The organism is Mucilaginibacter gynuensis (assembly GCF_039541195.1).
Taxonomy (GTDB): Bacteria; Bacteroidota; Bacteroidia; order Sphingobacteriales; family Sphingobacteriaceae; genus Mucilaginibacter; species Mucilaginibacter gynuensis.
The window spans coordinates 1-57,671 of record NZ_BAABFT010000002.1; the positions used below are offsets into that span (position 1 = coordinate 1).

The 57,671-nt window shown below is 43.4% G+C and carries 48 protein-coding genes; 18 read left to right on the forward strand and 30 right to left on the reverse strand.

Going from position 1 to position 57,671, the window contains the following annotated elements:
• From ABD894_RS03455 to ABD894_RS03550, 20 genes are all read right to left on the reverse strand, one after another.
• Positions 1 to 184: hypothetical protein (locus ABD894_RS03455; protein WP_345209594.1), on the reverse strand; the 184-nt coding region annotated here is incomplete at its 3' end.
• Between the two features lie 137 nt (positions 185 to 321).
• Positions 322 to 1,080, reverse strand: coding sequence for a tetratricopeptide repeat protein (locus tag ABD894_RS03460; RefSeq protein ID WP_345209595.1), 759 nt, complete (start codon positions 1,078 to 1,080; stop codon positions 322 to 324).
• Positions 1,081 to 1,084: 4 nt separating this feature from the next.
• Positions 1,085 to 2,899 carry a BatD family protein gene (locus tag ABD894_RS03465; protein WP_345209596.1) on the reverse strand — a complete coding sequence of 605 codons (1,815 nt, stop codon included), beginning with the start codon at positions 2,897 to 2,899 and terminating at the stop codon, positions 1,085 to 1,087.
• Between the two features lie 25 nt (positions 2,900 to 2,924).
• Positions 2,925 to 3,704 carry a tetratricopeptide repeat protein gene (locus ABD894_RS03470; RefSeq protein ID WP_345209597.1) on the reverse strand — a complete coding sequence of 260 codons (780 nt, stop codon included), beginning with the start codon at positions 3,702 to 3,704 and terminating at the stop codon, positions 2,925 to 2,927.
• The gene (locus tag ABD894_RS03475) at positions 3,704 to 4,741 is read right to left on the reverse strand and encodes a vWA domain-containing protein (protein WP_345209598.1); all 1,038 of its coding nucleotides are present in this window, start codon (positions 4,739 to 4,741) and stop codon (positions 3,704 to 3,706) included. The genes ABD894_RS03470 and ABD894_RS03475 overlap by 1 nt, the downstream gene beginning before the upstream one ends.
• A gap of 4 nt (positions 4,742 to 4,745) precedes the next feature.
• Complete coding sequence (locus tag ABD894_RS03480) at positions 4,746 to 5,753, reverse strand: vWA domain-containing protein (protein ID WP_345209599.1); 1,008 nt, start codon at positions 5,751 to 5,753, stop codon at positions 4,746 to 4,748.
• The gene (locus ABD894_RS03485; RefSeq protein ID WP_345209600.1) at positions 5,737 to 6,720 is read right to left on the reverse strand and encodes a BatD family protein; all 984 of its coding nucleotides are present in this window, start codon (positions 6,718 to 6,720) and stop codon (positions 5,737 to 5,739) included. The genes ABD894_RS03480 and ABD894_RS03485 overlap by 17 nt, the downstream gene beginning before the upstream one ends.
• Positions 6,720 to 7,601, reverse strand: coding sequence for a DUF58 domain-containing protein (locus ABD894_RS03490; RefSeq protein ID WP_345209601.1), 882 nt, complete (start codon positions 7,599 to 7,601; stop codon positions 6,720 to 6,722). The genes ABD894_RS03485 and ABD894_RS03490 overlap by 1 nt, the downstream gene beginning before the upstream one ends.
• A 12-nt stretch (positions 7,602 to 7,613) precedes the next feature.
• Positions 7,614 to 8,669 (reverse strand): AAA family ATPase, encoded by a 1,056-nt coding sequence (locus ABD894_RS03495; RefSeq protein WP_425562919.1) that lies wholly within the window; start codon positions 8,667 to 8,669, stop codon positions 7,614 to 7,616.
• A 667-nt stretch (positions 8,670 to 9,336) separates the two neighbouring features.
• The gene (locus ABD894_RS03500; RefSeq protein ID WP_345209602.1) at positions 9,337 to 10,479 is read right to left on the reverse strand and encodes a redoxin domain-containing protein; all 1,143 of its coding nucleotides are present in this window, start codon (positions 10,477 to 10,479) and stop codon (positions 9,337 to 9,339) included.
• A 29-nt stretch (positions 10,480 to 10,508) separates the two neighbouring features.
• Entirely contained in the window at positions 10,509 to 12,215 is a 1,707-nt protein-coding gene (locus ABD894_RS03505) for a trypsin-like peptidase domain-containing protein (protein ID WP_345209603.1), read from the reverse strand.
• 139 nt (positions 12,216 to 12,354) lie between these two features.
• Positions 12,355 to 12,903: a TlpA family protein disulfide reductase gene (locus tag ABD894_RS03510; RefSeq protein WP_345209604.1), complete on the reverse strand. Its 549-nt coding sequence runs from the start codon at positions 12,901 to 12,903 to the stop codon at positions 12,355 to 12,357.
• A 13-nt stretch (positions 12,904 to 12,916) separates the two neighbouring features.
• A complete protein-coding gene (locus ABD894_RS03515) occupies positions 12,917 to 14,791 on the reverse strand; it encodes a protein-disulfide reductase DsbD domain-containing protein (RefSeq protein WP_345209605.1) in 1,875 nt (624 codons plus the stop codon).
• Positions 14,792 to 14,847: 56 nt separating this feature from the next.
• Complete coding sequence (locus tag ABD894_RS03520) at positions 14,848 to 15,765, reverse strand: hypothetical protein (RefSeq protein WP_345209606.1); 918 nt, start codon at positions 15,763 to 15,765, stop codon at positions 14,848 to 14,850.
• 22 nt (positions 15,766 to 15,787) lie between these two features.
• Entirely contained in the window at positions 15,788 to 17,209 is a 1,422-nt protein-coding gene (locus ABD894_RS03525; RefSeq protein ID WP_345209607.1) for a PKD-like family lipoprotein, read from the reverse strand.
• 17 nt (positions 17,210 to 17,226) lie between these two features.
• Positions 17,227 to 18,057: a DUF4843 domain-containing protein gene (locus tag ABD894_RS03530; protein WP_345209608.1), complete on the reverse strand. Its 831-nt coding sequence runs from the start codon at positions 18,055 to 18,057 to the stop codon at positions 17,227 to 17,229.
• Between the two features lie 11 nt (positions 18,058 to 18,068).
• Positions 18,069 to 19,544 (reverse strand): RagB/SusD family nutrient uptake outer membrane protein, encoded by a 1,476-nt coding sequence (locus ABD894_RS03535; protein WP_345209609.1) that lies wholly within the window; start codon positions 19,542 to 19,544, stop codon positions 18,069 to 18,071.
• Positions 19,545 to 19,554: 10 nt separating this feature from the next.
• Entirely contained in the window at positions 19,555 to 22,911 is a 3,357-nt protein-coding gene (locus ABD894_RS03540; protein WP_345209610.1) for a SusC/RagA family TonB-linked outer membrane protein, read from the reverse strand.
• Positions 22,912 to 23,166: 255 nt separating this feature from the next.
• Entirely contained in the window at positions 23,167 to 24,348 is a 1,182-nt protein-coding gene (locus tag ABD894_RS03545) for a FecR family protein (protein WP_345209611.1), read from the reverse strand.
• 187 nt (positions 24,349 to 24,535) lie between these two features.
• A complete protein-coding gene (locus ABD894_RS03550) occupies positions 24,536 to 25,117 on the reverse strand; it encodes an RNA polymerase sigma factor (RefSeq protein WP_345209612.1) in 582 nt (193 codons plus the stop codon).
• Positions 25,118 to 25,406: 289 nt separating this feature from the next.
• Between ABD894_RS03550 and ABD894_RS03555 the strand changes: the two genes are divergently transcribed.
• The 7 genes from ABD894_RS03555 to ABD894_RS03585 are packed head-to-tail and all read left to right on the forward strand — an operon-like array spanning position 25,407 to position 32,396.
• Positions 25,407 to 25,772, forward strand: coding sequence for a transmembrane 220 family protein (locus ABD894_RS03555; RefSeq protein WP_345209613.1), 366 nt, complete (start codon positions 25,407 to 25,409; stop codon positions 25,770 to 25,772).
• A 47-nt stretch (positions 25,773 to 25,819) separates the two neighbouring features.
• On the forward strand, positions 25,820 to 26,686 hold the full coding sequence (locus ABD894_RS03560) for an EboA domain-containing protein (RefSeq protein WP_345209614.1): 867 nt from the start codon (positions 25,820 to 25,822) through the stop codon (positions 26,684 to 26,686).
• A 27-nt stretch (positions 26,687 to 26,713) separates the two neighbouring features.
• Positions 26,714 to 27,700: a TatD family hydrolase gene (locus tag ABD894_RS03565; RefSeq protein WP_345209615.1), complete on the forward strand. Its 987-nt coding sequence runs from the start codon at positions 26,714 to 26,716 to the stop codon at positions 27,698 to 27,700.
• A 38-nt stretch (positions 27,701 to 27,738) separates the two neighbouring features.
• Positions 27,739 to 28,593 carry a UbiA-like protein EboC gene (gene eboC, locus ABD894_RS03570; RefSeq protein ID WP_345209616.1) on the forward strand — a complete coding sequence of 285 codons (855 nt, stop codon included), beginning with the start codon at positions 27,739 to 27,741 and terminating at the stop codon, positions 28,591 to 28,593.
• 35 nt (positions 28,594 to 28,628) lie between these two features.
• Complete coding sequence (locus ABD894_RS03575; protein WP_345209617.1) at positions 28,629 to 29,801, forward strand: 3-dehydroquinate synthase; 1,173 nt, start codon at positions 28,629 to 28,631, stop codon at positions 29,799 to 29,801.
• A 19-nt stretch (positions 29,802 to 29,820) separates the two neighbouring features.
• Positions 29,821 to 31,032, forward strand: coding sequence for a metabolite traffic protein EboE (gene eboE / locus ABD894_RS03580; RefSeq protein WP_345209618.1), 1,212 nt, complete (start codon positions 29,821 to 29,823; stop codon positions 31,030 to 31,032).
• 11 nt (positions 31,033 to 31,043) lie between these two features.
• Entirely contained in the window at positions 31,044 to 32,396 is a 1,353-nt protein-coding gene (locus tag ABD894_RS03585) for an alkaline phosphatase family protein (RefSeq protein WP_345209619.1), read from the forward strand.
• A 65-nt stretch (positions 32,397 to 32,461) separates the two neighbouring features.
• On the opposite strand, the gene ABD894_RS03590 is transcribed toward ABD894_RS03585, so the two are convergent.
• Positions 32,462 to 35,239: a carboxypeptidase-like regulatory domain-containing protein gene (locus tag ABD894_RS03590; RefSeq protein WP_345209620.1), complete on the reverse strand. Its 2,778-nt coding sequence runs from the start codon at positions 35,237 to 35,239 to the stop codon at positions 32,462 to 32,464.
• Positions 35,240 to 35,433: 194 nt separating this feature from the next.
• On the opposite strand from ABD894_RS03590, the gene xth reads away from it, so the two are divergent.
• Positions 35,434 to 36,210, forward strand: a complete 777-nt coding sequence (gene xth, locus ABD894_RS03595; RefSeq protein ID WP_345209621.1) for an exodeoxyribonuclease III — start codon at positions 35,434 to 35,436, stop codon at positions 36,208 to 36,210.
• Positions 36,211 to 36,332: 122 nt separating this feature from the next.
• On the opposite strand, the gene ABD894_RS03600 is transcribed toward xth, so the two are convergent.
• Together ABD894_RS03600 and ABD894_RS03605 are read right to left on the reverse strand one after the other, a co-directional pair.
• On the reverse strand, positions 36,333 to 37,580 hold the full coding sequence (locus tag ABD894_RS03600; protein ID WP_345209622.1) for a PQQ-dependent sugar dehydrogenase: 1,248 nt from the start codon (positions 37,578 to 37,580) through the stop codon (positions 36,333 to 36,335).
• 36 nt (positions 37,581 to 37,616) lie between these two features.
• A complete protein-coding gene (locus ABD894_RS03605; RefSeq protein ID WP_345209623.1) occupies positions 37,617 to 40,373 on the reverse strand; it encodes a glycoside hydrolase family 2 TIM barrel-domain containing protein in 2,757 nt (918 codons plus the stop codon).
• A gap of 269 nt (positions 40,374 to 40,642) precedes the next feature.
• On the opposite strand from ABD894_RS03605, the gene ABD894_RS03610 reads away from it, so the two are divergent.
• From ABD894_RS03610 to ABD894_RS03620, 3 genes are all read left to right on the forward strand, one after another.
• Positions 40,643 to 40,972, forward strand: a complete 330-nt coding sequence (locus ABD894_RS03610) for an ArsR/SmtB family transcription factor (protein WP_345209624.1) — start codon at positions 40,643 to 40,645, stop codon at positions 40,970 to 40,972.
• Positions 40,959 to 41,453 (forward strand): SRPBCC family protein, encoded by a 495-nt coding sequence (locus tag ABD894_RS03615; protein ID WP_345209625.1) that lies wholly within the window; start codon positions 40,959 to 40,961, stop codon positions 41,451 to 41,453. The genes ABD894_RS03610 and ABD894_RS03615 overlap by 14 nt, the downstream gene beginning before the upstream one ends.
• A 166-nt stretch (positions 41,454 to 41,619) precedes the next feature.
• The gene (locus ABD894_RS03620) at positions 41,620 to 43,122 is read left to right on the forward strand and encodes a glycoside hydrolase family 76 protein (protein ID WP_345209626.1); all 1,503 of its coding nucleotides are present in this window, start codon (positions 41,620 to 41,622) and stop codon (positions 43,120 to 43,122) included.
• A 174-nt stretch (positions 43,123 to 43,296) separates the two neighbouring features.
• Here ABD894_RS03620 and ABD894_RS03625 read toward each other — a convergent pair whose 3' ends face one another.
• Genes ABD894_RS03625 through ABD894_RS03635 form a run of 3 tightly spaced genes read right to left on the reverse strand, consistent with a single transcriptional unit; the run spans position 43,297 to position 47,298 of the window.
• Positions 43,297 to 44,892, reverse strand: a complete 1,596-nt coding sequence (locus tag ABD894_RS03625) for an MFS transporter (RefSeq protein ID WP_345209627.1) — start codon at positions 44,890 to 44,892, stop codon at positions 43,297 to 43,299.
• Positions 44,892 to 45,956 (reverse strand): HlyD family secretion protein, encoded by a 1,065-nt coding sequence (locus ABD894_RS03630; protein ID WP_345209628.1) that lies wholly within the window; start codon positions 45,954 to 45,956, stop codon positions 44,892 to 44,894. Before ABD894_RS03630 ends, ABD894_RS03625 begins: the two co-directional genes overlap by 1 nt.
• A 1-nt stretch (position 45,957) precedes the next feature.
• The gene (locus tag ABD894_RS03635) at positions 45,958 to 47,298 is read right to left on the reverse strand and encodes a TolC family protein (protein WP_345209629.1); all 1,341 of its coding nucleotides are present in this window, start codon (positions 47,296 to 47,298) and stop codon (positions 45,958 to 45,960) included.
• Between the two features lie 61 nt (positions 47,299 to 47,359).
• Between ABD894_RS03635 and ABD894_RS03640 the strand changes: the two genes are divergently transcribed.
• Complete coding sequence (locus ABD894_RS03640) at positions 47,360 to 48,181, forward strand: helix-turn-helix domain-containing protein (RefSeq protein ID WP_345209630.1); 822 nt, start codon at positions 47,360 to 47,362, stop codon at positions 48,179 to 48,181.
• Positions 48,182 to 48,202: 21 nt separating this feature from the next.
• On the opposite strand, the gene ABD894_RS03645 is transcribed toward ABD894_RS03640, so the two are convergent.
• The 3 genes from ABD894_RS03645 to ABD894_RS03655 form a co-directional block, all read right to left on the reverse strand.
• Positions 48,203 to 49,447, reverse strand: coding sequence for an RNA polymerase sigma factor (locus tag ABD894_RS03645; RefSeq protein ID WP_345209631.1), 1,245 nt, complete (start codon positions 49,445 to 49,447; stop codon positions 48,203 to 48,205).
• Positions 49,448 to 49,507: 60 nt separating this feature from the next.
• Positions 49,508 to 49,846 carry a YciI family protein gene (locus ABD894_RS03650; protein ID WP_345209632.1) on the reverse strand — a complete coding sequence of 113 codons (339 nt, stop codon included), beginning with the start codon at positions 49,844 to 49,846 and terminating at the stop codon, positions 49,508 to 49,510.
• A gap of 142 nt (positions 49,847 to 49,988) precedes the next feature.
• A complete protein-coding gene (locus tag ABD894_RS03655; RefSeq protein ID WP_345209633.1) occupies positions 49,989 to 50,441 on the reverse strand; it encodes a carboxymuconolactone decarboxylase family protein in 453 nt (150 codons plus the stop codon).
• 210 nt (positions 50,442 to 50,651) lie between these two features.
• On the opposite strand from ABD894_RS03655, the gene ABD894_RS03660 reads away from it, so the two are divergent.
• The 6 genes from ABD894_RS03660 to ABD894_RS03685 all read left to right on the forward strand — a co-directional run bounded on the left by ABD894_RS03660 (position 50,652) and on the right by ABD894_RS03685 (position 55,098).
• Complete coding sequence (locus ABD894_RS03660) at positions 50,652 to 51,095, forward strand: hypothetical protein (protein ID WP_345209634.1); 444 nt, start codon at positions 50,652 to 50,654, stop codon at positions 51,093 to 51,095.
• Between the two features lie 43 nt (positions 51,096 to 51,138).
• On the forward strand, positions 51,139 to 51,570 hold the full coding sequence (locus ABD894_RS03665) for a GNAT family N-acetyltransferase (protein ID WP_345209635.1): 432 nt from the start codon (positions 51,139 to 51,141) through the stop codon (positions 51,568 to 51,570).
• 5 nt (positions 51,571 to 51,575) lie between these two features.
• A complete protein-coding gene (locus ABD894_RS03670) occupies positions 51,576 to 52,196 on the forward strand; it encodes a sterol desaturase family protein (protein ID WP_345209636.1) in 621 nt (206 codons plus the stop codon).
• Between the two features lie 176 nt (positions 52,197 to 52,372).
• Positions 52,373 to 52,852, forward strand: coding sequence for a hypothetical protein (locus tag ABD894_RS03675; RefSeq protein ID WP_345209637.1), 480 nt, complete (start codon positions 52,373 to 52,375; stop codon positions 52,850 to 52,852).
• Positions 52,853 to 53,107: 255 nt separating this feature from the next.
• Entirely contained in the window at positions 53,108 to 54,655 is a 1,548-nt protein-coding gene (locus ABD894_RS03680; protein ID WP_345209638.1) for a S10 family peptidase, read from the forward strand.
• Between the two features lie 2 nt (positions 54,656 to 54,657).
• Positions 54,658 to 55,098 (forward strand): hypothetical protein, encoded by a 441-nt coding sequence (locus ABD894_RS03685; RefSeq protein ID WP_345209639.1) that lies wholly within the window; start codon positions 54,658 to 54,660, stop codon positions 55,096 to 55,098.
• Between the two features lie 43 nt (positions 55,099 to 55,141).
• Here ABD894_RS03685 and ABD894_RS03690 read toward each other — a convergent pair whose 3' ends face one another.
• Complete coding sequence (locus ABD894_RS03690; RefSeq protein WP_345209640.1) at positions 55,142 to 57,670, reverse strand: beta-L-arabinofuranosidase domain-containing protein; 2,529 nt, start codon at positions 57,668 to 57,670, stop codon at positions 55,142 to 55,144.
• Position 57,671 lies beyond the last annotated feature (1 nt).

Below are 57,671 nucleotides of genomic sequence, written 5' to 3' on the forward strand. Positions count from 1 at the left end.
GCTTATAACGGTTGTAATACTTCAGAAAGCTCCGCCTGTCAGTATGATGGGCGCTGTAGAAGTCTTTCGCTAATTTGAAAGTTGGATGCTCTCCTGCTTTTACCTGTTCGTATTCTTTGATCAGCAACCGGTAGGTCTGAAGATAGTTCCGCTTAAGGGTGAGGTCATTCGTGTTGATGCGCATGGTGACTAACTTTTTTTAAAGCTAATCTTGTTACCGAATTATATAACCTTTACAGCAATGACGATGGTTTTAGAATAAGCACAGAACGAGACGAGATTGCTTCACTATGTTCGCAACGACACGTTCTTTATAATAAATTATATCTCCTTAATATCATTCCCCTTCAACCAACCTTCATTACCATTAGCCAGTTGAACTTTTGTCCAGCCGTTGGTGGTATCTAATACGTTTACCTTGGTTCCGTCGTGGAGTATAAATAAGTTGCCCGCTTTTTCGGCAGGCGCGCTTTTAACTGTGACAGATGCGGTAAATACAATGGCTTGTTTGTGGCCTTCAAAATAAGCGGCCTGCCTGTTGGCTATAAAAACAAACAGCAAACAAATAACAAATAAACTTACAGCGGTGTAAAACGCACCCTTTTTAAGGGTTAAGGCCTCGCTAAAGAAGTAAACAATAAGGCTTACTGATGCCAGTAACACCAATACTATGCTCATCACGGACAATGTATTCAACGACAGCGCCAAAATAAATCCCTTCCACCATTTGGTAATGAAAAACTCGGGCGCTTCCACCACTTTATCAGTGGTGCGCTGATTGGCGTATTGTATATTAAAGCTGATATCTTTGTCGCCGGGCGATAGTTTGTGCGCCTTTTCGTAATACAGTATAGCCGATGGGATATCACCTGTTTTGTAACTGGCATTGCCCATATTAAAATATAAGGCTGTCGATTGATAACCTTCGCCGATCAATTTCTTGTATACCTCAAGTGCTTCTTTGTAGTTCGATTTGGCGTAAAGCGCGTTCCCTTTTTCAAAGGAAGCCGTGGTATTGTTATCAGCAAAAGATAACAGCGGCAGCGCCAACCATAATATGATATATAATATCCTTTTCATGCTGTTAAATTTTGCTTTCAATATCGTTAATAATGCCTCTGGCTTTGTCGAACACTTCCTGCTGCGATATGTGTGTTACCGGTGCATAGCGTGCCATTTCGCAAAGATCGAGCGTATCCAGCAACTGACGTGTCAATTGATCATCCAGGTTTCGTGTCTTCAGATTAGATGCAATGGTTTCCTTGTTCAGGTCGGCATAGCTGATGTTCAGCTTATCGCTCAGGTAACCATATAAACCTTTAAATACATCCTCATAAAAAGCTTTGGTATTGTTGGCCTGCAATTGCTTTTGCGCACTGGCTAAATGTTTGGCTGCCATTTTACCTGCCCTGCGGCTTTTAACCTTCACTACATCGCTGTTGAGCTTGCGGTTTTTGTTACGGTAAACAAAAGCGGCGGCGCATGCTATGGGCCCCACGGTCAGCAACAAGTAATATAAGCCGGAACCGAAAAGACCATCGCCTTCTTCGGCAAGTTCGGTATCGCCGGTTTTGATATACCTGATATCTTTATCAAGCACTTTAATATCCTGTTTATCTGCTGTAAAGGCAGTTACATTGGCTTCGTTATCGCCCTTGTTTACCTTTACCGGGAATGCTTTTGTTGTAAGCGTTACATATTTGCCGGTATTCGGATTAAAATACGTGAACTTAAGCGGCTCGATGGTAAAACTCCCCTGATGGCGCGGAATAAGCAGGTAATTATACACCCGGCTTCCGGATACTCCGTTGATACTTTCGGTAATGGTATCGGTTATTTTAGGATCGTACTTTTCAAAATCAGCCGGAAAGTTGGTGCTAAGATCTTTGAACAGTTTGATATTACCCGAGCCTGTAACCTTTACCCTATAGTTGATCGCTTCGTTGGCTTTCAGTTCAGATTTATCAACAGAGGCTTCAATACTAAATTTACCTACCGCGCCTGTAAAACTTTCGGGCTTACCGGCTTCGGGCAATGGCTTTACATGGATAGTTACCGGTGCGCTCTTAACCTTTTGCTTTACCTCGGTAGAACCGCCGCCAAAAAAGGCTTCGATCTCGTTACGCGGCGCAACGGGTACACGTGCTAAAAACGTCATCCCCAAAGGATCAATCGTTAGGTTACCGGCATGCTCCGGGAATAGTATAGTTTGTTTAATATCGGCCACATTATAACGCTGGCCTTTATAAGTTTCTATGTGCCATCGTACCTGCTGCTCTTTGCTGTTTTTTACATCCTGGCTCCAAAATCCATTCAGGTCGGGTATTTTATCAACCTGACTATCAAGTAAGTCTACCCGCGTGTATAAACGGTAACTTACCGTTATCTGGCTGCCCTGGTATACGTCGGTTTTATCGGCCACAGCACGCATAAACAGGTTCTTAGCCATATCGGCCTCTGCCGGGGCTGCCGCTTGCGCGTTACCACCAGCCTGCATATTTTGCTGGCGTTGCTGTTGTACCGGCCTGCCTTTCACCACTTTTATAGTTAAGCCGTTTGATGTTAACCTGCGGCCGTTAACAAATATGGTAGCCGGTGCAATGGTATAACTCCCCTCCTTTTCGGCCATAATGTAATAGCTGTAGGAGTTGCTCATGGTAGTAACCCCGTTAACAGAGCTCATACTGGTAGAGATATTAGGACCGGCCAATATCCGGAAACCATTAAAATCAGGCGGGGCAAAATGATCGCCGTTGGTATTGATGGAAAACATTACCTCAAACTGTTCGCCAGTGGCTACCTGTGTACTGGCAACCGTGGCTGTAAGCCTGGCATCCTGAGCGTGCAGCAGCGTTGCTGTAAATAGTAATATCGTTAATATATAAAACCTGATCTTCATTATAATTTGCAAACGCGTAATAATATTACCAGTCTTTAGAGATGTTCATTTTCACCCCTTTTAACTTTTTATTCTTCAGTTTATCCTGTGTTTGTTTTTCGTCGTTGTTCAGGGCATCCAGCATCCGTTGGGCATCTTCTTTCGATAACTTATCGGGCTGTGGTTTCTGTCCCTGCTCGTCTTTTTTGTCCTGGTCTTTCTTATCCTGATCCTTGTTATCCTTATCCTTGTTATCTTTATTCTGATCTTTCTTGTCTTTATCCTTGTCCTTCTTATCCTTATCCTGCTGATCTTTATTGTCTTTATTCTTATCCTTGTTCTTTTGGTCTTTGTTATCCTTGTTGTCCTTATTTTTCTGGTTCTTTTTATCCTGCTGTTGCTGCTGTTTCAGTTTCTCCTGCGCGTAAGCGAGGTTGTAACGGGTTTCATCGTCCTTCGGATTATTCATCAAGGCTTTTTTGTAGGCTTCAATACTTTCTTCCAGCTTTTTATTTTCCAGCAGGGAGTTGCCCAAATTGTGGTAAGCCTTAGCAGCCATAGCCTTATTGCCCGATTCACCTAATTTAGTAAACTGATCGCCTGCTTCGGCATATTTTTTTTGTTTGTAGAGGGCGTCGCCCAGGTTAAAGTTCCCTTCAACGTTTTTCTCTTTTTTAGCTACCGATTTACGGTAGTTCTCTTCGGCCTCGGTATACTTTTTTTGCTGATACAGCTCATTGCCTTTTTTAACGTAGCTTTTTTCCTGCTGCGCAAAAAGCACTGTGCCGTTCACTAAAAATAATATGATAAAAACTAACTGTTTCATTACTTTTTCACCTCAAATAAATTCACACGGCTCAATCGCACACTTTTGCGGTTTGATATAAAGAACTCCACCATTAACAAGATAAAGGCAAACCCCAGGAAAAACTGGAAACGGTCTTCAAAATCTTTAAAGCTTTTGCTGTCGTAAGTTTTTCGCTGGATCTTACCTATCTGATCCATCACTATATTGAAGCCGCTGTTGGCGTTTGATGCCCGAACGTACGAACCACTGCCCGCTGCCGCTATCTCCTTACACATGTTTTCATCCAGCTTACTCATTACCGTTTTACCGGCACTATCGGTATGAAAACCAACCTGCCTGCCATTTTGAACAATTGGAATAGGCGCGCCCTTTTCAGACCCCACCCCGATAACATGTACCGATACATCTTTATCAATAGCCTTTTTGGCTGCTATTACCGCGTCGTCCTCGTGGTTTTCGCCATCGGTAATTACTATCATGGCCTTGCCTGTTCCGTTCTTAAAATCGAAAGAACGCATGCCCAGGTCAATTGCCGCACCTATTGCCGTACCTTGCGTAGGCACCATATTGGTATTGATAGTACTAAGGAATAGCTTGGCCGCCGAATAATCGGTAGTGATAGGCAACTGCACATAAGCCTGACCGGCAAATACGATGATACCTATGCGGTCGTCGTGCAGGTTATCTATCAATTGGGCAATAGCACGCTTGGCGTTCTCCAACCTGTTAGGCGACAAATCTTCGGACAACATACTGTTCGATACATCCAGCAAGATCATCAAATCGGCACCTTTGCGTTTTACTTCTTCCATTTTTGAGCCTATCTGCGGATCGGCAGCGCCGATCACCAAAAAAGTAAAGCCCAACAGGAACAGGATAAATTTCAGCCACGGCCGCGAAAAAGAAACCTGTGGTATCATTTTCTTCACCACATCTTTATCGCCCAAGGCAATTATCGCCCGTTTTTTCCAGGTAGTTACGGCGATGAATAATATGATTAAAACAGGAACTGCTGCCAATCCCCACAAAAATTCGGTATGTGCAAATCGTAGCATGGTATTAAGTTAAAGCCCCTTTTAAAAAGGTGTTCTTTGATAAAAATTCTAACAACAGGAAAACCAGCGCAGCTATGGCAAACGGTAAAAAGCACTCTGTTTTTTTATGATATTGCGTTACATCAATTTTGGCTTTCTCCATCTTATCAATGCGCTCGTAAATGTTTTTAAGCGACTGGTTATTAGTAGCCCTAAAGTATTTACCTCCTGTAATACTGGCAATCTTGTTCAGCGTAGCCTCGTCAATTTGTACCGGCACATTCTGATACTTTATGCCCATTGGCGTTTGAAACGGAAATGGCGCGTATCCGTTGGTACCCACACCGACCGTATACACACGTACGCCAAATTTTTTGGCAATTTCGGCAGCGGTAACCGGCGGTATCGAGCCCATATTGTTTGAGCCATCGGTAAGCAAAATAACTACCTTGCTTTTGGCAGTGCTTTCTTTAAGCCTGTTTACGGCGGTGGCCAAACCCATGCCCACGGCAGTACCATCCTCAATCATACCGTTTTTGATATCCTGATATAGGTTGATCAATACATCATGATCAATAGTAAGCGGGCACTGCGTAAAGCTTTCACCGCTGAACACCACCAAACCAATGCGGTCGTCGGGGCGGTTCTTGATAAAATCTATCGCTATCTCTTTGCCAGCCTCTAACCGGTTAGGTTTAAAATCTTCGGCCAGCATACTGCCCGAAATATCTGAAGCGATAACAATATCGATACCCTCGGTAGTCGTATTTTGCCAGCTTAATGATGATTGCGGCCTTGCCAACGCTATGATCAATGCCGATATACACAATACACGTAATACAATACCTAAATGACGCATGCGCGCTATCACGCTCTTTTTCGGTAGTGCGAAACCTTTTACGGCTGATACGCTGAGGGTTCCCTGTAAATGTTGTTCGCGCCATATATAGTATGCTATCATTACGGGAATAAGTACGAACAACCAAAAGAAACCCGGATGCGCGAACTCAAGGCTTTTAAACAGGTTGAGCATCAGCCCCTCCTTCCTCGTTGCGCAAAGGCGCGTTTGCCTGCTGTGTTTGTGTTACAAAGCTGATTGCGTTATCTATACTCTGCTCATTTTCGTGAGGCAGCGGGCGTTCTTTGGCAAACTTTACCAAATCGGCCAGTAACAATATCTGTCTCAGTTTATTGCGGTTCTCCTCGGTAATATCCATGTACTTAAGCGCCGCGAAGATCTCTTCAGATGTTTTTTCGTGCGTTTTGATCACGTAACGCTTTTCGAGGTACTCACGCACTACATCGCTCAACTCAATATGATATTGTTTATAAGCATCCTGCTGCCACAGCTTTTTATCGCGCAGCTCATGCAATTTACTTAACGCCAATGTATGCGGCGGAATAACCTCTTTTACTTCCTTCACTTCCACAATCGGTTTTGGTCGTTTTTTAAGGTACCATATAGTGCCGATGACAGCCAATACTACAGCCAAACCAATCAATACCCAAACCCAGTTATCGCGCAGCCAATCGAAAAAAGTATACTTAACTTCTAAAGGCTGTTTAATATCAAAAATGGCTTTTGTGGTATCCACCTGTACCGATTGTACCTGCAAGGTAACCTCATTACTCTTCAACACCGCCGCGCCCGAACCAAACGAAAACGATGGTATGGTATACGTGCCTGCATCAAACGAGGTAATAATGTAACTATACGTAACAGTTGCGAGGTTACGGTTGTCCTTATCAAAAACTGTATCAACCTTTGGGGTTTCCACTATTTGTACCTTACCGGTTACGGTATCGGTAAGCGCAGGGAAATTGATGCGTTCTTTAACCGGTTGGTGCACCACCAGGCGCAGGCGTGTTTGATCGCCAATGCGGATGGTCGGCTGATCTACCCGGGCTTCAACCTGTACGTTTTGGGCTGTTGCCTTAAAGTAAAAGCAGGTTGATATTAGGGTTAAAACAAGAAAATTATAGAAATACTGTCTCTTCATCACCTTCTTCTTTCCCGCTGTTTAAACAATGTCATTAAGGGTTTTACATAAGACTCATGCGTGCCGATATCGGCCGCGTCAACACCCGATCTTTTAAAAGTTTCGCTTAACAATGCTTTACGTTTTATGGCTTCAGTTTTAAAGAAGCTGCGCACTTTGGCATCGGCCGTATTTACCCATACCAGTTCGCCGGTTTCCTCATCTTTCATGGGGATCAAACCCAGGTTAGGAAACTCTTCTTCGTGCTTATCATACAAGCGCAGGGCTATAATATCGTGCTTCTTATTGGCGATCTTCAGCTCGGCCTCGAAAGCCGGACTCATAAAATCGGAAATAACAAAAGCAGTACACTTCTTTTTGATAGCCCCGGTAAAGTAACGCAAGGCTTCGGCCAGGTTTGTCCCTTTATTTTCGGGTTTAAAGTCGATCAGTTCACGAATGATCATCAGGATATGGCTTCGCCCTTTCTTGGGCGGGATGAACTTTTCGATCTTATCGCTAAAAAAGATCACACCTACCTTATCGTTATTCTGGATGGCCGAAAAGGCAAGTACCGCGCATAGTTCAATAGCTTGTTCCTGCTTCAACTGGTTAACGGTACCGAAGTTTTCCGATCCGCTTACATCCATGAGTAACATTACAGTAAGCTCGCGTTCCTCATCAAATACTTTAACATAAGGATGATTGAAACGGGCGGTAACATTCCAGTCAATAGTGCGGATCTCATCGCCTACCTGGTACTCACGCACCTCGCTAAAGGCCATACCACGGCCTTTAAAGGCAGAGTGGTATTCGCCCGAAAACAGGTGATTACTCAGTCCCCGGGTTTTGATCTCTATCTTACGAACCTTTTTTAATAACTCTTTGGTATCCTTCGCCATAGATAATAGCTGTTAAGGTACTTCTACCGCGTTCAATATCCCGGTAATGATATCTTCAGATGTCATGTTTTCGGCTTCGGCCTCGTAGCTTAAACCAATACGGTGCCTTAACACATCATGGCAAACAGCACGTACATCCTCCGGTATTACATAACCACGGCGTTTAATAAAGGCATAGGCTTTTGATGCCAGGGCCAAATTGATACTCGCCCTTGGCGACGCGCCAAAGCTGATGAGGTTTTTATAGTTAGCCAGTTTATACTGATCAGGGTAACGGGTAGCGAAAACAATATCGATAATGTATTGCTCTATCTTCTCGTCCATATATACTTCCCTAACCACCTTGCGAGCTCGTATAATTTCATCGGGCTTAATAATGGGATTAGGTTTAAGCATACCGCCCGGCGAAATATTGGCGCGAACGATCTTCTTTTCATCCTCCTTATTAGGGTAACCGATCACTACTTTCAGCATAAAACGGTCAACCTGTGCTTCGGGTAGTGGGTAAGTACCCTCCTGCTCAATAGGGTTTTGGGTAGCCAGTACCAAAAATGGCGTAGGCAGCGGAAAGGTATTATCACCAATGGTTACCTGGCGCTCCTGCATGGCTTCCAGCAACGCGCTCTGCACTTTTGCAGGGGCACGGTTTATCTCATCGGCCAGTACGAAGTTTGAAAATACAGGGCCTTTACGAATGATGAATTCTTCTTTCTTTTGATTATAGATCATGGTACCCACCAAATCGGCAGGTAACAGATCGGGCGTGAATTGGATACGGCTAAAATCGGCCTGTATGGCTTTTGAAAGGGTATTGATGGCCAACGTTTTCGCCAGGCCGGGTACACCTTCCAGCAAAATGTGCCCATCGGCCAGTAAACCGATCAGCAAACGTTCTACCATGTATCGTTGTCCTACGATCACTTTATCCATCTCCATCTTCAACAAGTCGATAAAGGCGCTTTCACGCTCAATCATCTCGTTAATAGCCCTGATATCTGTTGAGTACGATGAATTACCAGCAACAGCACTCTGCGCTAAGTGCCCGGTATTACTATTTAATTCTTCCATTAAATGCTTTTTATTATTTGGTAGGCAAACTTAAACAGTGCAGCATCTTTTTGCTAAAGAAATGTAAGATTTAATTGTTAAAATATGTTAAATGGGCCTGCACACCCAAACATTATTGTACGTATTACAGCTAAGTAACGCTATAATATTGGATTGCGTGCCTGTAAAATGCAAAAAGAACGGTTGTGCCGCTCTTTTTGATAAAATGTTTAAATCTGCAAAAAATATAAAGTAGTCAGGTTTATGCTGTAATTAACGTTAGTCTGCTCTTGGGCGCAGGGCCCCATTACTTTTAAGGGCAAAAGTAACAAAACCCTTGTCCAGCAAAAGGCTTCTTTGCCGCACAAGGCCTTGCCCTGCAAAACGTGCAGAACTTAGGGCTGGAACTTTTGCCCCGACGCTCTTTTCCTGCCCGCATGCAACAAGTTCGCTATGCCCGCCTTTGCGCTCGAAGCCTCCACAGTTCTGCCCGTTTTCGTCCGAAGCTGTTTACTGACGGGAAGGGAAATTTATTAAAGCCCTCTCCCATGGAGAGGGTTGGGTGAGGCAAAACACGTCTTTTGCGATGAGAAACGACGAAGCAATCACCGACTTACAGAGCGACTCTGTATAGTGTAGAGATTGCTTCGTGCCTCGCAATGACGCAGTTTGCACTTCTTATCACTTCCTAATTAGGAAATATCTCCTCCAGTTTTTTATTAAGCGATTCGCCACGCAGGTCTTTGCCTATTATTTTACCATCGGTGCCTACTAAAAAGCTGGCCGGTACTGCCCTTACACCGTATAGGCGACCAACGGCATTGTTCCAGCCTTTCAGGTCGGATACTTGTGTCCATGGCAGGGCGTCTTTTTGCACGGCTTCCAACCAGCGGCCCTTCTCGCTGTCTAATGATACCGACAAGATGTTAAAGCCTTTATCCTTATATAGTTGGTATTGTTTAGTTAAATTAGGATTTTCGGCACGACAAGGACCGCACCAGCTTGCCCAAAATTCTACCAGTACAACTTTGCCTTTATAGTCGGCCAGTGAAACGGGCTTGTTATCGGCCGTATTTTGGGTGAACATAGGCGCCACATCGCCGATTTTGGTGATGCCTGCGGCATTAATGCGTTGCTCCAGTTCTTTACCTACATCAGTAGCTTTAAGGCTTTTATTGAAGGCATTGAATATCGGCTGAATTTTAGGTACATCAACCTTACCGCCTGCTGCTTCTGATAAGGCTACCAGGCCAAAGAATGAGTTAGGGTGTTCTTTAGCAAATTGGAGTTGTTTTTGGTTACGCTTTTCCATATTGGCACGGTAACGTGTATCTACCGCTTTTATATAAGCTGTATCCTTTTGCTGCTCGGGCGTACCTTTTGAAAAATCGGCATTGGCTGCTTTGTTAAGCGCCATAATAGTGCCGCCAATATATTTATTGTACGCTTCAGATTCATTGTAGATTTTTGAGCCTTTGAATACGGCATTGCCTAATGAATCCTTTGAAGTCACCGTAAAATTCTCTTTACCAAAATAAAAATAGATGACATCGCCGGTATAAACCGCGCGCATTTTGCCACCGCCAGTATGGTCGAGCGCCATACGGGCGTAAGCATTGCCCGATACATGGCCTGCGAAACGAAACGCGCCATTCACCAAAACAGCCGAATCTTCGTGACTTACGCCATTGTCCATATAATCGATGTAAGCTTTGGCGGGTTTGTTTAGCTGACCTATTTTAGCGTTAAGGCTAAAATTAGGAACCGGTTTCTTTTGCGCCTGCGCCATAAACGACACTATAGATGCGAGTAATAATAATTTAATTTTCATGCTTTTATGAGTTCAGTTTATTGTGTGATTTAGTTTTGTGTATTGCTATTTTTAAGCGCGTTAATTACAAGTTGACTGATAACCGCAGCCGGGATTGCCAGCGTGCTGGTGCGGCTAAATCTTGCTATATTGATACCATAAAAATTGCCGTCGGTATCAAATACAGGGCCGCCGCAATGGTTGGCCTTTATAATAGCATCGTGTGTAAATACCTTTTCAAAGCCATCCCTCCTTATGCTTTTACCACCCGCAAACATTTCGGCAGGATGATTAGAGCCCATTGGCGGTCTGCTGATCAGCGTGATCTCTTTGGTGAGTGTATTACCGGCATGCGATACTTTGAATGTTACCTTATCGCCGGGCCAGTACTTTTGCAGTTCAGCGCCATAGTCTTCGGGCTTTTGCATGGGTTTATCGTTGATGTTTAGCACCTGGTCGCCAATTTCGAGGCCGGCTTCACTCGCGGGTGAATTAGGCTGAATACGGGTTAATACCAGCGGCCCTTCCTTATACGCTATTGCCGCACCCAAAAAGCCCATGCTAAATACTTTCGGCTGATTGATTTGCATACTCCCCAAAACACTAACCACACCAATAGTATCGGGCAGCGGCGATAACAACAGTTTACCTAACCCGTTAAAGACTAATGTATCATTTTTTACAGCGTTTAACTTTATACCGTTTTTAATAGCGGCAGGTGCTTGCAGAATTACTATATCGTTAGCTTTATCACGAGCTAAGATATTTAATTTAAAAGACTTACCCCCACCAGTAGAAACAACAGGTTCATCACCAATCATAGAGCTTTTACTGATGATAATTGTTTTGTACGGAAGCCCCATACCATCCAGCGAAAGCGTAATACCATTAATGCTTTGTTGATGCGCGGCTATCGTGCTGGTGATTTTTATAGTATTAGTGGCCAGTTTTGAAAGGTCTGTTTTAAACTGTTCGCTAACGTTTGTAAGTGCGGGTATAGTGAGGATCTTATTTGCGAAAGGATCAGCAGCTACAGAATCTTTTTGAACAGGTAGTGCTTTATAATCTTCAACCTTATTTAAGGCCGACCAGTAGGTACGGTAGTAATCGACAGGAATTTCATAGTTGGTAGCTTCATCAACATTGATGGCGCTGTGCAGGGCTATGACCCGCCCCATATAGTCAAAAAGCGGTCCGCCGGAATCACCGGGTTCCATAATGCAGGTTGATTGTACAAAGCCTAAATCATTCTTTACATTAGTAATCCGCCCGAACCTTACTGACGGTAAACGTTGATTAAGCGTTTCAGGATAGGCTATGCTGATGCAAGGTTCGTTCACTTTTAAGGCTGATGAACTGGCCATTTCGGCGTATGGCCAACTGCCTTGCGTAATTATCTTCATCATGGCTACATCGGGCGCTATGGGGTTAGCCTCGTAAGTGATACGGCCTAATGCCAACGCGATGGCTTCCTTACCATTGGGGAACATCACCTTGTAGGTTTTTCCTACTACGGTTGTATGCGCGGCGGTAAGTATATAACCATCTTTAGCAACTACCACGCCGCTGAACTGCGCGCTCATCTGCATTTTTGATACAGTATCGAAACCCCACATCCGCACACTGGCCGGGTAAGCTTTTTCTATTGCTTTGTGCAATGTAACCTCCAATGTTTTACGATCAAATTTTTGACCATAAATAATTGATGGTAATAATATTACGAATAATACAACTACAAATAGTTGAAGTTTTTTCATGTTATAAATATAAGGCGATAGCAGGGTATATTACGGCTATCAACCCGGTGTTATTATTAAACGATGTGTAAAAAACCCGGCATCAAACCACACATGATGCCGGGAAACTAATTAACTATAAAGAACGAATCGGTTTAGGCTATTTATTGGCATTTACCTGCTGATTGATACTCGCTTCGGCTGCTGCCAAATCGGGATCGGTAAGCAGGATATTGTTATCGGCATCTAACAGGAACATGGCGGGTACACCGCTTAAATTATACTTTGTGCTGATGCCCGCGGCCTTACCCGGATCGGCAAGGTTAACCCAGGGCATCTTTTCCTGGCTAACCGCTTTTTTCCAGGCCGATACTTTTTCATCAACCGAAATACTTACTATAGACAGGCCTTTATCTTTGTATTTGCTGTAAAGCTCCTTTAAAGCCGGGATCTCCTTTCGGCAAGGGAAACACCAGCTTGCCCAAAAAACTACCAACGTGGCCTTTTTACCCTTAATGGAATTAAGCGTTTGTTTACGCCCCGCTGTATCCGCGTATTCAAAGGCCGAAAAAATTGTAGTCTTTGTACTATCACACAGTAATCTATTTGTATTGTATTTGTGCGCATGCACACTTTCGACTGCATGCACTCTAAAGGTCGCTATGTTAAAGACAAGTAAAACAACTGCTGCCAGCTTGAAAAATTTCATATATACAAATGATTTACAACACCTTAACATCAATCAGCTTCTTTGTTGGTTGCAGGCATTTGTTTTTATCACATACCTGGTAGTACAAACCGCACTTTATCACCGAACCAACCTTAGCATTATTCACCGTTATGGTAAATGAGGCATTATCTTCAAATACGAATATGCCCTCACCCCCCTCAAAGGCAACCGGGGCCGAGGTTTGCCAGTCGCCTTGCTGCTTCGCTCCTGCCGGGAGTTCGAGCAGGGTTTCAGTTTGGATGAAAGGACTTTCTTTAGGCATATAAGCGTAGATATGCCAGCCTTTTAATATGTTGGCATTCACTGTTATTTGGCTGCTGCCTTTTTCTTTACCGGGTGCAATGCGGGCAGTTACAATCACCGGATCTTTCAGGCTTGGTGCAACAGCGGTGGTTTCGGCTGCTAATTCAATTTTTGCAGGCTTGCGTATCATTGATAAATCGCCGTAAGTGTTCACCATAAACTTAAATCCGCCCGCTTCAGTGAAGAACAGGTTATTTTTGTTTTTATCGAACCAATTTCTCCATTCGGTGGCAATAGTGAATTTTTCGGTAGTATAACGTTCTAAAATGTGTTGTGCCATAGCGGCATCTTCATTGCTTTCCAGCATTTTGATGCTCTTATCTAATATAGCGGTACTGCGGTTTGATATGCCTAACTTTTGCGCATCGGTATCCAGTTGCAGCGAGTATGCATCGGAAGGGTAAAAGTATTCGTAGTTATCACGATAGTATTTGTGATACAAAGCCGTGTTAGTTCCAAACTGGGCGAATAATTCGGGTGAGGCGTAGCCTTTAAGGTAATCCTCAAATGATTGCGTATCGTTAGTCACCGGCATTTTCAAAAACATCTCATTGGCACGACCAATATCCTCTCCCTTAGCTTGCTTATCACGCAGGTCCTGCTGTAATTTAAGCATGCGCTTGTTACCCTCAATACGCGATGCGATGGCTACTTTATACTGCTTTTCATCCAACCGGTATATCTTTTCGTCGATACCGCCGCGGCTTTCTATCTGTACCTTTTTAACGATAGCAGGTTTATGATCATATTTTTTAATGTAGCAAACGGTGTTTATGAAAACCAGTTTGGCTTCGTCCGTCATAAAATTGGGCGAGCCCGCAAAACCCCACATAAAGTAATTACCCTGACGGCCTAAAGCTACAGCTTCGGCATTTTTCAAGCAAACACCACCCGAAATAGCCTCTGCATCAGGCGAATCGTCAAAGCCTTCGCCATGCGAAACCATACCGATGAGGTATTTGGTATTGGTAGAAAAACCTTCGGTAACCACCTTCCAGCGCGGCATTTGCTTAGGTGTTGTAAGTGCCTGGTAGCCGTTAAAAAACGACTCGGGCGTGGGTTTGGTAACCATGGTTAGGTTTACCTTGTTAGGCGTATTAAAAATGGGGTGCTGGGTACGTACGTTTAAGGCTTCGTCATCCAGGCACTGGCAGTACCAATCAAACTTTAAACCGATAGGCAAACCCACATTAGGCGCCATAGCCGCTATCAGTATGGTTGGCCTATCGAAATTGGCAGGCAACTGAATTGGCCCGGCATCCACAATAGTTACATCGTAGAGGTTTGACATTTCGGCTTTGTAATCGGCCACATCAACCACACCAACATTAGTAAAGTTGTTTTGCAAAAAAGCCTTAAAATCAGGCATCCTGTTTTTGTAGATCTCGGCATACCTGTCATCGGTGGTCATGTAATAGACCAATTTTTCAGGCATGGGTTTCCGTGGATCATAGCCCACATACAGCACCCGCAGCGAGATCTTTTTCGCAGGTGCTTTACCCCCATCGGCCTTGGCCTGCATCAGGGTAAAAACCGACAATAGTACTAACAGTAACTTTTTCATAAACAATTATTAAAGCTTATTATTTGATCTGGCACAACAAGTTAAATTTAACCTGTTTAATAATTATATTTTACGTTCGGAAAGTCTTTTTGAGCCTGCCTGAACTGCGTTTCCCATTCATCCGGCCAGCCGAAAGCGATGGTTGCCTGTTCTTTGAGATTGGCTCCTGCCGCGCCGCTCCAAAAGTGGATGAACTCGCCCCAGTTCAAATCCCTGTTCTCCACATTTTTCGAGAGTATTTCAAAGTAGCGGCTTAGTAATTTACCGCCACCGTATTTTTTGTAGATGGGATAAAACCAGTTTTTAAACCATTGTGTATTTGGCCGCGGAAAGGTATCGTAAGTGTTTTGCATCTGGTAATATTCCCGTGAAGCTTCATCTTCCCTGCCAATGTGCAGCAATACGTCGTAAACAAATATTTCGGCGAATTTGCTATCCCCCCAAATGTTCTGGTCCTCATGCTGCCTGCCGAATGACGCGTTTGCCACGATATGGCCGATCTCGTGGATAGGTAAACCGATCTGTTCACCGGTTGGGTATGTCCAGCTGCCCAAGCCGTTATCAATTACGTTACGGTTGTCGTGCGATGCATCCATGTATGATGCCGGGTGACCGCCGCCTAAATTATTGGTAGTATCTACCGTTTTATGGCATATTACAAACAAGCGTTTATCAGTACCGAAAGCGCCATAGTTTTCAATAACATAAGCCCATGAATCAGACATGGCCTTGTTTAACCAGGTAATTGACCTGTCCATGTTATTATCGTAGTACAAAGCAAGATGATCATCATAATACACCCTGTTTAGCACCTGGTGATGGTATCCCCAGTGTTCCTTCCATACTTTGGGCGGAGCACCTTCCGGGTCAATTTCTACTTCATCAGTTTTGCTTTTCGATTTACTGCATGATGCTATTACCAACACAGCCATCAGCAGGCTCACCGGCAATATTAAACTCTTTATAAATTTCATGATCTGTTTAAAATGATAAGGTTTAGTTTTTTGATACAACATCAACAGGTGTGCCCGGTATGCCGTTAATGGTTTTTATAGTTTTAAAATTTGAGCCAACGCTAACGTCTATTAGTATCAATGCTCCCTCAATACCGGCTGTAAGTTCGGTACCATCGCCATTGAGCTTAAGCATACTTACTTTTTTACCACCAAAATCAACCGGCAATACTCGTAAATCCTCATTTATAGGGTTAAAGCGGTATATCTTGTCGTTTGAGGTGAAGTAGAACAGGTCAACATCTGAGCGTTGCCATTTGGTATCGGCATTTATTAATGAAGCCCCTTTAAACACACGTTTATAAGACGGACTGATGACCCTTTTAGTAAAATATTCATTCATATCAATACTAAACGACAACTCATTTACAGTACCATCTTCTGTTTTATAAAAGGCATAAGTAGTACCGGGTACAGCGTTCATAAACAGCAGTTCGCCGGCGCCAAGGTTTTTAGGGTCGAACTTGTTTCCGTTAACCGTGTATTCCGATCCTAAATAGTTACCGGTATTGCTGAATGATACAAAGGCATGCGTTTTTTTATCAAAACCGAAGTAAAAGTTATTGGTGTTTGAGTAATATGGCGATAAAACATAATCGCCGGACTGCGGATTAGAGAATTTTCCCCAATCCTCTGCAAATGGTGCGGTTTGGGTAATACTGATATATAGCTTACCATTAATTATGCCTGTTGCAGTACCTTTCGCAGCCTCAAAATATTCAGGCGCAATAGTGGCGGGCGGTGCAAAAAAATGATCTTTAAAATACCTTTTGCGCAGCATAGTGCTACCATTAATGATTACGCTTTGCTGATCCTTATCGCCGCTTATTACCCAATAGTCTTCGGCAGTACCCGGCTGATAAGGGTAAGGCCTTGCAAATAACTGGAGGGGTTTGCTTGGTAAATTTTCGCCGTGCAGGGCAAAGTACAGGTTACTGATCACCGTTACACTATCCGGTTTTATAAACGATAGTTTGGTAATGCCGCCATCAACACTTAACACGGTAAAGCCTTTTGAAAACCGGGTATTACCCGATATTTTAAAAGGATAAAAGTATTTAATATTGTTACGCTTATCGGTAATGGTTAATTTTGCTGTACGTACCCTTGGTGCCAGGTTATAAACCAATATAAGGGGATAACCTGTATAATGATCGGCACGTGCCTCTTCTTCAACAATAATCTCCCAATCATAAGTAAGGTCTTTAATTGGGTCGGCACCTTTTAATTCAACATATGGCTGCAGCACCAGGGTATCACCAACTAATGCATCAAAGGTGTTGTCCTTAAAATTCACTACTACCGGTTCGGTTGGCGGCGAGTAGTTATAGTTGCCCAGGTCTTTTTTGCAGGAAGAAAAAGAAATGATAAAAAGTATATATATAAGTATTGATTTACACTTCATGATAATAATTTGATTGATTAAAACTTAATCTGGCCACCGTTCTCGTCAATAAAAAAGTATTGGTTGTTTGAAAAATACTTAAACAAAAACTTCTTGTCGGGCGAAGCAACATTGTAAAAATTGTAATCTTCAGATCCTGTAATTTTGGTTAGCATATATCCTTTATCAGGATGATTGGTAACCCAGGTGAAGGGATCTTTTAAAAATGTCCTTGTGTTTTCTATGTAATACAAGTTACGCGGTATCTGAAAATTAGGGTCGCCGTAAAATAGGTTGATCAAATCGCGAGTGCCTGATGTAATTAAAAATAACTGGTGCTTAACGCGGCTGTAATCGCCTATCTGATCTGCCCATTTTATATTCCACCAGTCCGGTTTTTCTAAACGGTTAGAGAACAGCAGTGTTTTTGTACGCAAACTATCGGCAAGCTGTATTTGAAAATCGCTGCCGCCTGTAACACGCAGTGTTAAGTAAACAGATTTGCTCTCCAGCGCAGCGTCTGTATTTTTCAGGATGACAGGCACATGCACCACACCGGAATCAGCCGGCATTTTATAAGATGATTTCAGGGCCTCGTAGTGTAAGCCTTGCGTAGCAGTAGTTGCATTTGCAATTATGTTCATCTCAAAGTTCCTGTCCTGCGATATCCTTTTACCCGATATTTTAACAGGTATCCAAACGGTATCCTGCGCTAAACCAACAGAGTAGGCAAACGAGTAGGTTATAGTATCCGTGGTTGGATAATCCAGATAAATATTATCGGGCGAGTTGTATAACAGCTTGGTATCTTTTTTACAGGCATACAATAACGTGCATGCAAGCAGCATAAAAAATATATTTCTTTTCATCGTTGTGTATGTTAATTGTTATTGTACGCGCCTTCATCAACCGGTATCGGCAACACAAAAATCTTGTCGGACGCGGGGTAGTTTTGTGTTGGAGATATCTTAACCGGATGATTTAACCGTTTATACATATAAAATATCTGGCTTTCTCCATAAAACTCCTTACGGGCTTCTTTTATAAGCAATTCAATAAATTCATTTTTGCTTCCGGCGTTGGTAAGATTATCTTCTATACCACGGCTTATACGCATGGTATTATAATACTCAACTGCCTGCATTGGGTTGGTATCAAAACTGGCTTCGGCTGCTATATAATACATTTCGCTAAGGCGCATAGCAGGCGCTACCAACGGATGACGATTTTTTACGGGGATAGTATTGCTGATGTATTTTTGCAATAAAGCACGTTCAGTGCCATTTGAGCCTATGGTAGTTTTAAAGAACCACTGTTTATAGCGCCAGTCAAGCCCTCCGGCAAAATCCTTTTCATAAATATCATCAATCTGATCAGATGTTGGCATTAGCTTTGGATTATCATTAATGTACAGCTTAACCAAATCCTGCTTTATGTCAACATTATCATTGATATACCAGGCCGTGATCAGCTCTTTATAAAATATCCGGTCTTTTTTGGCGATATCAGTTTCGTTAAAGTCAGTTTTAGCGGTATGCGGAAATTTTTGAGAATCAATTACTTCTTTAGCATTTAATAAACTATTGGGTATATCGTTCTTATACAAATAGATACGCGCAAGTTCGCCACATACGGTAAAGTAATTCATACGATGGCGCCTGTTTTGCAAAAACAGATCAGCATTGTTCACCTCCGGATTGCCGGCATCATCCGGATAACCAACGGTGTAGCCATTATTTATCGGATCGGCAGTTTTGAGCAATATTTTGGCTGCATTAAGGTCATCAATTGCCTTATTTAAAACCTCGGTAACGGTTGAAAATTTAGTGCTTTTTGTGCTTACAGTTGTTACATAAGGTATGGCTTTAGCCGTTGGATTACTTTTATAGGATGGCGCGTAAAGGCGCAGCAAATCAAAATGCAGGTAAGCACGTAAGGTTAAGGCCTCGCCTTTTATAAGTTCGTAATTATCACCATTAAAAAGTGATTTTTTAGCATCGATATTTTCGAGTATGTTATTGCAATTAGCGATGGCACGATATTGTGTTACCCAGGTATTATAGCTCCAGCTTACCATGTCGGGGTAGCTGTAATCAAAGCTGGCAATTTTACGATAGCCTATATCAGTAAAATCATAGTTTTGCGCCATGATATCGAGGTTACCGAATGTGAGGCTTTCACCATAGAGTGTTGCCGAAGCGCACAGTGTATATACACCGTTCAACGCCTCCTTAAAACCAGCTTCTGTAGTAAACAGTTCTGTCTTATCTATTTCCGATTCCGGCTTTACATCCAAAAACTTATTACATGATGTAAATACCAGCAGGGTTGTTATTATATATATAAACTTCTTCATTTATGTAATATTAAAATGATGCCAATAATGAGAATGTTACGTTGCGTGCAAATGGGTAGTTGATACCTCGCTCAATTTCAATACTTGAAGTACGAAACACATCATTAAGCGTAATAGAAGGCCTCAAGCTTTGTAACCCTATCTTTTTTGCAACGTCCTTTTTCAGGTCGTATGAAAAATTAACTGATTGTAATTCAACCAAATTCTCCTTTTGTACAAAACGCGATGAAGCGAAGGTGACACCCTGATCGGCAATGTTTTTATAAAAGGTAACATCCCCGGGTTTCTTCCATTTTTCATCAAGCGCGCGGCGATCAACATTAAAGCGCGGATTCGCGTTCTCTACCCTATCAACCAATGTTTGGTTATACATTTGGCCACCCAGCCTGTAATACAGGCTAAAGCTTAGTTGAAATTGCTTATAAGTAATATTACCACCAAAATTACCTGCTACCTTAGGTGTAGCATCTCCTACCGGCTGGGTATCTTTTATATCATACACGTAGGTTAATGAGCCATCTTTTTTTACAAAGATTTCTTTTCCATTTTCCGGATCAATACCTAATGATTTTACCGCGTAGATAGTATTATATGATTGCCCTTCCTGGTAACGCAATAGTGGTGTACTCGCCAGTCCGTTATCTTCGTTTTGCTGAAGGTCGTCTATCAGTTGATTATAAGCTTTAAGCGAGTTAGCAATTTTTACTATTTTATTGGTATTGTGGGCAAGGTTACCCACCAAATTAATATTCCAGTCTTTTGAGCGGTAAGCATTAACGGTTAGGTATAATTCATAGCCCTCGTTAAGCATATCGCCAAGGTTTTCTTTATAAGTAGTAAAACCGGTAGATGGTGCCAGGTTAATATCGGTTACCAAACCTTTGGTGAGTTTATGATAATATCTGGGGTTAATCAATAAACGATCTTTAAAGAAACCGATATCCAGGCCAAGGTCAAAGTCGATTGTTTTTTGCCACTCCAGGTTTTCGTTACCATAACCATTTACCAACGCGCCTATACCTGTTGAATACCAATTAGCAGTTTGATAGGAATATATTGATTTTGACAGATAGGCCGGAAAGTTTACCGACCCTGTTAAACCGGCAGTGGCTGTTAACTTAAGCCTTGATATGGATGTATTGGCCATAAATGGCTCACGATGGATATTCCAGCCCAGGCCACCGCTGTAAAAGGGTGCAAAGCGGCGTTCGCTGCCAAAAGCCGAAGAACCGTCGAGCCGGTAGCTCACATCAAGGAGGTATTTGTTTTTGTATGAGTAGTTACCCGAAAAGAAAGAACCGATCAATCTGCTCAAAGTAACATTACCGCCGGGCGCACCGCCGGGTGTATAGGTACGTGCAAAGCCAATATTGGTAAACCTGTCATTGGTAAAACCACGGGCTTCAAACGATTTATTGTCAACTTTATCAGATGTTACGTTAACACCTGCCGCAAAGTTGAGTGAATGATCGCCGATCTGTTTATTATATATTAAACGTACGTTACCATCTAAAGCCAAAAGATCATTACTTGCATAATTGTAACGTCCCCGGTATTGTATTTCATTAGCCGGCCCCTCAAAAAACTCATTGTTTAATGGAGAGGCAAATTTATCTGCCGTGGTTTTGGTTTTAGTAACACTCATTACCCCTTTTAAGCGTAGTGAGGGAGCCATGGTCCAGTCAACAGAAAAAGCATCAATTAACTCGAGATAAGACGTTTTATCAAAATTACCCAGTGTTGATTCATACAGCGGGTTATAAACCGGCTGATTTACATATTGTGGTTTACCCGGTGCATTCTGTTTTGTATCAACCACCCAATTGGCAATTTCACGAATAAGTTTGCCGTTATCGTCAGTTATAGGGTAATACGGGTTCATGTAAACATAGGTAGAGAAATCACCATATTTTGAGTTGTTGGCACTTACCTGGCTAATGCTTAAATCATTTCGCAAGATCAGCTTTTTTGAAGGATTATAGGTAAAACTCATACCACCTGTATAACGTGTACGGTCAGATCCCTTCATTACCCCCGGGTTGGTTTGGTAACGCAGGTCAATACCATACCTGAACGAAGTATCGCCCCCTTGCGCGTAAATAGAGTGTTTTTGTCCGTACGAATTTCGCAGCGGTTGCGACAGCCAATAGGTGTTAACACCGCTTACCACATTTTTCAGTTTGCTATAGTAGCTATTCTGCAAATCCTGCATTGAACCGGCAGATATACCGCCATATTCATACAGTCCGGCAAGCTTTTCGTATTCAAGTTTATCTTTTGCGTTAAGTACATGGTAATCTGTTAAATCAGGTGCGCTTACATTTAGCTCGGTATTGTAGGTAAGCTGTAGCTGCCCGGCTTTAGGTGCCCTGGTAGTAATCACCATTACACCATTTGCCGCTCGTGAACCGTAAACAGCCGTTGCTGCCGCGTCTTTTAAAATGGTAACAGTTTCAATTCTATTAATATCCAAATCGATAACTTTTTGTAACGAAACCTCAAAACCATCTAAAATAAACGTAGGTAAATTATAGGTACTCGCCAGGTTGTTACGATTAACCACATCGCCAATTGATGGCAGTGTAGTTGCGCCACGCACATTTATATTAGGCAACATATTGGGGTTTGAACCGGCAAGGTTGTTATCTAATATCCGGAATGATGGATCAGATGCCTGTATGCCTTTTAACACGTTCTGTGAGTTGAACTTACGCAGGTCATCGCCACTAATGGTTACCGAATTACCTGTGTATGTTTCCTTTTTCAAACTTTGGTAACCGGTAATTACCATCTCGTCCATCACCTTAACCGATACATCTAAAGTTATCAGTAAAAATTTGCCGTCGGCTAAAGTAATTTCTTTAGGTTTGAAGCCTAAAAAGCTGATCACTAATACATCGCCAACATCGGCATTTATTTTAAACTCACCTTTTTCGTTGGTTTGAGCCCATATAGCTTTATTGTTTTTTACAGACACCGTAGCCCCGGCAATGGGGTTTTTATTTTCGGTTTCAATTACCTTACCGCTTACCTGTATCTTTTTATCGGCAGTGCTTATTTGCGGGTCACCTTCTCCTCGGTTACGTATCACTATCGTTTTATCAACTATGGTATATACAAGCTTAAGGTTAGCCAGGCAGGTATTAAGCGCTTCGGTAAGTGGTACATTCTTCAGCTCAACATCCTGTTTTGGTGTGCTTACATTTACACTGCTGGTATAAAAAAAGAGGTATCCGGTTTGCTTCTTTATATCTTTAAAAATAGTTTCCAAAGAGGCATCATGCCGCGAAATGGTTACATTTTGCGAGTAAACGGCTGCCGAAAGATGCAGTGAACCTATAATTAAAAGAAGAACAGTCAATTTCATGACCATAAATAATTTGCACTTTACCCTCCGTATTGAGCATACGGAATTGTAAAGAAGAGTTAATTTCATACTTTTGAATAAGATTGGGGTTAATAAATGCAGCTTGGCATCAACATCTTGCTGCTCGACCTTTTTTGGGCCGAAAGCGGTGAGAGGCTTTCGGCTTTTTTTGTCATTATGGGGTTTTAAACTATTGTATGTAGCGTTCCTATCATCGGCAATTTTTAAGCGTTAAAGAATCAGTTAATTAGTTGTTTAGTATTTTTTACTTGCAGATGCCTTGTAGGATACTTTCATATTTTTCCCATCAAGAGCTATATCCACGTTATTGTATTCCAGTATTTTTATCACTTCAGATAGCTTGCTGTCGCGGGATATTTCGCCGTTAAAGCCATCCGCGGGAAACACCCCTTCGTACGCCACATTTACATCGTACCAGCGGGCTATCTGCCGCATTACAGAGCGGATGTCATCATTCTCAAAAGAGAATACCCCATTTTTCCAGGCCAGTTCTTTATCCAGATCGATAGTGTGTTTGGCGATAGTAGCGACCGCTGTTTTACCCGCAACTGCCTGTTGCCCCGGAATAATAATTACCGACTGGTAAGGAACCGATACCTTAACCGAACCTTCGGCCAGTGTGGTCGTTATTACGCTTTCATCCGGATAGGCATTGATATTGAAGTGGGTGCCCAATACCTCCACGGTTTGCAAGCCTGTTTTCACCCTGAAAGGCATCGCCTTGTTTTTGGTAACCTCAAAATAAGCTTCGCCGGTAAGGGTAACTAAACGTTGGTTACCGGTAAAGGCAGATGGGTAGGTTAATGAAGATGCCGCGTTTAAAAGCACGGTAGTACCATCGGGCAGTACAACCTGGTATTGGCCACCTTTAGGCGTTGAAAATACGTTTTGACTGATTTCTCCAGTAGCATCGCCGGCCGCGGCAGTATAAACGATACGTCCATCGGCAGTTTTGGAGATGCTCACACTGCCTTGTTTAGCTATCTCGCCTTTAGCAATATCATCCAGTACAATCTTTTTACCATTGGCCAAAGTCAACACGGCCTTATTTCCTCCGGGATTAATATCTACCGCAGTTTGAACTGTTTGCTCATGATGCTTTTTATTCAGCATAAAATAACCTGCAATGCTGCAAAATACTAATACAGATGCTGCCACAGCGTATTTTACCCATGCCGAACGTACACCTCTAATACGCGATTGCTTATTGAACTGATCTACCCGCTCATCAACATTTTGTTTGATGGCCAATTTTATATGATCGTACTCCTGTTCGTTTTCAGCAGCGATCTGATCTTCGTTTACTTCGAACAGGTCGTAGTACTTTTCCAGAAATTTCACTTCCTCGGCGGTGGCGGTACCAAGTCTGTATTTCTTTAGTATTTCCAGAAAATATCGTCTGTTAAGCTCTTCCATTTATCATTTTATAACTACATGAGTCGTAAAAATGAAAATAGCCCATTCAAAATGAAAATATTTTTAATTTTTTAAAACAGAATTAACAATAGAGTGTATACAAGGACTATGATAGAGACCATGATTGATAGGATTATTGGATTAGCTTGATTTTAAAATTACTCTTTGAGATAAATTGACAGGTATTCTATTTGTCGATACAAAAGAAGAATAGGATATTGAGCAATAAAAGTGATGATTTTATTGTAGCCAGTGATTTCCCGATTTGATTACGGACAGTTTTTGGGGACAAATTCAAAATTTCGGCAATCTGCTGGCTCGAAAGATCTTCTTCGTACCGCATTTTGAATATTATTCGCTGCTGTTCGGGCAGCGCGTTTACCAAATCATTAAAAGCCTGCACAAATTCCTCGTGCAACATGCCCGAATCAGCCTCGCCATGCGCACTCTTCAATTGGTCGGCAGTATCGGGCAGGGCCGCGTACCTGCTTTCTTTTTCCAGGTGCTTAAAAACACCGTTACGTGCCGCTACCAGTAAATAGGCCGGTAAATTATCAATGGGCGCTGTTGAAGCCCTTGTCCATAATTGTACAAAAACATCCTGTGCAACATCCTGCGCCTGGTCGGCATTGTTGAGGCGTTTATAAGCTGCATTGTAAACATGTTTCCAATATTTATAATACAAATTATCAAACGCGCGCCTGCTTCCCTCACTTAACTGCCGTAATAATTCGGCATCATCTACACTATATAAATTATACACTGACATTCAACCCTACCAATGTAATAAATTATATGTTGTTGCTTATATTTCTGTGTTAATTTTCTATAAAATATCAGGCTGCCTGCAAGCAATTTATCAATACCCTAATATATATTAACCTAAGCGATATTGACGCTAATTGTGCCTTATTACCTTAATACACTAATAAAACGATTTCGCAGGATACCTGTATTAAGGTTAATTTCATAAATTTGCTATTAACCTATCGGCATATAAGGCAAAAACCGGTGGGTTACCTATTAAGTATCCCTGCATTTAATTTAGCTAATTAGTTATGTTCCTGATTATTATAAACATTATTTTCTGCCTTTCGTTTGTGGTTTTCGCCTATCTCAACCTAAACGATGTTGACCCATGGCTTTGGGTACCTATTTACTTGAGTGCCGCTATTTGCTGCGGTTTAGTGGCTTTTGGCCAGTTCTATCCTGTAATATATTTATTACTTATCGCTTTTTACCTGGTATATGCCGTCCTGCTTTTCTTCGCTAAAGATGGCGTGCGCGACTGGATAACAAAATATAACAAACCAAGCCTGGTTGAAACCATGCAAGCCGAGAAACCTTACATTGAAAAAACACGGGAGTTTTTTGGATTGCTTATTATTGCGGGCGCACTGCTTATAAATTATATAGCAGCTTAACCGTATTTACCAACCCGTAATTATTAAACACTTGCTATTTGTTTTGTATGTTTAATTATGATGTAGAAAGATTAAAGGCCGCTCTAACGGAAATTATTATACAAAATATTAGCCCGGATGCCCGGGGCTGGCTGCAAACCCAGGCAGGTACACCTGCATCGGCAGCAGCATTTAATGGCGCGTTTGCCGCGCTGCCACGTAAAACAGGTAAGGCCCTCGTCAATATCAGTACTGAAACTGCCGCTGAATTATCTGCTATCCGGAAGAACTTTTCCATTGAAGGTTGGTCGGTTGACAGGTTGGCAAGGGTGTGGCTGTTGTTACAACCTGATGCCACTGACAAGAGTGCCTATCAGCGCAGCATAGAAACACTTTTTTTGGCAGCCGAAATGAACGAGTTGGTCGCTCTATATTCTGCGTTACCACTGCTGGCCTACCCCGAAATATGGGTGCACCGCTGTACCGAAGGTAACCGCAGTAATATAGGTATTGTGCTGGAAGCCCAAATGTACCATAACCCCTACCCGGCCGAAAACCTGCCGCAACCGGCATGGAACCAACTGGTGCTGAAAGCTTTCTTCACCGAAAAACGGCTCGACCTGATCACCGGCTTGGATGAACGGGCGAATATTGAGCTTGCCCATACCCTAAGCGATTATGCCCGCGAACGCTGGGCCGCCGGTCGTAAAACCGACCCGATGCTATGGCGATTAGTTGGCCGTTTTATTGACGATAAGATATTTGATGATATTAATATAGGTATAGCTAATAACGATAGCCTCGAAAAAGAAGCTATTGCGCTGGCCATTACCGAAAGCGACTACCAGCCTGCAAAAGACCTGCTGAATCAAAACGATGTTTTACAAGCGGCGGCAGGCAAAAAAACAAACTGGGAAAGCTTCATCAACCAATAAAAAGAATACGATTAAACAGATAAAGATATGTGTTGCAGCAATTTTGAAGACAGGGAGCAAACACCGGGCGCAAAACCCGAGTTTTTTGATATAAGTGCCGTACAGGGAATGCGTTTCTTTGATCCGCATGTGCACATGACGTCGCGCACTACTGATGATTACCAGGCCATGGCCGATGCCGGTGTGGTAGCATTAATTGAACCCGCCTTTTGGCTGGGTCAGCCACGTACCGGTGTTGATAGTTTTAGAGATTATTACAGCAGTTTGGTTGGCTGGGAAAGATTCCGTTCGTCGCAGTTCGGTATCAAGCATTATTGTACCATCGGCCTTAACTCGCGCGAAGCGAATAATGAGGCACTTGCCGAGCAGGTAATGGAAATACTGCCATTATTTGTTTACAAAGAAGGTGTGGTTGGTATAGGTGAGATCGGCTTTGACGATCAAACCGCTGCCGAAGAAAAATACTATCGCCTGCAACTCGAACTGGCTAAAGAGGCCAGCTTACCAGTGCAAATACACACCCCGCATCGCGATAAAAAGAAAGGAACCCAGCGCAGCATGGATATCGCCATTGAGCATGGCATCGATCCGTATAGTGTGATCATCGACCATAACAATGAAGAAACAGTTAAAGAGGTGTTAGATCGTGGTTTTTGGGCGGCTTTCACTATTTACCCGTTTACCAAAATGGGTAACGAGCGCATGGTTGAGGTAGCAAAACAATATGGCTCGGAACGTATAATGGTTAATTCGGCTGCCGATTGGGGTATTAGTGATCCGTTGGCGGTGCCAAAAACCGCGGCCTTGATGAAAGCCCGTGGTTTAAGCGATCAGGATATTGAACTGATCACTTACCGTAACGCCATTACCGCGTTCGCGCAAAGCGGACAAATTGACGAGGCTGATTTTGCCGCAGTAAAAAACATCGATCAAAGCGTAAAATTTGAGGGCAACAGCATCCTGCGCGGCGGGCAACAACCACGTATCGATAAATCATCCATCATCATAAGCTAACAGGAGTTTTGAAGAAAGCATTCATTTACTTACAGCTTATGAGGCCGGCCAACATAGTTACCTCGGTAGCCGATGTTTTGGCGGGTATTGCCATTGCCTGTGTGCTTAGCAGCACATTTTTTGAGGTGTGGCCCTCTGCCCTGTTGCTTTGTATTTCAACAGCCTGTTTATACGGCGGCGGCATTGTGTTTAATGATGTATTTGACGCTGACCTGGATAAGATAGAACGCCCTGAGCGTGCCATACCATCGGGCAGGGTAAGCTTGCAGGAGGCCACCATTTTAGGGATGGTGTTATTAGGCGCGGGAATTATATTGGCTTTAATCAGCTCGCAAACATCGGGTATTTTCGCGGCGGCTATATCTGTTTGCGCTTTGGTATATAATAAATGGGGGAAACATCATCCTTTCTTCGGGCCGCTTAATATGGGTATGTGCCGGGGGCTGAACCTGTTACTGGGCATCAGCATTATTGCCGGAGCCGTTGCCCACTGGTATGTACTGGCCATTGCCCCGGTGGCCTATATATTTTCTATCACCATGACGAGCCGTGGAGAAGTACATGGCGGTAATAAAACCAACTTATACATCGCCGCGTTTTTATATGCCGCGGTTATCGGTTTTATCACCTATTTCTCTTACACCAATAACCGTTTACTATGGTCGCTGGTGTTTTTATTGCCATTTGCCTGGATGATATTTAAACCCTTGCTTAAAGCCATACAAGAACCCATTGGCAAAAACATTGGTAAGGCGGTAAAAGCCGGGGTAATATCCTTAATATTAATGGATGCCTCATGGGCGGTTACATTTAGTTCAATACTACCGGCTATTGTTATAGCGTGCTTATTACCGGTATCTATGTGGCTGTCGAAAACATTCGCGGTCACCTAATCAATTTTTAAATTACAACTGATCATTCCTCCATCATGGAACATCTGCAACAGCAATTCACTATAAAATATACTTATAACGTTTTCTTCACCACGTCGTTATTCGCGCACAACAATCAATTACTTAACGACTTTTTGGAAGGTTCTGCCACATCGGGCGCGTTAAGAAAGATCCTCTTTGTAGTTGACCAGGGCGTAGTTGATACGCATGAAGATTTAAGAGATCAGATAAAATCCTATTTTGAACGACATACCGCTGTGCAACTGGTACAGGATATATTGGTGATTCCGGGTGGTGAACATGTAAAGAATGATACTCAATATTTCGATCAGATACTGGAAGCTGTAAATACTTACGGTATCGATCGTCACTCGTACATTGCAGCTATTGGTGGCGGCGCTGTTTTAGATATGGTTGGTTATGCCGCTACGGTGGCTCACCGTGGCGTAAAGCACATCCGTATCCCTACTACGGTGCTATCGCAAAATGATTCGGGTATCGGCGTAAAAAACAGCATCAACTACTTTGGTAAAAAGAACTTTTTAGGAACGTTTGCCACACCGGCTGCCGTTTTTAATGATGATCAGTTTTTAACTACGTTATCAGATCGCGATTGGCGTTCGGGGATATCCGAGGCTATTAAAGTCGCGCTGATAAAAGACGCCGCATTTTTCAACTGGATTGAGCTAAACGCTGCCGCGTTAGTAAGCCGTGATATGACCACCATGAATTACCTGGTGTGGCGATGCGCTCAACTGCATTTACAGCACATTGCCGGTGCAGATCCGTTTGAGAGCGGTTCATCACGCCCGTTAGATTTTGGGCACTGGAGCGCTCATAAACTGGAATACCTTACCAATTTTGAGGTTAAACACGGCGAAGCGGTTGCTATGGGTATCGCGTTGGATACGGTTTATTCTCAGCAATCAGGCCGTTTAACATTAGAGGAAAGCGAACGTGTAGTAAACCTGATACAAACTTTAGGTTTTGAAATAACCCACGAACTTTTACAGGTAACCGGCGACGATAGCCCGATACTGCTTGGGTTACAGGAGTTTCGTGAGCATTTAGGCGGCGAGCTTACCATTATGCTGCTGAATACCATAGGTGAAGGTGCCGAAGTACATGAAATTGACACCGCGATTTTAAAGCAATCGGCCCAGATATTGCACAACAGGCAATACGATCTGCACCAAAACAATATTTAAGCATTAATACCATCTACTTATGAAAATCGGTTCTGCACATTTAACTTACTGTACCAATATACATGCCGCCGAAACATGGCCCGAAACCCTCGAAGCCCTGAAAAACAATTTCCCGGTGATAAAGTCTGACTTGTCGGCTAACGAGGCTATGGGCATTGGCCTGCGCCTGTCGAACATTGCCAGCGTTGGTTTACTTGAACAGGAAGCTAATTTGCTGGAGTTTAAACAATGGCTTAGCGATAACGGCGCATATGTTTTCACCATGAACGGTTTCCCTTTTGGAGGATTTCATCATACCGTAGTTAAAGACCAGGTGCATGCTCCCGATTGGACAACAGATGAGCGTTTAGATTATACTTTGCGCCTCTTTAACATTCTGGCTAAACTGCTGCCTGCCGGTTTAGATGGTGGCATATCCACCTCACCGTTAAGCTATAAGCCATGGCATGCCGAGGGCGAAGCAAGAAACAGCGCGAAAGAGATCGCCACAAAAAATATCATCACCGTTGCCGCCGAGCTTTACAAAATATACCAGGCAACCGGCGTATTGCTGCATTTAGATATTGAACCCGAACCGGATGGCTTTTTAGAATCGGGCCCGGAGTTTATTGATTGGTTTGAGAATGACCTGCTGCCGCAAGGCACGGTAACACTGTCCGAAAAACTCAATCTACCATCTATTGATGCCACAGCGGCCATAAAGCAGCATATCAACTTATGTTATGATGTTTGCCACTTTGCTATCGGCTATGAGCCACATAACGAGATAATTGACGAACTGAATAAGAAAGAGATAAAGGTAGGTAAGATACAGATCAGCGCCGCTTTAAAAGCTTTGCTGCCTGTTAATGTAACTGAACGGGACTTAGTAACCAATGCGCTTGCTAAGTTTAACGAGCCAACTTACCTGCACCAGGTGATAGCAAAGACCAATGGTGGCGAGCTGATACGCTACCCTGACTTGCCGGAGGCATTGGCCGATAGCCATAACCCTGAAGTGAACGAGTGGCGCGCGCATTTCCATGTGCCTATCTTTGTAGAAGATATGGGTAAAGTGCAATCGACCCAAACCGATATTATTACGGTACTGAACAGGTTTAAGAACACGCCTTTCACCCAACACTTAGAGGTGGAAACGTATACCTGGGAGGTATTGCCCGACGAACTGAAGGCTCCGCTTACGCAATCTATCATCCGCGAATTAAACTGGGTTAAAAATCAACTTGTATAAAATACGGCAACATGAACAAAACGGTAGTAATTGATGTAGTTGGCTTATCGTCATCGGTAATTGGCGAGCATACCCCATTCCTTCAAAAATATATCAGCGAAAAGCATTTGGCTCATATACAGCCTGCTTTGCCTGCTGTTACCACATCTATGCAGTCGGCCTACCTAACTGGTAAATTCCCGGCGGAGAATGGTATTGTGGGCAATGGCTGGTACGACCGTACAGATTGCGAGGTGAAATTTTGGAAACAATCAAACAAACTGGTTGAGGGCGAAAAGATTTGGGATAAAGCCAAAAAAGAAGACCCATCATTTACCAGTGCTATGATGTTTTGGTGGTACAATATGTATTCATCTGCCGATTATTCGGTAACACCACGCCCTAACTACCTTGCCGATGGCCGTAAAATGCCCGATTGCTACTCGCACCCGGCCGAACTGCGCGATCATTTACAAACTAAATTAGGCCAGTTCCCGCTATTCCAGTTTTGGGGACCGGGAGCAAACATTAAATCGACCCAGTGGATAGCTGATTCGGCTATGGAGACGGATGATCTGCATAACCCTACCCTAACGCTCATCTACCTGCCGCACCTGGATTATTGCCTGCAAAAATTCGGACCCGATCTGCCGGTTATCGCTAAAGAACTGGGTGAGATTGATAAGGTGGTTGAGCAATTGGTTAACTTTTACCAAAAGAAAGGAGCAAAGGTGATCATACTTTCCGAATACGGTATATCACCGGTAAGCAACCCTATCCATTTAAACCGTGTATTAAGGCAGAACGATCTGTTAGGTATCAGGATTGAACGGGGTCTGGAATTGCTTGACCCCGGCGCTTCAAAGGCGTTTGCCGTGGCCGATCATCAAATAGCGCACATATACATTAACGATAAAAGCGTAACCGAAAAGGTTAAAGCGTTGTTAAAAGCCGTACCGGGAGTTGAGCTCGTGCTTGACCGTGAGGAACAGGCTAAATATAACATCAACCACGAACGTGCCGGCGACCTCGTTTTAATGGCTGATGAAAAGAGCTGGTTTACCTATTATTTTTGGCTGGATGATGCCGTTGCGCCCGATTATGCCCGCGTAGTTGACATCCACAAAAAACCGGGTTATGATCCGGTTGAAATGTTCATGACCTCGAAAGCACGTGCAGGTTATAAACTGTTACGCAAAAAAGCAGGTTTCAGGTATGTAATGGATGTAATTCCGTTGGATGCCACCCTGATAAAAGGATCGCACGGACGCGTTGGTGTACCGCAAAAGTATCAACCGGTATTAATTACCGATACCGCCCCTGCAAAAGAGGCTTTGGTAGCTACCGATGTATTTGATATTATATGGCAGCATTTAAAAGGATAACCATTTAATTATCATACACAAAGCGCCCTTACTTTAACAGTAAGGGCGCTTTGCTTTATATGTACTTACTGTACTTTTATAGTAGTGGTATTACTGCCGATATTGCCCTCCATATCGCTGCCATTAATTGACAGATGATAGGTGCCGCTGATATCTGCCGTATAAAATGAAACGGTTGCCTTACCATCTTTACCGGTAATAATATTCGGTGCCCAATATATGGTTGAGCGTGTATCGATGAACGATTTATCATCCTTCGACTTATATTTTGGTGAATAAAATTCTTTAGCCGGGTAAAAAGCCATTGGCTTATAAATGTACACACCGGGTGTTTTACTCAAGTAAGGACCCGAGCCACTATAGGTGGTCACCTCAATAAAAGCATGATCCCACGGCAGCGCCATCGGGTTGCTAACATACCTGCTCATATAGGTCATATTATATTTTGTTGATTTCATCAACTCAATCCCCTTAATGTCTTCAGCGTTATAATAATCTAAAAACTGCTTTACATACAGGCTATATGGAAAACTGCCTATCGGGTCCGGCGCGCCAAAATCTATATCTATACCATCAATAATCAAATGCATCTGTTGCGTGAATACAAAGTACATGTAAGGATTTTTACCATTTCCTTGCCTAAAGCCTTTTATATTCTTTTCCAACAGATCGCCGAGGGTTAGTTTACCCACACCTTGCAGGTATTCCTCATCAAGAACAAGGTCGGAACCACCATCTTCATTCAGGTTTTTCGATCCTTTTATTATCCTTTTATTCTTAATATTTACTTGTTTCAGCATGTTGGGACTGCTTAACTCCTGCTGTTTTTTGTCGTAAGTAAGCTTGTTTTTCACCAATACCATGCTTGTGGTATCAGTGTTTACATACCAGGGCATGGTGCGATTTTGCGCAGTGGTAAATACGGGGGCAACAAACTCATCAACCTCTACACCCACGTTGAAGCTTTTACCTTTTCTATTGCGTGCTTGTATGAGGTATGAGGCTGTATCCGACGGAACAAGGTTGTCAAATGTAAATACGCCATTGTTATTGGTTACCGTATCCAGTATAAAACCGGGCTTTTTTGATAACAATAATACCCCCGAGCTTTTCACCGGTTTATTGAACATATTGGTCACTTTACCCTTTATGGTAAAATTTGCTTCGGCAGTAAATGAAGGTTGCTTGAAAGGTTGAAATACAGATGCCCAATCGTAATTAACCCAGCCCTGGGCCAGCAATAAATTATCCAGTTGCTGCCATTTTTCGGGATTATAGGCAGGTGGGAAATAATAGCCCGGATCTTCCACCTGTCCCTTTAATTCGGAAGTTAGCAACGCATACGATTTCAGATTATTTGTTTTCAGGCTATCTGTTTTTACTTGTGTATCATCGGTAACCGCTATCGAAAAACTGCCTTGTACCGGTTCGCCTGCTTTATTGGTCACTATCATATTCATGGCTACGCTATCCCTTTTATCGTAGCGTTTCTTATCGGGCACCATCGTTATGCGCAGGTCATCGGCCTGATCAATATATATAATACGCTCGTTCAATACCTGCTTTGCCGTATTGAGTAAAGAAAACCGGGCTATGCCAGTTGAGAACTGCGCACGGTCAACTTTTACCTTACCGCTGCCATGTATTATCTTCATGATTACCGCGTAACAACCGATACCCCGCGACTGCCCTATTAAATAATAATTGGCAGCAGGTATATCTAATGTAGCACTTACGTTGATCTCCAACGAATCTGCCCCAAGTTTATTGATCACATTAAGTACCGTTCCCGATGGTTTTACAACAGGCAGCGGGTATGGTTTTGAATACGTACCATCGGGCAGCTTTATTTTAGCGGTATAAACCTCGCCCACCTGCGGAACAAAGCCAAACGAGCCTATGCCCGCGTGCAGCGATTGAAAATTACCGGCCTCCTGCTGTTTGCTGTTGTAAATAATACCGCTGACATTTGTGCCCAAGCCATCCTCTGATAACGCTTTAAAAGCCACACGGGTATTGATGCCGGCCACTAACGAACCACCTTCGGGCATGAATTGCAAATCGATATTTTCGGGACGGTTAAGCAGCAGGGGCATACTGTAAAGCGTATTACTTTGAGCTTTATTGGCGGGCTGCAGGCTCACAAATAATTTATTGGCCGCGGCTTTTTCGGGGATGTTAAAGCCGTAATCAATAGCGCCATCCATCATAGTACGTACTTTATCTTTATACCATACTTTTTTGCCATCGGTAACGCGCAGTATAAAATCTTCCAGGATAAGCGGACGTTCATCTAACTTATTTACTTTCAACCCTATCGAAGCTTTTTGTTTGCCATCTTCCAGTTTGGCGCTAAAGCGCGATTTTATAAGCACATCGCCCTCACCCGGCGAACTGATGTAGAACTGTTTTTCGAACATTCCATTGGTGCCGTTATTACGCATCCAATTGGTGTAGGCACGCAGGGTATAATTCCCATTTTGAAATATCTTATCGGTCAGCACTATATTGCCCCAGCCAAGCCCTACATACAGTGCCACCATAGCCCTTTTTACTATGCGGTTTTGCTCATTAGCTATTTCAACATATAAAATACCACTCTTTGCCGATGCCGTGAGGTAGGTGGCATTAAACAGGTACGATTTAAAATACAAGGTATCGTTAAGGGTATAATAAGGCTTATCGGTATGCAGGTAAACTTTTTCCTGCGCGCTCGAATCAACATAGCAGGTCATCTTAGTTATTATATCCTGCACTATGGCCCTGTCGCTAGTTTGCGCAAAGGTATCGCTGCTACAAAAAAACAGCATCGCGATAAGTATTGATAAGAAGCAGGTTTTCATAAGCAAAAGGTTGATACTCAAAAATAAAAAGAAATGTTATTGAGTGCACTACCTTACGGCTTATACAATAGCTTTTTGTGTAAAAAATCCGTTTTAATTACAACAAATGGCAGGTTTTAAAGTAATATGATTGAATATTAAAGCATTGACCAATTTTACTGCCACCAATACCAAACACTATTAAATTTGTATACATGAAAATAGCTACCTATAATGTGAACGGGGTAAACGGCCGGTTGCCGGTGCTGCTGCGCTGGCTGCAAGAAACCCAACCCGATGTAGTTTGCCTGCAAGAACTGAAAGCCCCACAGGAAAAGTTCCCGGAAGAGGCTATACGCGATGCCGGTTACCATGCTATATGGCACGGACAAAAAAGCTGGAACGGTGTTGCCATATTATCACGCTTTGGCGAAATACAAGAATTACGGAAAGGCTTGCCCGGCGATGATGAGGATACGCAAAGCCGATACATCGAAGCTTTTATTAACGGTGTGGTGATAGGCGGTCTTTACCTGCCTAATGGCAACCCTGCTCCCGGGCCGAAATTCGATTATAAGCTGCAATGGTTTGAGCGATTGAAACTGCACGCGGCGGGCCTACTTGCACGCGATATACCCGTAGTACTTACCGGCGACTATAACGTTATGCCAACCGAACAGGATGTTTACAAGCCCGAACGCTGGGTTGACGATGCCCTGTTTCGCCCGGAAACACGCGAGGCCTTTAAAACATTGGTAGCCCAAGGCTGGACGGATGCCATACGCAAGCTATACCCTACCGAAACTATTTATACCTTTTGGGATTATTTCCGCAATGCCTACGGTCGTAATGCAGGTTTGAGGATAGATCACTTTTTACTAAGCCCGCAGTTGGATAAGCGTTTGGTAGCCGCAGGTGTAGATAAACAAGTGCGAGGCTGGGAAAAAACCAGCGACCACGCGCCGGTTTGGATAGAGTTGGCAGATGAGTAACATACAAGATATTTTCAACCTGTCATTGCGAGGTACGAAGCAATCACGTCGTATACAGAGCAGACATGAATAGCTACGGGATTGCTTCGTGCCTCGCAATGACAAGTTGTTTTTTTATCCTTTTATTTTACAACCTTATACACACTCCCCTTAGTATTTTCAGGCCCTGTATCGGGGTTGGTGAGTATGTATAACTCTCCGGATGGGTCTTCGCCGAAGGCGGTGATCTTTAAATTAGGTGGCAAGTTTTGCAATGTCACCTTGCCCCTTTGCCAAGTCACTCCTGTTTTTTTGAGGTAGAAAACAGGGCCTGTCCAGTCGGCAAACAGGTATCTGTTTTTTAATATTGGTACTTGTTGGCCATTGTATACGTATCCTGCAATTACGCTTACACCTTCACGGTGACTGTATTCGGTAATTGGCATGGTGATCCCTGAAATATCGCAGCCCGTAGCAGGGTTATAGCAATGGGTACCTTCCACCAGTCGCCAGCCATAGTTGGCGCCTTTTTTAACGATATCTATCTCTTCCCACAAATCCTGACCTACATCCCCAGCAAATAAATCTCCTGTTTTTCTATCAAACGAAAACCGGTATGGGTTACGGAAACCATAAGCCCATATTTCGGGTTTTACGCCTGCTTTGCCCACAAATGGGTTATCTTTAGGTACGGTATAACCATCAGCTGTGTTGATATCGATACGCAATATTTTTCCATGCCAGGTATCCATGGCCTGCCCGTTACCTATCGGGCCGTGCTTATCGCCCTGGCCGCCGCCATCGCCTAACGAAACATATAAAAAATTATCAGGCCCAAACTGGATACAACCGCCGTTATGGTTACCATCAGGCTCCTCTTCGGTGAAGATGACACGGCCGCTATTAGGGTCGAGTTTTTCGGCACCCGCAGGTATGGTGTATTCGGCCAGCACACCGGTATGGTTTGAGCCCTGGGTGGATGGCACGCTGTAATACACGTAGAACTTTTTATTAGTTTTAAACTGCGGATGCAGCGCTATGCCCAGCAAGCCGCGCTCTTCGTAACCGTTGTTTAGCTTCACTAATTTATCATGCAGATCAAGCAAAGCGCCATCGAGCATTTTACCATCGCGGATCACGCGGATCTTACCGTTTTGTTCGGTCACCCAAACATCGCCGCCACCCGGAAAAGCCATAGCGGTTGGCCCTTGTACATTGGTCACTATTTGCTGTACACCCACAGTTATAGGAGCAGGCACGGCAGTTTTAGCCTGACCAAAGGAGGTATAAGAGAGGCAAGCCAGACTAATACTTAATCCCAAACGAATCAATCCGGTATTATAAACGGGTGATAATATTGAGCGGGATGTATTCCGCAGTATGTTTTTCATTATTTTTTAATATTTGTGTTATTAAGCTTATCATTTCTATTTAAAATCGAACCATAGCGTACCATTAACTGCTTCGTCGTTGTAATGGTTCTTTTGGCTTTGCGGCCCCATTACATTTGGTGCCTGAAATTTGGTACCAATCGGTGCTATGCCGTTTAAAAACCCTATGCTTCCCGCCGGGAATGCAGGCTCAACATTATTATTGCTCAACGCGGCTTTTTCCTTGCCGGGATGCAGCATTTGAAAGTACAGGTTCTTATCTGATGTGTAAACTGTAAACGGCGCTTCTTTATTTTCTATGGTTACCCAATTAACTTCGGCATGATAGCCTTTAAATTCAGGATATTGCCAGCTGTCGCCGGTAATGGTATTGTTGTATGCTTTGTGCCATACGCCAAATTGCTGGCCTTTCAACCTGTTTTTCCAAACACGGTAAGGACCGCGGCCAAGCCATTTCATGCCCGTAATTTTCTCTTCGGGATAGTTAAAGGTGAGGCCTGCAAAATCAACGTCGCCTGTTTGTTTATAACTATATTCCAGTTTGGCAGGATAACCGGGTCTGAACGTCCATTTTACCTGTAAGGAGGCGTCGCCATCGTAGCTGGCGGTAATGGTGTACAGTTTATCTGCCACTTCAGTTTTAAAGTCTTTTAGCTGTGTTTTTACACCGGCCAAAACCGGTCCGCCCGATAACGAAATAGTGCCTGACGGCTTAATTACTTTTTGTATATAGCCCGTAGTTTTGCTAAATATATAGTTTATGTTATCGCAATTAACCGTAAGCAGGCTATCGGTATCAGTACTTTTAATCTTCGATTTAATTACAAAAGCATGGGCTTTATTTACGTAAAACCCAGGAGCTGTAATTGACCAGCTCCAGGTAAATATTTCCTTTTTATCCGGGCCATAAGCTGTAAGGTATAAAGCATTGTTTTTTGCCCATGATGCAGGCAGTTTCAAATTAAGCGTACCCTTTTCACCCGGTTTAAGGTTGAGTTGTGCAGGGCTCCCGGTAGCCTTTACAGTGGCTGTTGTAGTTTTGCCTTCTACCGATGGCAGGCTAACCAGTTTCCATTTAAAGGTACATTGATTAAGATTGGTAAAGGAATAACGGTTCTCTACTGTAAGCTGTCCGTTAAATGTTCTGTTAATAGGCTGCGGATCAATATACACCGGCGACCAGATCTCTTTTATAGTATAATAGCTTCCCTCCTTTTCGCGATGCGGGCCAACTATGCCATCAGGAGCGTGGTTACCATCGGCGTCCAGTATATTATTTTTATCGGTACGCATAATCGCTTCATCGGCAAAAGCCCAAATAAAACCACCTGCGCCATGAGGGTGCTTCATCATTTGCGCCCAAAAATCGTCAAGCGCCGCGCCTGCGCCGCCATCATAAAGGCCGTGCATAAATTCGGTAGGGAAAAATACCTCCTTGCCTGATTCTGCCGCTTTAACCATATAATTATAGTCGGGATAGTGGCGCGTATCCGTTCCGTTAAATTTCTCCCAAGGATGTATCACTGTACGCTTTTGCGGATCGTAGAGCGCGTAATCATTATCCAGCCCGCGGTTCCAGCCACCTTCGTTGCCGTTATCCCAAAACAATATGGCAGGATGGTTCACATCGCGCAGCACCAGCTCCTTTACCAGTTTACGCCCAACAACCGTATCGTATTTTGCCTGCCAGCCGGTAAGTTCATCAAGCACATATAAACCCAATGAATCGCATACCGCTAAAAAATCCTGATCGGGCGGGTAATGCGACATGCGTACCGCGTTCATATTCATTTCCTTCATCAGGCGTACATCCATCAAATGCACATCGTGACTTAAGGTACGCCCTGTTTCGGGCCAAAAACTATGGCGGTTACTGCCCTTTAATACCACCTTGGCGTTATTTACATACAAGCCATCATTATTACGCACCTCCACCGTGCGGAAACCAAATTTTTGTTTTATCTGGTGGATGATGCCCTGTTTATCTTTTATAGTTACCACTACCCTGTAAAGGTTCGGAAATTCGGCACTCCATAGCAATGGGCTTTTAAATGTACTTTTTAGCTGTACACTATCCTGCCCCGCAACTGCTTTTACAGCGAATGGCTCACCTACATTTTTACCATTCAGGTTTTGTATACGGGCTTCTACGGTTTCGCCATCTTTAGTATTGGCAGTGTACACATCCATGGCAAAAGAGCCATCGGCTTTGGCATTAATGGCTACCCTGTCAATAAAAGTTTCAGGGACGATCTCCAGGTAAACCGGCCGGAAGATCCCTCCGAATACCCAAAAGTCGCTATTACGGCGTTCGGCATCATTTACCGATGAATTGGCTGATGTTTTATCAACGGTAACTTCGAGCAGGTTTTTACCTGTAGCATTAAGCAAGCCGGTAATATCATATTTAAAACGGTAGAAACTTCCCTGATGCACAGGGCCTGCCTGCTTACCGTTGATGGTTACCTTGGTATCGGTCATTGATCCTTCAAAAACAATGAATACCTTTTTGCCTTTGATATCGCCGGTTAAAAATTCGTGCTTGTATTGCCCTTGTTCGTTGGCTTTATCTTTATCGTGCCCGTAATTGTAGGTGCCAAAACCTTGCTGTTCCCAGTTGGAGGGCACCGCTATTTTAGTCCACTTGCCGCTGTTGCGCCCACCGGTGCAATAAAAATCCCACTGTACGGTATGATCTTTGTCTGTTCCCGACAGGTATTTAACCACTGTTCCCTGCGAAAAAGCACTGAAACAAAACAGGGTGAACAACAATAAAAGCGTTACTCTTTTCATAATTAATTGTTAGGCATATAAAACGGCCGGTAAAACTAAATCGGTTTAAACTTATTGCAAGAAAACGTATGTATTGCCAACAAGATTAATTACTACCTGCCGACAAAAAAAGAATATGAGGAACTAAAACTACGCAATCGTTGCCGGAAACAATCCATTCCCTTCGCGCTTATTAGGTTAAATAATCTATTGACTTATAAAAAAATCAAAAAAACTTGCAATCAATTGATTGCACATCTATATTTGCAATCAATTAGTTGCAGATAAATATGAGACGAGACGTATTCCAAGCCATAGCCGACCCTACCCGCAGAGCGATATTAACCTTGCTTACCCTGCAAGCCATGACGCCGAATGCCCTCGCCGAAAATTTCGACAGCAGCAGGCAGGCCGTATCCAAGCACATACAAATACTTACCGAATGCGGCCTCATTAAACAAACCCAAACCGGAAGAGAGATCTATTATAACCTTGATACCCCAAAAATGAAAGAGATAGATGCATGGCTTGAACCTTTCCGCAAATTGTGGGAAGACCGCTTTAACCAGTTAGACGATTTATTCATTAACCTAAAAAATAAAAAAAATGAGCAGCACTAATGAAACAAAGATCACCAAAGACCCGGCAGGTAATAAACTGCATGTAACCCGGGATTTTAACGCGCCCCTGCCCGATGTTTGGGAAGCATGGACCGACAGCAGTTTGCTCGACCAATGGTGGGCGCCAAAACCATGGAGAGCCGAAACTAAAAGCATGGATTTTAAGGTAGGTGGTTTATGGCTGTACAGTATGATTGGCCCACAGGGTGAACGCTCTTATTGCCGTGTAGATTTTCAGGCTATTGAAACTGAAAAAAGCATTTCTTCTGTAGCTGCTTTCTGCGATGAGGACGGCAACCTTACAGATGACTTCCCGAAAATGTACTGGAAAAGCACATTTGCTGCCACCGCTACAGGCACAAGCGTATTGGTTGAAATAGCGTTTGACAGCGAAGCTGATCTGGAGAAGATAGTTCAAATGGGTTTCAAAGAAGGCTTTACCATGGCCCTTGGCAACCTGGACGAAATATTGGCTCAATAGTAGTTCAGCCCATATTTATAGTATTAAAAAGGCCGGTGAGGATATACCCTCATCGGCCTTTTTGTTTGCGGTATATAACAAGATTATCACACAATAAACGATTTAGCATTGGGTTTATTCAAAACTTTACACCTATATTCGGTACCCAATAAAACTAAACTGTTATATGAAATCACTTTACTTACGTATCAGCACGGTGCTGTTCTTGTGTGCAAACACCGGTTTTGCAGTGGCACAAACGTCGGGTATTACATCCGGCGCTATTTATACCTTAAAATCAAAATCGAGTAATAAACTGCTGGATGTAAGCAATGCTTCAGCAGATAACGGCGCGGCTGTTGATTGCTGGACGGATACCAAATCTGACGCGCAACGCTGGACGGTCACCCATATAGGCAAAGGTATTTATACGTTAACCAATGTGGGCAGCGGTAAATTATTGCACGTAGCCGCGAGTCCGGCTGATTCGGTAAAGGTAGATCAGTATGACAATACCAATAGTGACAACGTAAAATGGACCATCAAAAAAGCCGGAAGCGGGGCTTTCTATTTGTTGCCGGCCTCTAATGCCAAATTCGGCCTCAACTTACATGCAGGTAATATCGCCGATGGCGCTAAAGTGAATTTAAGCGGAAGCCTTACTGCCGATGCGCAGAAATGGCTATTTCAAAAAGTAACAGTACAGGAAGTAGCCCCTACTGCCGCCATAGCCGCCAAGGTATTTGACGCATGGTACAACCAATATAATGTAGAAACAGGCAAAGGCTTTTGGGACAGGGCCGAAATGATGGAGGTGGTATTGGATGCCTACGAGGTAACCAAAGATGCCAAATACCTTACCAAGTTTGAGTCCATGTACAAAAACTTCATCGCCAAAAACAAAGAGGATTGGATGTACAATAACTACAACGATGATATTACCTGGGCCGCCTTGTTTTGCGTGCGCGGGTACTTGTTCACCGGTAATAAAATGTATCTGGATAAAGGTAAAGAGCAGTTTGATAAAATGTACAAGCGTGCTTTCACCAATACTTATGGCGGTGGTTTAATCTGGTTCGAAACCAAAACCTCAAAAAATGCCTGTATAAACGGACCTGCTATTGTGGCCTGCTGCTACCTGGCAAAGGCTACGGGTGACAATACTTATTACGACAAGGCTATCGCGCTGTACTCATGGTCTAAAGTTTATTTGTTTAACCAGGCTACGGGTAAGGTGAACGATAATATCGACTTAGATAAAAACACAGGGCTTATAAAAACCGGAACATGGAGTTCTACCTATAACCAAGGCACTTACCTTGGCGCGGCAGTAATGCTGTATAACTATACCAAAGAAGCCAATTATTTAGAGGACGCGCAAAAAATTGCAACCTACACCCGCGACAACATGTTTAACAACAAGGTGATCGACAATGAAGATGGTGGCGATGACCTGCCGGGCTTTAAAGGCATCTTCTCGCGTTATGCACGTAAGTATACTCTTGAAACCAACAAGACCAACCTGATAGAATGGTTAAACCTTAACGCCCGCACGGCTTACAATAACCGTAACACCCAAAATCTAATCCACACCAAATGGGCCACACGTACCAAAGAAGGTAAGCCAAAATCAGAGTTTGGCGCTTCAACAGCAGTAGCCTTGTTGTTTAATACACTTCCGGTAAAATAGTCATTGGGCATTCATTTAGTCATTGGGGCATTATCAAGTCATTGAGTCATTTGGGCATTGGTCAATAGTCAATAGTGAATAGTAAGTAAAAAACTTTTCATTTACTACTGACTATTAACCACTCACCATTGACCATTCACCACTGACCAAATGACTCAATGACCCAATGACCAGTTAATAGACAATCGGTGCGGGTTGATCATTCTTTAAGCGGATAATGGTACGGCTGATGGATGGGAATAGGGCGATGACCAGTATCACGGCCAAAAGCATCCAGCTGATCATCTGATAATAATCAACCGCCGAGCGTAATTGCGCTTGTTGGGTAATGCCTTTATTGAGCAATGCGGTTGATGCTTTAATGGCCTGATCGGTCGCCATTCCCTTACCGGTTAATACCTGTTTGTATAAGTTCAAACGCTGGCTAAGCAAACCGCTTGTTCCACCCAGTTGATCCTGAAAGCGGTTTACATGATCTTTTTGCTGATACAGCTGAAAGTAATTAACCAAAGCTATACTGCTGCAAAAGCCTGTAAAGCGTACAAATATCCCAACTGCCGAACCCGTTGTTCCGTATTGTATCGGCGACGATGATACCACGAACAATATAATAGGCACCATCAGCATACCTGCACCAAGGCCTTGAAGTATCAGCGGGAAAATAAGATCGATGCTATTGGCCTGGCTGCCAAACATAAAACACATATACAGGTGAAACACCAGTAATAATGAAAAACCATATATGAGTATCAGCCTCGTAGGCGTTTTTTGTAATATTAACCGGGAAGCGATGGTTACGCTCACCACAATGGCCGCGATGTTGTAGATCAACAAATAACCCATATTAATAGGATCGATACCTAAAACACTGCCCATATAACTGGTGGTAATACCAAACGAGCCCCTGCTAATGTAAAACACAAAAAGCAGCAGCACTGCCAGCAAAAAGTTGCGGTGCCCAAAGGCCTGTATATAAAAGTATGGCCGCTTCGCGTATAATTGCCTTACCACAAAGGTGATCAGCAAAAGCCCTATGGCTATCAAACTCATCTCAATACGTGTATCATCCAGCCACTCGTATTGCTGCCCGTATACCATCACATAACCAATAAGGCATAACGCTGCCGAATACAGCAAAAAACTTGGCCAATCCAGCTGGTAAAGCGGCAGTTTACGGTCGAGCCGTATGTTGTTCATCATTACCGTCATTAAAACACCTCCGGGTATAAACGAAAACATGGCGCATTTGTAAATAACGTTGAAATTAAAATCGTCGATAATTTGCGCCGTGAACAGCGTTGATAACGGCGACACACACAACAGCACGCAATATACTACGGAGTAACCTATCTCTTTCGACCGCTCGTTATGCAGCCTGCTAAACATCAGCGTAAGCGTAATACTAAGCGTACAACTCGTAAGCATACCCTGCAAAAAACGGAAGATCAGTAATACATAAAAGCTTTTTACAATGTAGCAGATGTAGCAGGTAGCCACCAATATCAATACTACTATCAGCAGGTACTCCTTACAAGCTATGCTCCTGAAAAAGCGTTTCTCCAACACCACAAAACTCGCGGTTGAGGCGTACAGGATGATCATGGAATACTGCGCGTCGTTAGGGCTGATGCCATAGTAACCCGCGGCAGCATTTATGTTACTGATAGATAATGAGAACAGTACGATACCCGGCAATACAAGCAGCAATAAGCCGAGCCGTATCAGCCATTCGGGCACCCACGTTCTGAAAACTGGTATTTCGGCACTCATTATTGCTCGTCTTTAGGTACGGTAACGCTGGCGTTCATACCCGCGCTCAGGTAAGCAACATTGGCATCCCTGTTATCAATTTTTATTTTTACGGGGACGCGCTGCGCTATCTTAACAAAATTACCGGTGGCATTATCGGGCGGTAATAAAGAAAAGCGCGAGCCTGTGGCCGGTGATAGTGAGATGATCTGTCCTTTTATCATTTTATCCGGATACGCGTCGGTAGTCACCTCCACGGTTTCACCAATGTGCATGTGCCTTAATTGTGTTTCTTTAAAGTTGGCTACTACCCAAAGGCCGGTTTCTTCATCAACAATGTAAGCCAGTGTTTGGCCCAACTGAATTTGCTGACCGGGCTGAATAGTGCGCTTACCCATTTTACCATCATAAGGCGCTGTAACCACAGTATATGAAACATCCAGATCGTTGCGCTGCAATACCAGTTCGCGGCGTTTTATTTCGGCCATTACCGGTGAGATCTGCGAACGGCTATCGTTCACCCTCGATAATGATGCCTGGTAATTATTAATAGCCGCCTGGTAGTCGGACCGTGCTACTTCAAGCGCGCTCTGCACATTTTCCATCTGCTGCTTAGTGGCCGATTCTGCCTCGTACAGTTTCACAAAGCGTTCGTACTCTTGCTCCTGCTTAACCAGTTTGGCTTTAGCCGCGGCTATTTGCGCGTTGTTTACAGCGGCTACCTTTTCGGCGGTATGTACGTTACTTTCCAGTACTTCCACCTGTTGACGGGCATTTTCCAGTCCGGCCCCGGCTTCCTGTTTTTGTAACTGATATTCGCGGCTATCGATGATGAGCAGGGTATCCCCTTTTTTTACATCCTGATTTTCATCATAACGAATCTCTTTCACAAAACCGCTTACCCGCGCGGTAATAGGGTTTATGTAGGCTTCAACCTGCGCATCGTCGGTTTCTTCGTACTTAAACAGGTGTAGTAAGGTGTATGCGCCCCATACCAATAGTACGGCGCCTGCAATACCGGCTATCCAGGTGGTTATCCGGGTTATTAATTTATCGGTTTGGGTATATGTGTGGTGTTTGTTCATTTTAAAGTTTCCCGGTTACGTTTTGTAATTGAAAGTATTGGAGTTGGGCCGCAATTTGCGCCGCTGCAAGGTCGAACTTGGTTTGCAGCAACTGGTTATCGGCATCCAGCAGATCGGTGATCAATGACAGCTGGTTGAAATAGGTATTGTTTACAATGCGCCTGTTTTCGGTAGCCTGTTTTACATTGGTTTTCGAAACCTCTACCCTGTTCAGGGCTTCCTTGTATCGTAAAAACGCTTCGTTAACCTGCTGCCTGATAACATCCGCGGTTTGCGCGTGCTCAATTTCCTGGCTTTCTACTTCAAGTTTTGCTTCTTTGGCCTTGTGCTTGTTATGGTAAAAGGAAGATATATCGAAAGAGGCCGTTACCCCGGCAAAGCCTAACCCAAACAAATTAGCCGAGTACGGGTAAAAAAGTATCTGCGGATAGCTGTACTTATAATCGGCAAATAAACCTATTTTGGGTGCTACGTTAGCACGGATATTGCGCAGTTGTAGCTTCTTCAGTTCTGTTTCCTGTTCAGATATTTTGATCTGATAGGCATTGCTACCGGCATCGGCAAGGTAATCCTGGTAGGTAGCTGTTTGGCCCGAATCAGTTTTCAATACCTCAACGGGATCTATCCTTTGTTCATCGGGAAGCCCTATAAGTATATTCAGTTTTTGGTTGGCTATCGCCAGATCATTATCCAGTTGTACCAGCGAAAGTTTTTGGCGCGATAATTTAAGTTCGGCACGCAGCACATCGCTTTTAAGTATCACGCCGTTTTTTTGCAGCGTACGGATCTGCGCCAGCTGTTTTTCCTGCGCGGCAATATCCTGCAACAACAGTTGTTTAAATATGAGGCTGCGTTCCATATCAAGATAGTAGGCAGCGGCATGTAATTTAGTTTCTGATACGGTTTGCTTTTTTTGCTCCCCGGCTATGCGGTTTTCGGTTTTGCTGGCATCAATGCCTAAATTAACCTTATTGCCATTATAAATATTGAAGTAGGCACCGGCTGCCACGGTATAAGTATTATGCAATACCGGAAACTGGCTTGGCGTATGGAACAAACCATTCTCAAATACCGGCATATTACTTACACGGGCATATTCGCCGCTAATATCCAAATCGGGCAGGCGTTCCGCTTTGGCATCTTTAATAGCCTCGGCGCTGCTTTCAATCTTAAGCTGTTTAATTTGTACCGCCCGGCTGTTGGTTTCAACTTTTTGCCATACCTGGGCAAGGGTCAGGGGCATTTCTCTTGGGGTATCTATTGGCATTCGCGTTGCCCCGGCGGGCGAAAAGGCCAATACTGCCGGCATCAGCGCGGCAAAGTATTTCGTTTTAAAGTTCATGATTTTTCAATGGTGCAAATTTCCGCACTTCACCAAAAGAACTTTTATTTATTTTTGCCAAATGTTTATTCATTCCGGCCAAAATATTGACGATGCCACCTCACGAAAGTTTTTCAGGGATATTGATCGCGTACCCGAATCAGTTTACGTAATACACTGGAAAACAGAGGTTCGGTACCCCGAGCACTGCCACAATAAAGGCCAGCTTATTTATATTGAAGGCGGCATAGCCTATATTCACCTTCCGCACAGAACTCTGGTGATACCGGCCCGGCATTATGTATGGATCCCGGCCGGGCAAAAGCATTTTGTGGAGATGCATAAATCAGTCATTACACGTACCATTTACTTTTATTCGCACGATGATGCAGGCAACCCGTTTTATGGCAAGGGCGGCATCTATCCTATCAACACCCTGCTATTGCAAATGCTCAGTTACTCCGAACGCTGGAGCGGCGATGTAATGCCCGACGATCATGACTTCCACTTTTTAGCCGCGATAAAGAACATTCTGCCGGAGATCAGCAAGAACGCCTTCCCTATCGTATTGCCCACAACGGAAAACACCCGCATGAACCCCGTATTGAAATACATGAACAAGCACCTGTTTGAACAATTAACCCTTACCTCGGTAAGCGAAGCGAATGGCTTTAGCGAGCGCACCTTATCCCGCTTATTTCAATCAACGTTAAGTACTTCTTTTTTGCAGTACTTTAAGCTGCTCCGCATGGTAAAGGCCATCGAACTGATGCAACAAAACGACCTTTCGGCCAGTGAAATAGCCTATCAGCTGGGTTACAACAGCGTGTCGGCATTCAGTGCTATCTTTTATCAATTGACTAAAACCCGCCCTTCAGAATTTGCACGGCAGTTGCATCAATAACTGATCAAAAAATGTATATGATCAGTTTAGATCATTCTGTTTCAGCCGTTCAATATGTTTGCTCATCATAGTTTTATCGGCATCTGTACCTGCCAATTTTAAAGCTGTTTCAAAGTGTTGTAATGCTTTTTTATTATCGAGCCGGGTATATAATGTTCCTAATAACGAATAATAAAAATGATTACCGCTTAAATTAAGTTTTTCAACTTCAGCTATGCCGGTTTCATTACCGTATAATTTTGCCAGCGCATATGCACGGTTTAAAGCCGCTATGGGCGAATATTCTATTGCAAGCAGGTTGTTATATAAGTTAAGGATATTTTGCCATTTGGCCACAGTATCTGCCTTGTGGGTATGCCAGTAAGCTATGCCCGCTTCCAGATGATAGCGGGTTAACTGATCGCCTGTGGCAGCCCTGTTGAGGAAATGTTCACCTGCTTCAATTAGTTCGGTGTTCCATAAGGTTTCGTCCTGGTCTTCATATAAAACCGTTTCTCCGTTATCGTTCACGCGCGCCTCAAAGCGCGATGAGTGAAAGCACATCAGTGCCAGTAACGCGTTCACTGCCGGCTTATTGGTGGTTTCATTTTCCACCAGTAAATAATTCAGCCGCATAGCTTCGGCACAAAGATCTTTACGCAGCGTGGTATTTTGTGAGGTTGAATAATAACCTTCGGAGAAAAGCAGGTATATCGTTTTCAAAACGCTATCCAAACGGTTGTTAATAGCGGTGACGGAAGGCTGGGCTATCCTGATGTTACTTTCTTTGAGTTTATCTTTACCACGGTTTATGCGTTTGTAAACTACCTCTTTATTGGTTAAAAAAGCATCGGCTATTTCCTGCACACCAAAACCGCATAGTAAATTCAATGCAAGCGCCACCTGCGAATCTATCGATATAGCCGGATCGCAAACAGTAAATATCATCGCTAACTGACTGTCGGCAATATTTTTCACGGAAAGGTCTATCTCAATTTCTTCTGTTTTGGGTGACGCGTATTGCAATTCGCCAACCAACTTTTGCTGAAACAGGGTATTACGTTTTAAATAATTCTTCGTTTTGTTTTTAGCAACTGTATACAGCCAGCCGGTTGGATTATCGGGCGTACCTTTAATACTCCAAAGCTCGGTGGCCGACAAAAAAGTATCGCTCACAATATCTTCCGCTACCTCAATATGCTCTATCCCGAAAAGATAAATAAGCACCGAAACTATCTTTTGATACTCTGTCCTGAAAAGATTTGGCAGAAGCTCTTTTTCTCCCATAAGCAAAAATGTCTTTGCAAAAATACAAAGGCATTTCACTTATAAGGTATATACGGCACTTTATAAACCCATACGTATTTCTACCGTACCGCCCAGTTCAAATATTGGGCAGTCTTTAGCAATTTCTTCGGCTTGCTCATAGCTTTCGGCATTAATGATGATTAGCCCTCCGATAGATTCCTTAATCTCCGCGTAAGGGCCGTCGGTAGCACTTTCGCCTTGTTTCAGTACCCGGCCCTGTCCGTCCCAGCGTTGCAGTTTACGGGCCAGCAGGTCTTTTTCTGCAAGTGATCCAAACCACTCCTGCCAGTGTTGCAAATGCGTTTGCAATTCGGCAGGCGATGGCTGCACTTCTTTTGTTTTGTAATCTCTGCGAAATATCAATAAAAATTCATTCATCTTAATTGGTTGTTATAGATGTAAGCGAGCGGACAAGTAGCGATTATAGCTTTTCAATAAGCAAGTTATAACAATTTTACTTGTTAACTAAGGCCGCGCTTAATAATAAGCACGGCCATATTTTTGAAAGCATTTTTTATGATCAACCGAACTGACCAACCCTGTAAGTACCTGCCGTAACCGGGAAAGCGATATTGAAGCGGTTCCAGGTGTTAATTGTAGTGATTGCCAGTGTAAGATCAATCAGTTCCTCATCGGTAAACAAGGGTTTAACTTCGTTGTAAACAGCGTCGGGCACATTGCTTTTGGTTATAGCTTCGGCCCAGGCCAGCGCGGCACGCTCACGCTCAGTATAGTAAGGCGTTTCACGCCACGCGCTTAGTCCGTATAAACGTTGCTCGGTTTCGCCATGCGCACGTGCGTCTTTTGAGTGCATATCCAAACAATAAGCACAAGCGTTAATTTGTGATACACGAAAGAACACCAACTCTAAAAGAGGTTCTTCAATAGTGCCTTTTTTAAGATAAGCGCCAATGTTAAAAAGTGTTTTTAAGGCATTCTGGCCTTTTGCGTGTACGTTAAGTCTTGGTTCCATTACAGTATAATTTTGATTTTAAAACCTAATGACAACCGGCTTATTGGAATTGGACAGGAATGATAATATTTATTTTAATTTATTAAAAAAGGTGATCACGCTGTTCCTGATCTTGATCTTCGTTAAAACTGGACCGTGTATTATCTCACCCACTGGTACCCTAAAACATAGTTTAACGCTACTAATTTTGTACTACCAAACACAAGCATCATGAACAATACAACACCAATAGCACAATTAATTACCCGCCTTGCACTTGGCATCGGCTTTATTTTGCCGGTTATGGATAGGTTAGGTTTAATGGGCGCACCGGGCTCAAAAGGTGTAACCTGGGGCGATTGGCAACATTTTGTATCTTATACGAATACTTTAGTCCCTTTTTTAAACAACTCGCTGGCTGGTATTATGGGTCTTATAGCTACCATTGCCGAGGCGGTATTTGGTATATGCCTTATTGTTGGCTTCAAAATTAAATGGATGGCATTAGGGGCAGCCTTTCTTACCCTCACGTTCGGGCTATGTATGGCGGCATTTATTAATGTTGGCGCACCGTTTGGCTATCCTGTTTTTGTATTTACCGGAGCGGCGCTGTTGCTGGCTAATGTAAGTTACTACAAATGGAGTATTGACAGTCTTAATCTTAAAGCCTTGTAATAAATATCTACGGCCAAGCCGATCCAGTTAAAAGAATACCAACATGCAATACAGAAGAGTACAAACCAAAGCTGATATTGAATTTTGTAAAGAAGCGATATTGGCATTCCGCACAAACTTAAATGCAGATACCGTTGTGAATGAAGTTTTTGAAATGATCAGTAAAGAAGGCTTCGAACTGATCTATATCTCATCAGATGATAATAAGAAAGCGATAGCATTCACCGGCTACAGAGTAATACGCATGTTGCGTACAGGCCCTATTATTTATATTGATGACCTATATACCTTGCCCGAAGTCAGAGGAAAAGGCTATGCAGGCGCCTTGCTTGATCATGTTGCTGAACAAGCAACAAAAAACGGCATAAATGCCATTCATTTAGATAGCGGTTATGCTTTGCACACGGCGCACCGCTTGTATTTAAATAAGGGTTACGTTTTAGCATGTAATCATTTTGCCAGGCAAATAGCATAAAAGGTATGAAAAAAAAGTTCGTATCAAACTCGCAGGAATCTGTAAGGATGTTCAAAAGCGACTTATTAGAAAGTCTTTCAAAAGTGCATTTTACCGTACCCATTTATATTTTCGGCCCTGTTATAGGCTATGGTTTTTACACTGCTTTTAGCATGGATAAATCACTTTTATATGTTGCAAGCGAAGTTATAGCAGGCCTTTTTGTATGGACCTTTACCGAATATGTAATGCACCGTTATCTGTTCCATTTTAAACCAACGGGCAAGATTGGCGAAAGACTGCATTTTATTTTTCATGGTGTGCACCATGATTATCCCAGCGATAAGCGCCGATTGGTTATGCCGCCTTCGGTAAGTATTCCGCTTGCGCTTGGCTTTTATTACCTGTACCGGTTAATTATCCCTGCCGAATACTTTTGGGGGTTCTTTTCGGCCTTTTTATCCGGTTATCTCGTTTACGATATCGGGCATTATGCCATGCATCATTTCAACTTTAAAAACGGATTGTTTAAGAAAATAAAACAACACCATATGCTGCACCACTACCAACAGCCCGAAAAAGGTTATGGTGTTAGTTCGCCGTTGTGGGATAAAATATTCGATTCGGGCTTTAAACGCAAAGCGTAAAATTCAGGTCTTCTTTTATATTGTTTAATAATTAGCCTTTCCTGCATTAAGCAGGACGGGCTTTTTTAATTAACGGTTGAAATTAGTATCAATTTCCCGTAACAAAACCATATCCTATTCCGTAAAAAACGATAGCTGTTAAAATGTCAATTCATCCGACCGGTATCGTTATTTAAATGGGAGTAGAACTATCTTTAATATGTGGTGATCAGTATTCACCCCGCACCAATAATAATTTTCTTTGGAAGAGCTTTAAATGCGTCGGCGAACAATTAACCGATATTACCAGCGATGTAAAGCTGATAGCAGCTATGGGCGACCTCTACTACCTGTTGCACCAACAAGGAAAAATACACGCCAATAACGAAATAGCATCACGCAGGGTTTACCAGATATTAAATACCGAAGCAGTAAATACCGTATCCGCGCTGATAGAAAAGCTGAAACTTACCAAAACCGTACCCGCCAATCCCTTAATAAAAAGAAACACATTAGTTTATTACCCCGAGTTTTTAAGGTCTGTTAAAGATCACCCTGAAAAATGGAAAGCCGCGCTTGCCCGCCGTAAGGATAATACCGAGATAAAAGCCCTCACCCGCCAGATCACCCTTCACCGTGCCGAGATAATGCGGATCATAGATTTCGCAAGGATCTAAAAACACTTATTAAAATATAAAGTCTATAGTATTTGTATAGATTTATATTTTCTCTATATTTGCTGGCGCTGCAACATGCAGTATATATTAATGCTTAGCAAAACACAAATAACCATCATGCGCTCCATGCGAATGCCCCTGCTACCAGAGGTGATGTGTTGTTGTATGTAAGTATTTCTCCTCTCCTCCTGCGCGGCCTGCAAAATGGCTATTGCTCAATCTCCTTACTGTTAAAAGAATAAAACGTAAATACACGTGAATAAGAACTTCCTGGTGGTTATCGCCTTAAACGTGATCACATTATTATATAGCTCATGGAACAAGTTAAGCCATCAAATAGCCTTGCTGGTTAACAAGCTTGCTGTAACGGCTAATTTGAGCGCGGTTTCCAATTTATCGGTAACCAAGCATAGCCTTGTTGTAAACGGCAGCAGTTTAAGCTATGAGTCGAAAGCGGGATACATGCCGGTGAATGGCAAGGATGGCAAACCGGCGGCCAATATATTTTACGTGGCTTATTCGGCCAATAATACTGCCGCTAATAAAGTACCTCGACCGGTTACTTTTGTATTTAACGGCGGACCGGGTTCATCGGCAATATGGCTGCATTTGGGTGCTATGGGACCTATAAGGGTTGCCTTTAAAAATGATAAAGGCGATGCCCCTGCCCCGCCCTACCGTTATGAAGATAATGATGGCAGCTGGCTGCAATTTACCGATCTTGTTTTTATCGACCCGGTTTCTACAGGTTACAGCCGCCCGGCAAAGGGTGTTGATGCTAAGCAGTTTTATGGTTATAATGAGGATATTAAATCGGTAGGTGAATTTATACGCCTGTACATTGAGCAAAACAACCGTTGGGGTAGCCCTAAATTTATAGCGGGCGAAAGTTATGGCGCGGCACGGGCTGTGGGTTTGGCGGGTTATCTGCAAAACCATTACAATATGTACCTTAACGGCATTACGCTTATTTCGCCTGCGCTGAATTATCAGCTCATCAACTTTCAACCGGGTAACGAGAGCCCTTATATACATTACCTGCCATCGTACGCGGTGGCGGCACAGTACCATAATCGCTTGTCGCCCGAGTTAAAAAAACTTACGCCCGATCAGCTGATCAAAAGGACTTCGGCATTCTCAAAACGCTTGTACGCTTACTTTTTAAATGAGGGCGATGCGGCATCACCACAATTAACACAACAAGTGATTGATTCTTTGCATTACTACACAGGTTTAAGTAAAGAATACATCCGCAAAGTAAACGGTCGAATTACCGACAGCCGTTTTACCAATCAACTGCTTAACAGCAACGATAAAACTATCGGTTCGTTTGACAGCCGTTTCAGCGGTGATAACCTGAGCGACAACCAAGCCATATCGTACGACCCCAGCGAAACCAATTTAAAGGGTTTATTTGTTTCGGCATTCAATACTTATGCGGATAACAGCCTGCATTACAAGAACGATTTAAGCTATGAAGCCACCAGTCGCCCCGATAGCTGGAACTACGCGCCGGTTGCTGTGAACCGTTACCTGGATGTATCCGAAGCATTAAAAACTGCCATGACCAAAAACCCGAACCTTAAAGTGAGCATAGCCTGTGGATATTACGACCTGTCGACACCTGTGAGCACTACCGAATACGTGGTAAGCCATTTAGGCTTAAACGCGGCTTTACGTAAAAACATCAGCATTAATTATTACAAGGCTGGCCACATGGTTTATATCAGCAAATCGGCCAATGCCAAATTTAAGGCTGATGGCGAAAAGTTTTATCAAAGTGCATTACCTCAAATCAATTGATCATGAAAAAGAAAATCCTGTTATCTGTATTGTTCATTTTACTGGCGTGGAACTTTAAAGGCTTCGCACAAACTGCACCGGTACAATCGGCTCCAATAACTATCGAGAACTATTACAAAATTAAATGGGGGCATGCCGAAGAATTTATCACCCTTTGGAAGAAGAATCATTACCCTCTGCTTAAAAAACTACAGGAAAAAGGCGACGTGATTAGCATAAAAGCGGAAGCGCCCATTTTACACAGCAGCGAAGATAGCCGCTGGGATTTTAAAGTGACGCTTACCTTTAAAACCGAGCATCTTGCATTTGATTACAGCATTGTTGACCCGTTTAAAAAGCAACTCTATCCCGATCAGGATAGTTATAAAAAAGAAGAGCAGCAACGGTTTGAATTAGTGCTTGCGCATTGGGATGTTCCGGTTGAAAGTATCCCGCTAAAATAATTCTTTTGTTGCTGCCTTTAAGGCTTAATCATGAGCTGCCTTATCAATCGGGCAACGCTTCTACTTTTACATTATCCATTTTAGCAATGGTGTTATAGGCCCTGAAGCCGATAGCGCCATTGTTAAATTCAGCATCCCGGAAGGTAACTACTGGTGTGTTATCTTCACCTGCAAACACTTTAAATTCGCCGCCCCTTGCCTCTACACGGATGTGGCACCATTTATCGGCAGCTATATTTTTACCGGCAGATGCAATTGGCGTGTAGCGTTGATTGGCTACCTTACCAGCCTCTACCCTGTTCGCGCCCGCGTTAATACCTATATAATAGCCCTGAAAATTATTGGCTCCCGGCGCGGGGTTTGATACCCTGAATATTAAACCTGCATTACCTTTTGAAGTAACGGCGACATCGGCCTCATAAACAAAGTTTTTGAAACTGGCACCCGGCACTACAATTTTAGGGCCTTGCGCGCCATCGCCCGAACCAGCGTTTGAGCCGGATACCAAAGCGCCATCGCGCACGTACCAACCGCCGCCATAATATACCCAGCCTAACATTTCGCCTTTATCAAAATTGGCCGAATAGCTTTGCTTAGCCGGTGCCGGTTTGCCTATTTGCGGAAAACAAGAGATACGGATATTTTCGGTACCGTAAGGCACCAGGCTCACTTCTTCGGTTTTTTGATCGCTTAAAAGCGGTCCGTAAGGTACATCAAACGAGTACATGCCATTGTAGGCTACCGTCCAGTTAGGTAATTTTTGAGCTTTTACTTTTAGCGTAACAGGCTGTTTTTGCGCGTCGAAAGGATTTTCGGGCATGGCAGCCGTTTCTACTTTTACCGAGTTTTTGATGTTGGCAGTATCTAATAAAAGGCCATAGTTCCAGGCGCTCTTCGGGAATACTTCATAATCGTGAAAGCCTTTTACAGCATGCTCTTGCCTCGAAAAATATTCGGCATCCAGCTTAAGCGCGTACACTAACGGACCGCGTTCTATACTCACCGAGTTATTTACCTGCGCGCTGCTGCTCAATTCCATCGGGAAGTGCAGTACTACTTCATCTTTGTCTTTCCACTGCCTGTTCAACGAAAATATCTCGCCTGTTTTAATGCCGCTAACTTTAGCGCCGTTAACCGTAACCGAGGCATTTTTACACCAGCCCGGTATCCGTAACTTTAACGGGAACGCGGCTCCTTTGGCAAGTTTAATACGCAGAGTTATTTTATCGTTAAAAGGATAATCGGTTTCTTCGGTGATATTAACTTTTGTATTGCCGGCAACGGTAGCGTTCACCACTACCGGGGCATAAGCTATAATAGCCAAACCGCCATCGGGTGTTGCAGCCCAGCTGTTTTTTACAAAATACGGCCAGCCCATGTGCATGTTATAACGGCAGCACCCCATCCCCGAATACGGGCTCAACAGTATACCGCCAATATAATCCTGGTTGAAAGACAGATCGCCATATTTACAAAAAACCTGGTTAGGCATGGTATAGTAAAGGTGCTCCTTAATATCGCGGCTAAACTGCGCCGGTAAATTATTGAAGGCTATCTTCTCTAAACGGTCGCCTATGGTGGCATCGTGCAATACACGTGCTGCTGTTTCCAAGCTTTGCATCCACTCAACCACGGTACAGGTTTCGGTACCTTGCGCCGAGCTTTTACCCGCCAAAAACTCCGTGCCCGAACCTATCCCCGCAGGCTGTCCATGATCACGCATCAAGTGTTCAATGCCTTTACGCATGGCCTCTTTATCATAAGCACTGCCTGTTAACTCATATTTTAATGCCGGGAACTTAAGCGCCTGCCCAACACTTACCATGTGTTTGGTATGAAAATCATCGCCTAAATAAAAGAACTGGTTATTGGTATAAATATCCGTCCACGGGTAGGCTTGTTTAACCAAAACATCGGCCAGTTGCAGTAATGATTTGTCGCCGGTTTTGTTGTATAACCAAGTAACTATCTCAATATTGTCACCCGTGCGCGATCTGCTCCATTCGCTAAGCGGCTTGGCGGGCAGGTTTTGCAGTTCATACTTAAAGTAACGTGTAAAAAAGCCTATCACGCGCTTATCGCCGGTAGCTTCATAATAATCGCGGATGGCATACATCATCGGCATGCGCGGCCACCAGTCAGTCATTCCTTCCGGGCCAAAACAGCCATTAGCCTGCTGATGGTCTAATGTCCAGTTGATCCATTTTTCTGCCTTTGTTTTTAGCGCGGCATCATCAAGAGTATAGGCCAGCGCCACCAAACCTTTAACATAATAAGGTACCCGCTCCCAGCCGCTGCCTTTACCGCCCAACCAGTCGGACCCGGCACCAAGGTTTTCATTTTCGGCATAAAGCTCCTCGGCATGTCCGGTAGCCCCATCACGCTGTAACTCCAATTGTTTCAATAACCAGCCTTTTGCCTTGATACTGCCCAAGGGTAGCTCAACGTAGCTGCCGGGAGTTAAAGGGGCTTTATTGAAGCTGTATACAGATTTGCTTTTTTGCGCGAACGCGGTACACGAAACAAATAATGAAAACGTAAGGAAAAATTTGATGCTGTTAGATGCAGGCATT

Excerpts from the sequence above, each read along its gene's own strand:
- ABD894_RS03460 (WP_345209595.1), bottom strand. The coding sequence starts at position 1,080 with ATGAAAAGGATATTATATATCATATTATGGTTGGCGCTGCCGCTGTTA.
- ABD894_RS03465 (WP_345209596.1), bottom strand. The coding sequence starts at position 2,899 with ATGAAGATCAGGTTTTATATATTAACGATATTACTATTTACAGCAACG.
- ABD894_RS03470 (WP_345209597.1), bottom strand. The coding sequence starts at position 3,704 with ATGAAACAGTTAGTTTTTATCATATTATTTTTAGTGAACGGCACAGTG.
- ABD894_RS03475 (WP_345209598.1), bottom strand. The coding sequence starts at position 4,741 with ATGCTACGATTTGCACATACCGAATTTTTGTGGGGATTGGCAGCAGTT.
- ABD894_RS03480 (WP_345209599.1), bottom strand. The coding sequence starts at position 5,753 with ATGCTCAACCTGTTTAAAAGCCTTGAGTTCGCGCATCCGGGTTTCTTT.
- ABD894_RS03485 (WP_345209600.1), bottom strand. The coding sequence starts at position 6,720 with ATGAAGAGACAGTATTTCTATAATTTTCTTGTTTTAACCCTAATATCA.
- ABD894_RS03490 (WP_345209601.1), bottom strand. The coding sequence starts at position 7,601 with ATGGCGAAGGATACCAAAGAGTTATTAAAAAAGGTTCGTAAGATAGAG.
- ABD894_RS03495 (WP_425562919.1), bottom strand. The coding sequence starts at position 8,669 with ATGGAAGAATTAAATAGTAATACCGGGCACTTAGCGCAGAGTGCTGTT.
- ABD894_RS03500 (WP_345209602.1), bottom strand. The coding sequence starts at position 10,479 with ATGAAAATTAAATTATTATTACTCGCATCTATAGTGTCGTTTATGGCG.
- ABD894_RS03505 (WP_345209603.1), bottom strand. The coding sequence starts at position 12,215 with ATGAAAAAACTTCAACTATTTGTAGTTGTATTATTCGTAATATTATTA.
- ABD894_RS03510 (WP_345209604.1), bottom strand. The coding sequence starts at position 12,903 with ATGAAATTTTTCAAGCTGGCAGCAGTTGTTTTACTTGTCTTTAACATA.
- ABD894_RS03515 (WP_345209605.1), bottom strand. The coding sequence starts at position 14,791 with ATGAAAAAGTTACTGTTAGTACTATTGTCGGTTTTTACCCTGATGCAG.
- ABD894_RS03520 (WP_345209606.1), bottom strand. The coding sequence starts at position 15,765 with ATGAAATTTATAAAGAGTTTAATATTGCCGGTGAGCCTGCTGATGGCT.
- ABD894_RS03525 (WP_345209607.1), bottom strand. The coding sequence starts at position 17,209 with ATGAAGTGTAAATCAATACTTATATATATACTTTTTATCATTTCTTTT.
- ABD894_RS03530 (WP_345209608.1), bottom strand. The coding sequence starts at position 18,057 with ATGAAAAGAAATATATTTTTTATGCTGCTTGCATGCACGTTATTGTAT.
- ABD894_RS03535 (WP_345209609.1), bottom strand. The coding sequence starts at position 19,544 with ATGAAGAAGTTTATATATATAATAACAACCCTGCTGGTATTTACATCA.
- ABD894_RS03540 (WP_345209610.1), bottom strand. The coding sequence starts at position 22,911 with ATGAAATTGACTGTTCTTCTTTTAATTATAGGTTCACTGCATCTTTCG.
- ABD894_RS03545 (WP_345209611.1), bottom strand. The coding sequence starts at position 24,348 with ATGGAAGAGCTTAACAGACGATATTTTCTGGAAATACTAAAGAAATAC.
- ABD894_RS03550 (WP_345209612.1), bottom strand. The coding sequence starts at position 25,117 with ATGTCAGTGTATAATTTATATAGTGTAGATGATGCCGAATTATTACGG.
- ABD894_RS03555 (WP_345209613.1), top strand. The coding sequence starts at position 25,407 with ATGTTCCTGATTATTATAAACATTATTTTCTGCCTTTCGTTTGTGGTT.
- ABD894_RS03560 (WP_345209614.1), top strand. The coding sequence starts at position 25,820 with ATGTTTAATTATGATGTAGAAAGATTAAAGGCCGCTCTAACGGAAATT.
- ABD894_RS03565 (WP_345209615.1), top strand. The coding sequence starts at position 26,714 with ATGTGTTGCAGCAATTTTGAAGACAGGGAGCAAACACCGGGCGCAAAA.
- eboC (WP_345209616.1), top strand. The coding sequence starts at position 27,739 with ATGAGGCCGGCCAACATAGTTACCTCGGTAGCCGATGTTTTGGCGGGT.
- ABD894_RS03575 (WP_345209617.1), top strand. The coding sequence starts at position 28,629 with ATGGAACATCTGCAACAGCAATTCACTATAAAATATACTTATAACGTT.
- eboE (WP_345209618.1), top strand. The coding sequence starts at position 29,821 with ATGAAAATCGGTTCTGCACATTTAACTTACTGTACCAATATACATGCC.
- ABD894_RS03585 (WP_345209619.1), top strand. The coding sequence starts at position 31,044 with ATGAACAAAACGGTAGTAATTGATGTAGTTGGCTTATCGTCATCGGTA.
- ABD894_RS03590 (WP_345209620.1), bottom strand. The coding sequence starts at position 35,239 with ATGAAAACCTGCTTCTTATCAATACTTATCGCGATGCTGTTTTTTTGT.
- xth (WP_345209621.1), top strand. The coding sequence starts at position 35,434 with ATGAAAATAGCTACCTATAATGTGAACGGGGTAAACGGCCGGTTGCCG.
- ABD894_RS03600 (WP_345209622.1), bottom strand. The coding sequence starts at position 37,580 with ATGAAAAACATACTGCGGAATACATCCCGCTCAATATTATCACCCGTT.
- ABD894_RS03605 (WP_345209623.1), bottom strand. The coding sequence starts at position 40,373 with ATGAAAAGAGTAACGCTTTTATTGTTGTTCACCCTGTTTTGTTTCAGT.
- ABD894_RS03610 (WP_345209624.1), top strand. The coding sequence starts at position 40,643 with ATGAGACGAGACGTATTCCAAGCCATAGCCGACCCTACCCGCAGAGCG.
- ABD894_RS03615 (WP_345209625.1), top strand. The coding sequence starts at position 40,959 with ATGAGCAGCACTAATGAAACAAAGATCACCAAAGACCCGGCAGGTAAT.
- ABD894_RS03620 (WP_345209626.1), top strand. The coding sequence starts at position 41,620 with ATGAAATCACTTTACTTACGTATCAGCACGGTGCTGTTCTTGTGTGCA.
- ABD894_RS03625 (WP_345209627.1), bottom strand. The coding sequence starts at position 44,892 with ATGAGTGCCGAAATACCAGTTTTCAGAACGTGGGTGCCCGAATGGCTG.
- ABD894_RS03630 (WP_345209628.1), bottom strand. The coding sequence starts at position 45,956 with ATGAACAAACACCACACATATACCCAAACCGATAAATTAATAACCCGG.
- ABD894_RS03635 (WP_345209629.1), bottom strand. The coding sequence starts at position 47,298 with ATGAACTTTAAAACGAAATACTTTGCCGCGCTGATGCCGGCAGTATTG.
- ABD894_RS03640 (WP_345209630.1), top strand. The coding sequence starts at position 47,360 with ATGTTTATTCATTCCGGCCAAAATATTGACGATGCCACCTCACGAAAG.
- ABD894_RS03645 (WP_345209631.1), bottom strand. The coding sequence starts at position 49,447 with ATGGGAGAAAAAGAGCTTCTGCCAAATCTTTTCAGGACAGAGTATCAA.
- ABD894_RS03650 (WP_345209632.1), bottom strand. The coding sequence starts at position 49,846 with ATGAATGAATTTTTATTGATATTTCGCAGAGATTACAAAACAAAAGAA.
- ABD894_RS03655 (WP_345209633.1), bottom strand. The coding sequence starts at position 50,441 with ATGGAACCAAGACTTAACGTACACGCAAAAGGCCAGAATGCCTTAAAA.
- ABD894_RS03660 (WP_345209634.1), top strand. The coding sequence starts at position 50,652 with ATGAACAATACAACACCAATAGCACAATTAATTACCCGCCTTGCACTT.
- ABD894_RS03665 (WP_345209635.1), top strand. The coding sequence starts at position 51,139 with ATGCAATACAGAAGAGTACAAACCAAAGCTGATATTGAATTTTGTAAA.
- ABD894_RS03670 (WP_345209636.1), top strand. The coding sequence starts at position 51,576 with ATGAAAAAAAAGTTCGTATCAAACTCGCAGGAATCTGTAAGGATGTTC.
- ABD894_RS03675 (WP_345209637.1), top strand. The coding sequence starts at position 52,373 with ATGGGAGTAGAACTATCTTTAATATGTGGTGATCAGTATTCACCCCGC.
- ABD894_RS03685 (WP_345209639.1), top strand. The coding sequence starts at position 54,658 with ATGAAAAAGAAAATCCTGTTATCTGTATTGTTCATTTTACTGGCGTGG.
- ABD894_RS03690 (WP_345209640.1), bottom strand. The coding sequence starts at position 57,670 with ATGCCTGCATCTAACAGCATCAAATTTTTCCTTACGTTTTCATTATTT.